This is a genomic window from Mesorhizobium amorphae (assembly GCF_014843845.1).
Classification (GTDB): Bacteria; Pseudomonadota; Alphaproteobacteria; order Rhizobiales; family Rhizobiaceae; genus Mesorhizobium; species Mesorhizobium amorphae_A.
In genome coordinates this window covers 1-55361 of record NZ_JHQS01000006.1, presented here as the reverse complement: position 1 = coordinate 55361, position 55361 = coordinate 1, and the positions used below count along the sequence as shown (strand labels likewise).

Sequence of the window (55361 nt, the reverse complement as noted above, 5' to 3'; positions counted from 1 at the left end):
GGCATGCCACCTACGACGCCATCTATGGCGTCGAGCGGGTCACCGAAATCACCGGCGATTGGCACTCGATCGCTTCGCTCCGGACGCGGCTGACGCGGCCGAACTCCGAATTCCTGGTCGCCGATGACGGCAAGCGTCTCGGCGGCATGGCCTTCGCCGCTGCCACCACGGAGCCGAAGATCATCCTGCTGAACCAGCTCTACGTGCATCCATCCTGCCAGCGGCAGGGGATCGGCCGGGCATTGCTGGAAGAGGTCGAGGTCAGCTTCCCCGAAGCGCTTACGCTGCGCCTCGAGGTGGAGGAAGTTAACACGGTGGCTATCGCCTTCTACCGCTCGAATGGTTTCTTGCCGACCGGCAAGACTGCCGATTGCGGCGGCCGGTCGGGGTTGCCGGCATTGATCTTCGAGAAGACGATCGGATAGGTCGCCTGCGGCCTGCACGTGCCGAGCGAGGAACAAGCGCTTCGCGACGGTGCACGGACGGCCGCAAGCGCTGGTTGCGAAGGCTCCGAACTAGGCGGAGGGAATCTCCACATTGTCGATCAGCCTGGTCTTGCCGAGCCATGCGGCGGCGAGCAGGCGGCCGTCGCTGCCGCGCCGCCAGGGAGCGAGCGTCAGGCTTTCGCGCGCGGCGACATAGTCGACCCGCTGGAAGCCCGCTTCGACAAGGGCGCGGGCGGCCGCATCGGTCGCGCCGGCTTCATCCGCGCTGCCCGTCAGCGCACTCGCTGTCCGGCGCAGGATCGCGTTGAGTTTTCGCGCTACCTCGAGTTCGGCTTCGCCGAGATAGGCGTTGCGCGACGACATGGCGAGACCGTGCGCGTCGCGCACCGTCGGCGCGCCGATGATTTCGACCGGCAGGTCAAGGTCTCGGCAAAGCTGCCTGACGACGCAAAGCTGCTGGTAGTCCTTTTCGCCGAAGATCACATAGTCGGGCAGGGTTTGCAGGAAGAGCTTGGCCACGACCGTGGCGACGCCGTCGAAGAAGGTCGGCCTGAAGTCCGATTCGAGACCGGCGGAGGGGCCGCCGACCGAGATTTTTGTGGCGAAGCCGGCCGGGTACATCTCGGACACAGTCGGCGTAAATGCCAGATGCGCACCGGCTTCCGCCAGCCGCTCGAGATCGTGGGCCAACTGGCGCGGATACTTTTCGAGGTCTTCGGTTGGGGCGAACTGCGTCGGATTGACGAAGATCGAGACGAGGCAACGATCCGCCTTTTCGAGCGCGATCCTGACCAGCGAGATATGGCCGTCATGCAGCGCGCCCATGGTCGGAACCATGGCGATGCGCAGGCCGTCCTGCCGCCAGGCGCGGATTTGCGCGCGCAAGGTGGCAACGCTGTCGACGACGATTGGTCGGCTCATGCCTTGTCCTTGCTTGGCCTAGCTGGAAAAACGTGGTCGGGGCCGGGAAATGTGCGGCTGCGCACCTCGGCGGCATAGCGTGCCGCCGCATCGGAGATCACGCCGCGCAGTGCGGCATATTCCTTGACGAATTTCGGCACCCGATCGACGGTCATCCCGACCATGTCGTCGATGACCAGGATCTGGCCGTCGCAGTCGGCGCTGGCGCCGATGCCGATTGTCGGAATGGCGAGGCGCCGCGTGAGGTCGGCGGCGACGGTCTCGACCGTGCCTTCTATGACGACAGAGAACGCGCCGGCTTTTTCCACCGCCTCGGCGTCGCGAAACAGGGCCGCCACATTCTCCTCGGTCCGACCCTTGATCTTGTAGCCGCCATCCTTTTCCACCGATTGCGGCTGCAGGCCGATATGGCCCATGACAGGAATGCCGGCCGCGACAATTGCCGCGATCTGTTCGGCGACATCGATGCCGCCTTCCAGCTTGACCGCCTGGCAGCCGGTCTCGTCGACAACCTGTCGTGCCGAGGCCAAGGCCTGGGCGGTGGAGGTCTCATAGCTGCCGGCCGGCATGTCGACGACGACGCAGGCTTTGGCCGAGCCGCGCATCACGGCTTGCCCATGAGCGATCATCATTTCCAATGAGGCGCCGAGCGTCGTCTTGTGGCCATGCAGCACCATGGCGACGCTGTCGCCGACCAGGAGCAGGTCGACATGGTCGTCGAGCAGGCGGGCTACCGGGTAGGTATAGGCCGTCAGGCAGACGATCGGCACGCCGCCCTTGCGGCGGCGAATGTCGTCAGGGCCGATCCGGACATCGGCGGACATTTCTGGGGCCAATCCTCACCTCCCTCAGCCGGCACCGGGCCGGGCGCCCGCTGCCGGGCGAGCCGAGCTTTAGAAAGACAAGCAGTGCTTGGCAAGCCGGCTTCCGCCAACCGCGCTGCTGCATCGATTTAGCGCACGGACCATTTGCGTCGCCCGCGCGGCAAAACCCTTGCCTTCGCGAAGGCCTGACGCCATAAGCAGGAAACAGGCGCCGCCGCTGCCGCCGCGAGGATCTGGATGAAAACTTTCCTTCTGCAGTTTTTCACCTGGTGGAACAGCCAGACACTGGGAACCCGCTTCCACACCTGGCGTCACGGCAAGCAGGTCGGCCAGGACGAGGCCGGCAACGTCTATTACGAGGGCGGTGTCGATTCGGAAGGCCGCACCCGCCGCTGGGTCATCTATCGCGACTATTCGGAAGCTTCGGCCATCCCGCCGGGCTGGCACGGCTGGATCCACCACCGCGTCGATACCGCGCCGCCGAGCGAGGAGTACCGGCCGCGCGAGTGGCAGAAGCCGCATCAGCCGAACCTCACCGGCAGTGCCGCGGCCTACAGGCCGAAGGGTTCGGTGCTGACCAACCAGCATCGCCCGCAAGTGACCGGCGACTACGACGCCTGGACGCCCGGTTCGTAATCGGCCATCACCGCGCCGATCGGTCCTTTGTCGCCACAATTGACGTTTAGCTGCTTGCTGATCTGAAAACGGCGACTAGCCTTGGCGATTGAAAGAATCACCCGGGCGCAACCACCGGTATCCCTGCATGAGCATCTTCAGCCGAATTTCGATGGCCGGACTGACGGCAACCGCTCTTGTCGCCTGCACGGGGACGTTTGCCGCCGCGCAGACGCCGGCAGCGCCTGCAGCGCCGGCCGTGGCCGAGCGCATCACCAATCCGGTCGCCGAATTCGCCGGCATCGACAAGATCACCGGCCGCATCATCACCTTCGACGTCTATATCGACGAGACGGTGCAGTTCGGCGCTCTGCAGGTGACGCCGCGCATCTGCTATTCGCGGCCGGAGACCGAAGAGCCGAAGACCGATTCCTTCGTCGAGGTCGACGAGATCACGCTCGACCGCAAGATCCGCCGCATCTTCACCGGCTGGATGTTCGCCGAAAGCCCCGGCCTGAACGCCGTGGAGCACGCCGTCTATGACGTCTGGCTGAAGGCCTGCAAGCAGAAGTCGGACGTACCGCCACCCGACGCCGCCAAGAACGGTGCACCACAGGTCGATACGTCCAAGCCCAAGGCCGCCGCCGCTCCGGCGCCGACCGAGCCGGACGCCGACAGCACCAACTGATCCAATACCAATTGATCCGGGAGGAACCGCTTCGCCTGCCACACGTTGGCAACGAGCGACCGCGCACATTGCGCATGGAGGATCTTGCGATGTCAGCAATCAAGCAGATGACGGCCAGCAAGAAGGAATTGCTCGACCTTGAAAAGGGGTTTTGGACCGGCGATGCGGCCTACTATGCCGCCAATGCCGATGCCGAATGCCTCGTGGCCTTTCCTGAGATGGCGCAGGCGATCAGCAACGCCGATCTCGCCAAAACCGCCAGCAAGCCAAACCGCTGGCGCGATCTCGACATCGACGTGAAGGGCATGGTCGAGCCGGGCAGCGATATCGTCATGCTGACCTATGAGGCCCACGCCACAAGGGAGAACGGTGAAGCCTATGCGGCACTGGTCAGTACCGGCTACGTGCATCGCAGCGATGGCTGGAAGATGATGTTCCATTCGCAGACTCCGATGGAACCTGCGAAAGGCTGACGAAACAGTCCGTTACGGAAAAAAGATCGCCTCGCCCTTCAGTGCGTCGGCCAGCATCTTTTCATACTTGCCGCGCGGCACGTCGACGGCGCCGAAGCGCTTGAGGTGCTCGGTGGTGAATTGCGTGTCGAGCAGCGCGAAACCGCGCGCCTTCAACCGCTCGACGAGATAGAAAAGGCAGGTCTTGGACGCGTCCGTCTCCCGGGCGAACATGCTCTCGCCGAAGAACACGCGGCCCAGCGAGACGCCGTAGAGGCCGCCGACCAGCCGCTCCTCGCGCCATGCCTCGACCGAATGGCAATGGCCCAGCCGATGCAACTCGACATAGGCTTCACGGATCGGTGCGTTGATCCAGGTCGAGCGGCGTTCCTCCCGCTTCTCGGCGCAGCCGTCGATCGTCGCCTCGAAATCGAAGTCGAAGCGGATGTCGAACGGGTGCTTGCGGATCGTCTTCTTCAGGCTCTTCGGCGTGTGGAAGCCGTCGAGCGGAATGATGCCGCGCGTCTCCGGCCGCACCCAGAACACTTCGGGGTCGCTGGCGCTTTCGGCCATCGGAAACACGCCGGACGCATAGGCCTTCAGCAGAAGGTCGGTCGGGATGCGATAGCCGGGCGCGTAGGGGCGGGTCATCGCAGCATTATAGCTTACGAGTTCGCGACCTCATCACCCTTGGCCAGGTATTTCTCCAGCCAGTGGATGTCGTAGTCGCCGTTGGCGATATCGGCATTGCCGACCAGATCGCGGAACAGCGGCAGCGTCGTCTTGATGCCGTCGACGACGAATTCGTCGAGCGCGCGGCGCAACCGCATCATGCATTCGACGCGGTTGCGGCCGTGCACGATCAGCTTGCCGATCAGGCTGTCGTAATAGGGCGGGATCTTGTAGCCGGAGTAGACGCCGGAATCGACACGGATGCCGAGGCCACCCGGCGTGTGGAAATGGGTGATCGTGCCGGGCGAGGGCGTGAAGGTGCGCGGGTCCTCGGCATTGATGCGGCATTCGATGGCGTGGCCGTTGAACTTGATGTCCTCCTGGCGCACCGAAAGCCCGCCTCCGGACGCAACGCGGATCTGCTCATGCACCAGGTCGATGCCGGTGATCGCCTCGGTCACCGGGTGCTCGACCTGCAGGCGGGTGTTCATTTCGATGAAGTAGAATTCGCCATTCTCGTAGAGGAATTCGATGGTGCCGGCGCCGGAATAGCCGAGATCGGCGACGGCGCTGGCGCAGATGCCGCCGATGCGTGCGCGCTCCTCGGCATTGAGCGCCGGCGAATTGGCTTCTTCCCAGACCTTCTGGTGGCGGCGCTGCAGGGAACAGTCGCGCTCACCGAAATGCACGCCGCGACCGGCGCCGTCGCCGAACACCTGCAATTCGATATGGCGCGGCTTTTCCAGGTATTTCTCGATGTAGACGGCATCGTCGCCGAAGGCAGCACCCGCTTCCGAGCGCGCTGTCTGCAGCGCAACCTCGAGATCCTCCTCGGTGCGCGCCACCTTCATGCCGCGGCCGCCGCCGCCGGCCGAGGCCTTGATGATCACGGGATAGCCGATCCCCGCGGCAATGCGCTTGGCTTCCTTCTCTTCGGTGACCGCGCCGTCAGAACCGGGCACGACCGGAATGCCCAGGCGTTTGGCGGTGCGCTTGGCTTCGATCTTGTCGCCCATGATGCGGATATGATCGCCCGACGGGCCGATGAAGGTGATGTTATGCGCGGCGAGGATGTCGGCGAATTTGGCGTTTTCCGACAGGAAGCCATAGCCCGGATGCACCGCGTCGGCGCCGGTGATCTCGCAGGCGGCGACGATCTGGTGGATGTTGAGATAGCTGTCGCGCGACGGCGGCGGGCCGATGCAGACGCTCTCGTCGGCGAGCCTGACATGCATGGCGTCGGCGTCGGCGGTCGAATGCACCACCACCGTCTGGATGCCGAGCTCCTTGCAGGCGCGCAGCACCCGGAGGGCGATTTCGCCTCGATTGGCGATGAGGATTTTCTGGAACATGTTTCGGCTGTTCCCGGCTCTACTCGATCACGACGAGCGGCATGCCGTATTCGACCGGCTGGGAATCTTCGAACAGGATGGCCGTTACCGTGCCGGCGCGGGGCGAAGGGATCTGGTTCATCGTCTTCATCGCTTCGATGATCAAAAGCGTCTGGCCTTCCTTGACCTTCTGGCCGATCTCGATGAACGGCTTGGCGTCTGGCGAGGGCGCCAAATAGGCGGTGCCGACCATGGGCGAGGGGACCGCGTTCTTGGAGATGTCGGCCGCAGCCGGTGCTGCGGCGGCCGCCGGCTGTGCTGCCGCGGAGACATAGCTAGGCTGGGGTGCGGCAATCGCATGCACGGCGGGCGCCTGCCGCGACACGCGCACCTTCAGATCGCCCAGCTCGACCTCGATCTCGGTGAGGTTGGTGTCGTTCAGTATGCCTGCCAGGTCGCGGATCAGCTGCTGGTCAACACCGGTCTTCTTTATCGACATTTTCGAGCCTTCTGTTTGTTGGCCGGTCACAGGCGTGCCGCCAGCGCCTGCAGCGCGAGCGTGTAGCCGAGCGGCCCGAATCCGCAGATCATGCCGACGGCGACCGGCGAGACCATGGAGACGTGGCGGAACGGTTCCCGCGCGTGGATGTTGGAAAGATGCACTTCGGCGACCGGCAGCGGCGCGACGGAACGGATGGCATCGTGGATGGCAATCGAGGTGTGGCTGTAGGCGCCCGGATTGATGACGATGCCGGCTGCCTTGTCGCCGGCTTCCTGGATCCAGTCGACGAGGTCGCCCTCATGGTTCGACTGACGGAAATCGATTTCGAGACCAAGTGCTGCACCCGCCTGCTTGCAGTCGTCGGCGATGGCGGCAAGCGTCTTTCCGCCATAGATCCCCGGCTCGCGCTTGCCGAGCGCGTTGAGATTGGGACCGTTCAGAACGAAAATCGTTTTCAAGAATGCCGACCTTTCCCAGCGCCGGCCTCAGCCGGCGCGCTGGGCCCTCTATAATGGGCATAGACGCCTGCGAAAAGAGCGCAAGTGCGTTCTTTTGCTGTCCACAGCAGGCGGGAAACCGCCTGCTGCCATAGATCAGAGCGCGGCCTTCGCCGCCTCGATCTTTTCGGCCAGAACGTCCTGCCCGAGTGCCCCGAACACAACCTCGTTGCCGACCACATACGAAGGCGTGCCGGTGATCGCCAGCTTGGTGGCGAGATCGTAGGTCTTGGAAATCGCCTCGTGGATGCTTGGGTCCTTCATCTTCTCGCGCAGCGCCGCTTCGTCGGCGCCGAGCGACAGGGCAACCTTGATGGCCGTGGCCTCGGTGGCGCGACCCGGGCCGCCGAGCAGGGCGTTGTGGAATTCGCCGTACTTCTCCGGCTTCATGAGGTGGAAGGCCATGGAGACGACGCTCGCCTTCTGCGAATCCGGACCCAGGATCGGGAATTCCTTGAGCACGAAGCGCAGGTCCGGTTCGGCTTTCGTCAGCGCCTGCATGTCGTCGATGGCGCGTTTGCAGAAGCCGCAATTGTAATCGTAGAACTCGACGATCGTGACCTTGCCGTTCGGATTGCCGACGACGCCGTCGAAGGCGGAGTTGAAGATCTCTTCCTTGGCGTTCTTGATGACGCCGAGCGCGGCGATCCGCTGTTCTTCCTTCTGCTTGGCTTCGAGCGCGTCCTGCACTTCGAGCAGAACCTCAGGGTTCTTCAGCAGATAGTCGCGGATGATGCCCTCGACCTCGGCTCGGTCGATCTTGGTGTCCGAGGACGCTACCTGCACGACCTGCGCTGTATCGGCCTTGGCCGCCTGCGGGCTGCCGGCGACGAAGCCGAAAGCCAGCATGGCAAGAGCGGCCGCCACTCCCGTCGTGCCGAGCAGAATTGCCTTGTTCATCATCCCTTATCCTCTTGCCTGTTCCGTCCGCCTTTGTCGCAGTATGCCGCCGGAAGGTTCACTTCTTGATTTTGCCTGATGGCGCGTAGTTTATGATATCCTGGGCGCGAAGCCAGCCCGGCTCGCCGCGCTTCAATTTCTGCTGCGCGCGCATGGCGAAGATTTTCGCATTCTTGTAGTCGCCGGAATAGAAACGGCCTTCGGCCGTCGCGAGTTCGGCCGCCGGAATGTTGCCAAGCTCGCCATAGGCCTGGGCCAGATAGCGATACCCCTCGGCATTTTCCTTGTCGCGCCCGAGGCCACTGTTGATCTGCATCGCCGCCTTCTTCAGCGATTCGGGTGTGCCGACCGCCATCAGCGCCTGGCCATAGGAGACCGGCAGCAGCCCGGACCGCGCCGGATCGAGGCTGACCGCCTTGGCGTAGGCGTCTGATGCATCCTTCGGCTTGTTCGCCTTCATCAGGATGTCGCCGCGCAGTTCGTGGAAATAGGGGTTTTTCGGCTGCTCCTTGATCAACGCATTGGTCTTGGCGAGGCTTGCGCCCAGATTGCCGTAGAGATAGGCGAGCTGCGCCTCGCCATAGCGCGAGGCAAGACTGCCTGGATTCTTGCGCATCAGCCGCGTTGCGGCGGCCTGACCGCCCATATAGGCGGCGATCTTGACGCGCATCATATCGTGGCGCTGCTGCAGCGCCGGCGTATCGACCTTGTCGACATAGGGGCTCTGCTTGACCAGCACTTCGAGATTGGCGATGCGCTCCTGCGGCATAGGATGGCTGATCCGGTAGGGGTCGACCTGCGCGCCGGACAGGGATAGCGCACTCTGGAAGCGGCCGAAGGTCTTCAGCATGCCCATGCCGGACTGGCCGGTGGCGTTGAGATAGGTGATCGCCGAGCGGTCGGCGGTCGTCTCTTCGGTGCGCTGATAGGCAAGGATGCTGCGCTGCGCCATCTCGCCGCCGCCGGCTGCGACTCCCATGCCGGCGCCGGCGAGGCCACGGCTGTTTGTGGTGGCGCCGGCAACGATGGCGCCGGCGCCAAGCAGGGTGGCGATGATCGCCATCGTCTTGGCGCGCTCGAGCTGCTCGCGCAATTTCTGCTGGTGGCCGCCGGCGATATGGCCGGCCTCATGGGCGATGACGCCGATGATCTCGTTGGGCGTTTCGGCCATCATCAGCGCGCCGGTATTTATGAACAGCCGGCGCCCGGTGACGAAGGCGTTGAAACTCTGATCGTTGACCAGAACGATGTTGACGCCGTCATTGGCGAGACCCGCCGCCTTGAAGATCGGCCGCGCATAGTCGCGCACCAGCGCCTCGATCTCGGCATCGCGCACCACCGGCACGTTTTGCGCCAAGGCGCTGACAGAGCCGGAGACCGCGACGGCGGCGGCAAGCAAAAGCGTCGCGAAGCCGCGCGCGGTCCTCCCGATGGAAGGTCTGGAAAACATCGATCTGGGTCGGCTCAACATGACAGGTCCACTGGTAGACGAGCGGGCGAAGGATGAAAAGTCGGCACCGAAAACTTCCTGCGCTTGTGATCCCCACATCAATCGGGCATTTGTGCGGCCAAAAGGGCCTGCAGCTTTGGCCGGGATCGATCCCGGTGTGATGGATTTGAAGATGGTCGTTTCCCTTTCGCGCCGTGGCGAGGTCGAGCCGTTCCATGCCATGGACATTCTGGCCGAGGCCAACCGGCTGAAGGCAACGGGCGTGCCGGTGGTGTCGATGGCGGTCGGGCAGCCGTCCGACCCGGCGCCTGTGGGGGTCAGAGAAGCTGCAACGAACGCGCTGAAGCTCGGCCGCATCGGCTACACCGATGCATTGGGCCTTGCCGACCTGCGCAAGGCGATCGCCGGGCATTATGGCGACAATTACGGGATCGACGTCCCGCCCAGCCGCATCGCCGTCACCACGGGCTCATCGGCCGCCTTCAACCTGGCCTTCCTGGCGATGTTCGACCCCGGCGACCGCGTCGCCATCGCTGCGCCCGGCTATCCCGCTTACCGCAACATCATGGCCGCGCTTGGCATCGAAATCGTCGAGATCGAGCTCGGCACTGACGCCTATCTGCATGCCGAGCACCTGAAGACGGCGCATACCGAAAAGCCTCTGAAGGGTGTGCTCTTCGCCAGCCCGGCCAATCCGACCGGTGCGGTCATTCCCGCCGACGAGCTGGCGGCGCTGGTGAGAACGGCCGAAGAGCTTGGCATTGCTGTGATTTCTGACGAGATCTATCACCGGCTGGCCTATGCGGCACCCGACACGACGGCGCTGGCCTACGGCTCGGGCGTGACGGTGATAAACTCGTTTTCGAAATACTATTGCATGACCGGCTGGCGCATCGGCTGGATGGTGCTGCCGGAAGAATTGGTGCGGCCGGTCGAGCGTATTGCCCAGAGCCTCTACATCTCGCCGCCGGAACTGTCGCAGATCGCGGCCATCGAGGCGTTCAAGGCCACAGAAGAGTTGGAGGCGGTGAAGGCGCGCTATGCCTGGAACCGCGAGCTTCTGATGAAGCGGTTGCCGGAACTCGGTTTTCCGCTGGCTGCACCGATGGACGGCGCCTTCTACGCGTTCTGCGATGTCACCAGGCATACCAATGACAGCATGGTCTTCGCGCGGAAAATGCTGGCCGAGGCGCATGTGGCGGCAACGCCCGGCCGCGACTTCGACCCGCTCGCCGGGCACCGGACCATGCGCTTTTCCTATGCCGGCAGCCATGACGATATGGTCGAGGCGATGGCGTGCATCGAGCGCTGGCTGAAATAGCGGGGACATCATGCCGGACCTCGAACAGGCGCTTGCGGAAGTCGCCGCCGAAATGGCGGAGCGCACGGATCGCGGCGATGTCGCCAGCTATATCCCGCAGCTCAGCAAGGTCGACCCGAAGAAGTTCGGCATAGCCGCCGTCACCAATGACGGCCGCGCGCTGCTTGCCGGCAACGCCGATGAGCCTTTTTCCATCCAGAGCATTTCCAAGGTCTTCACGCTGACGCTGGCGCTCGGCAATGTCGGCGACGCGCTGTGGCAGCGCGTCGGGCGCGAGCCGTCGGGCAATCCGTTCAACTCGATCGTCCAGCTCGAGCACGAGAACGGCATTCCGCGCAATCCGTTCATCAATGCTGGCGCCATCGTCGTTTCCGACATCCTGCTCGCCGGCCACCAGCCGCGCGAGGCGATCGGCGAGATCCTGCGCTTCATCCAGTTCCTCGCCGACGACGAGACCATCGTCATCGACCGCGAGGTCGCGGCCTCCGAACGCGCCACCGGCTTTCGCAACTTCGCCTTGGCCAACTACATGAAATCCTTCGGCAATCTTCACCATGCGCCGGAACTGGCGCTGGGCGTCTATTTCCACCATTGCGCCATCGCCATGAGTTGCCGGCAGTTGGCGATGGCCGGGCGCTACCTTGCCAATGGCGGCAAGAACCCGGCGACCGGCCATTCGGTGGTGTCGGCCGAGCGGGCGCGCCGCATCGGCGCGATGATGCTGACCTGCGGCCACTATGACGGATCCGGCGATTTTGCCTTTCGTGTCGGCATTCCGGGCAAGAGCGGCGTGGGCGGCGGCATATTGGGGATCGTGCCTGGCGTCGCCTCGCTCGCCGTCTGGTCGCCGGGCCTCAACGCCAATGGCAATTCCAAGCTGGGCTCGATTGCGCTGGAGAGGCTGGCGAAGATGATGAACTGGTCGATCTTCGCGCCTTAATACCATCCAGATAGGAGAAACCCCGCGCCGTCCTTGCGACGGCGCGGGGTTTCTTTGGCTCAGAAAATCAACCCAAGCGGCTGAAAAGCTTAGAAAAAGCCTTTCCGCTGCCACCAGCCGGCGCGCTTCGGCTTTTCCTCGACCTTGACCTCTTCGGGCACGTTCGACGAGACCACCGGCACCACCGGAGCATCGATTGCGACGGGCTTGCGTCGGGTCGGTCGGGCATTGGCGGGCGCTTCCTCCTCGGCAGCCGGGGCGGCCGGCACAGGCGCAGGCGTCGCCGCCTCGGCCGGTGCAGCATCCTCGGCTGGTGCTTCGGCTACCGTCTCGGCGGCAACTTCTGCTGCGGCTTTCTTGGACCTCGAGGCGCGCTTCTTCTTCGGCTTCTCGGCGCTCGGCACATCGTCGTTGGCGGCAGAGGGAAGCTCTTCCACCGATACCGCGGCGACAGTCTCGGCCACGGACTCGATTGCCACGGCTTCGCCTTCGGGCGCATCGGCTTTGACGCCATCGGCGGTCTCGACCGCCTCGGCTCCGTCCTCGCCGTCCTCACGGCGATTGCGCTTGCCACCGCGCTTGCCGCGCCGGCGCTTCTTGCCCTGACCGTCGTCCGACGCGTCCACTGCGACGGCGCCGACAGGCGTTTCGCCGCCCTCGGCGGTGGTTTCATCCGTTGCGACAGCGGCGTCGGTATCCGCCGGCGCCGAGGCGATTGCACCTTCCGCGGGAGCGCCGTGCTCGCGATCACCATGTTCGCGATCGCGATCCTTGCCGCCACGCCGCCTGCGCCGCTTGCGGCGCTTGCGATCGCGGCCTTCGCCGTCCTCGCCGGACCTCGGCTGTTGCTGCTGGGGATGGCGCGGCTGCTCCGCCTGGACTGGTGCCTCGTCCTCCTCCTCGACGACGATTTCGTCTTCGGGCTCTTCCGGCTCGACATAGGTCGGCAGGCTGCGCACTTCGACAAAGCCCTCCGGCTTTTCGGCCAGCGCGCCGCGGAAGATCGCATAGTGCTGCGCGCCGACCGCGTCATCGGCCTCGATCGTGATGGTCAGGCCGAAGCGGCTTTCGAGTTCGACCAGCGTGCCACGCTTGTGGTTGAGCACGTAGAGCGCCGTCGCCGCCGGGGTCCGCACCGTGATGTGGCTGCGCGAATCCTTGAGCAGGAACTCCTCGATCGCCCGAACCACCATCAGCGCCACCGAGGAATCGGAGCGCACATGGCCGGTCCCGCCGCAATGCGGGCAGGGCTTCATGGTCGATTCCAGCACGCTGGCGCGGATGCGCTGGCGCGACATTTCCATCAGGCCGAAATGCGAGATGCGGCCGACCTGGATACGGGCGCGGTCATTCTTGAGGTGATCCTTCAGCCGCTTCTCGACGGAGCGGTTGTTGCGGTTCTCCTCCATGTCGATGAAGTCGATGACGATCAGGCCGGCGAGGTCGCGCAACCTGAGCTGGCGGGCGACTTCCTCGGCCGCTTCGAGGTTGGTGTGGAGAGCGGTGTCCTCGATCGAGTGCTCCTTGGTGGAGCGGCCCGAATTGACGTCGATGGCGACCAGCGCCTCGGTCTGGTTGATGATGATGTAGCCGCCGCTCTTCAGCGTCACCTGCGGCTGCAGCATGCGGTCGAGCTGCGCCTCGATGCCGTTGCGCACGAAGATCGGCGTCGTGTCGCGGAACGGCTGAACCACCTTGGCGTGGCTCGGCATCAGCATGCGCATGAAGTCCTTGGCCTCGCGATAGCCTTCCTCGCCGGAGACCAGGATCTCGTCGATGTCCTTGTTGTAGAGGTCGCGCACCGAGCGCTTGATCAGGCTGCCTTCCTCGTAAACCAAGGCAGGGGCCGTGGATTGCAGCGTCAGATTGCGGACGTTTTCCCAAAGCCGCATCAGATACTCGTAGTCGCGCTTGATCTCGGCCTTGGTGCGGCTCTCACCGGCCGTGCGCAGGATGACGCCCATGCCCTGCGGCACTTCGAGATCGGCGACGACTTCCTTCAGCCGCTTGCGGTCCTGCGCGTTGGTGATCTTGCGCGAAATGCCGCCGCCGCGCGCCGTGTTGGGCATCAGCACCGAATAGCGGCCGGCAAGCGACAGGTAGGTGGTGAGAGCGGCGCCCTTGTTGCCGCGCTCTTCCTTGACGACCTGCACCAGCAGGATCTGGCGGCGCTTGATGACTTCCTGGATCTTGTACTGGCGGCGCACCGGCTTGCGGCGGTTGCGCACTTCTTCCAGCGCGTCCTCGGCGCCGACCGATTCGACTTCGTGGTCATCCGGGTGCGCGGACTGCACCTCTTCCAGCATGCCGCGATCATTGTCGCTGGACGAGGCTTCGCCGCTTGCGTCGGCGGAGGTCGATTCCGGCTGCGGAGCGGCCTCGGAAATCACATCGGCTTCGACGCTGGCGGCGATCGATGTAGGCCCGCTTCCGGAAACTTCTTCGGACGCTTCCGCTTCGCCGTGATCGGCGGCTACGTCTTCGTGCCCGGCCGTTTCAGGCGAGGCGTCGGCATTTTCAGCTGTGAAATCGGCTTCGGCGGTGGTGTCTTCGGCAATTGCATCGCCGCCCGTGTCGCCATGTTCGCCGCTGTCGTCGGAATCGGCGGCACCGGCGTCGCGCTTGTGTTCGCCGCGCTCGCGGCCTTTGCCGCCGCGCCGGCGTCCGCGCCTGCCGCGATCGCGGCTCTGGCGGTCCTCGCCTTCATTGTCCTCGTCCTCTTCGTCCTGGGCTTCCTGCGCTTCGGCGCGAAGCAGGGCCTGACGATCGGCGACCGGGATCTGGTAGTAGTCGGGGTGTATTTCACTGAAGGCAAGGAAACCGTGACGGTTGCCGCCATATTCGACAAAGGCTGCCTGAAGGGAAGGTTCGACGCGCGTTACGCGGGCGAGATAGATGTTTCCTTTGAGCTGCTTCTTGTCCTGTGATTCAAAGTCGAATTCTTCAATACGGTTACCGCGAACGACGACAACGCGTGTTTCCTCCGGGTGGGAGGCGTCTATCAGCATTTTGTTGGGCATTATTTCGTTTCCCCCCGGCAGCCGTCAGCCGCAGCTTGCGAGGCAAGGCCTGCTGCTGCGTGTCTGGAGTGTGGGTGCCGGATAATTGAACGTCCGCCGGCGGCCGCTTGAGCGCCATGGCGGTGCCGCCCGCAGCCATAATGGCGCGGTTTGATGCGGACCTTTCCATGATTGCGCTTGAAGCCATCGTCACCAGCAGAACCTTTTGAACCAAAGCCCGGAAAGACCGGACCAGCTTGTTTGCTCATACAGAGCCGGCGCGGGACAAACCCGGCCGTTTTCCTCACGCAGGCGTTTCCCCCGCCACGGGCGCGCACCTGCGAAATTCATCGCGATCACCTGAAGCCTTTTCGCTGGAAGCGAAAGGAGCCGCTTTTCATCTGACCTGTAGCAGGAAGCTGCGGAGGAAGCGGTTCCAGGATTGCAGTGATCCACCATCGCTTTTATGATTTGGCGGCATGGAAGGCAACCCCGATTTAGGATGCCGGCAAAAAGCGGTTCCGTTGGGGAAGCACAGGCTCCAATTCCTTGTCCAAAAAGGCTTGGTTAACCTTCTCTGGATACCAATCGTTAATCGAGTCCGCGGCCTAACCGGCACTTCGACGAAACGACCCCGGCGCCTGGCGCCAAAACCGGGAGCGACTGGAAAGAAATGGGACTGGCAGGCACGGCAAACAAGGGTCACGGCGCTGCGGGGCCTTTGCTGCATGCCGTCTGCGCCCTTTTGCTGATGGCGGCTTTCCTCGCTTTCTCCGCCGTTTCCCACGCCACTGAGGCGCCGCTCGGCGCCACCGGCTACAAGATGGCCGGCGATGCCACCAAGATGCGCATCGTCATGAATTTCGATCGCGAGCCCGACATCAAATGGTTCCTGCTGCGCGGCCCCAATCGCCTGGTCGTCGATTTGCCGCGCACCAGGTTCGCCATCAATGCCAGGGACGTGAAGGCCCGCGGCCTGGTCAAGGCCGTGCGTTACGGCGATCTCGGCCAGGGATCGCGGCTGATCCTCACCGGCAAGGGGCCGTTTTCGGTCGACAAGCTCGACGTGCTCAAGAACGATGACGGCAAGGGCTACCGAATCGCCATCGACATGTCGGCGGCCTCGGCGCGGGAGTTCGACGCCGCTTTAGCCAACCAGGCGCTGACCACCGGTTCGACGGTTTCGACCGACAAGGGTTCCAGGGTCGGCACCGGGCCGATCTCCAATCCGGGCCACCGCTTCACGGTCGTCATCGATCCCGGCCATGGCGGCATCGACGGCGGCGCCGAGGGGCTCCACGGCACCATCGAGAAGAACGTCACGCTCGCCTTCGCCACCGAATTGCGCGAAAGGCTCGCCGCGGTCGGCAGCTACGACGTGTTCATGACGCGCGACAAGGACGAGTTCCTGCGGCTGGACGACCGGGTGCGCATCGCCCGCCAGCATGAGGCCGACCTGCTGATCTCGATCCATGCCGATACGATCAGCGTCAAGGGCATTCGGGGTGCCACCGTCTATACAGTCTCCGACAAGGCGTCCGATCCCGAGGCGCAGGCGCTGGCCGATCGTGAAAACCTCTCCGACCAGTTCGCCGGCATGGAGATCAAGGACGACAACAAGGAAGTCACCGACATCCTGATCGACCTGATCCGTCGCGAGACGCACAACTTCTCGATGAGCTTTGCCCACACGCTGGTCGGTCAGCTCTCGACCAGCGTCGGCCTCATCAACAATCCGCAGCGTTCAGCCGGCTTCAAGGTACTGAAGGCGCCCGACGTGCCTTCGGTGCTGGTCGAGCTCGGCTATCTGTCGAACGCCAAGGACGAGGCGCAATTGCTGGATGCCGATTGGCGCAGCAAGGCGGCGCAGAGCATTACCAACGCCGTCGCGCTGTTCGCCTCGGCCAAGATGGGGACGGGAGCCGGAGGCTGAAATGACCGCTGCCGCCTGCAACCAGAGGCAGCGTTGCGCGACGACAACACCCGGCGCTATTATTTCCCGCACGGGAAGCCGAAGTCCCAGCGTTGCCGTATTTTGTCCACATGATGGCGACATGGGTTTTCCATTGCGGATTGGGACCGTCCCGGAAGCTTGCGCGGAAGGCGGCTTCGTTTAGGAAATTCCCGGACCACGGACTGGAGCGGGCATGATTCGTCTCATCGGCTATTTCTTTGGCATCGGCACGACGCTGGCCCTTCTGGTGGCCGCGGGCGTGGCGATCTATATCGGCCATCTGTCGAAGGACCTGCCCGACTACGAAGTGCTGGCCAAATACGAGCCGCCGGTGACGACGCGCATCCATGCGTCCGACGGATCGCTGATGGCCGAATATGCACGCGAACGGCGCCTCTATCTGCCGATCCAGGCGGTTCCGGATCGCGTCAAGGCGGCCTTCCTGTCGGCCGAGGACAAGAATTTCTACAACCATCCAGGTATCGACGTGACCGGCCTTGGCCGCGCGATCATCGTCAATTTGCAGAATGCCGGCTCGGGCAGGCGCCAGGTCGGTGCCTCGACGATCACCCAGCAGGTGGCGAAGAACTTCCTGCTCACCTCGGACCAGACCTATGAGCGCAAGATCAAGGAGATGATCCTGGCCTTCCGCATCGAGCAGGCCTATTCGAAGGACCGCATTCTCGAGCTCTATCTCAACGAGATCTTTTTCGGCTTCGGCGCCTATGGCGTCGCCGGTGCCGCGCTCACCTATTTCGACAAATCGGTGAATGAGTTGACCGTGGCGGAAGCGGCCTATCTGGCCTCGCTGCCGAAGGGCCCCAACAACTACCATCCCTTCAAACATGCCGACCGTGCGCTCGAGCGCCGCAACTGGGTCATCGACCAGATGGTCGAGAACGGCTATGTGACGCGCGAAGAGGGCGACAAGGCCAAGGCCGAGCCGCTCGGTGTCACGCCGCGCCGCAACGGCACCTATCTGTTCGCCGGCGAATACTTTACCGAGGAAGTGCGCCGCCAGATCATTTCCCGCTACGGCGAGAATGCGCTCTACGAAGGCGGTCTGTCCGTCCGCACGACGCTCGATCCGAAGATCCAGCTCATCGCCCGCAAGGCGATGCAGAACGGGTTGCTGAAATACGACACGCTGCGCGGCTATCGCGGGCCGGTGAAGAATATCGACGTCTCCGGCGACTGGGGCGTGCCGCTCGGCAGCGTCAAGGGGCTGGAAGACGTGCCGGAATGGTCCTTGGCCGTCGTGCTCGACAGTTCCGAGACCGGCCTCACCATCGGCCTGCAACCGGCGCGCCAGGTTTCCGGCGACATCGTCAAGGAGCGCGTCGAAGGCACGGTCAGCAAGGAAGACATGGGCTTTGCCATGCGCCATGTGGTCGACGGCAAGACGGTCAAGGCCAAGTCGCCGGCCGATGTGCTCAAGCCCGGCGACGTCATCTACGTGCAGAAGAACGAAGGTTCCGACAGCGCCTACAGCCTGCGCCAGGTTCCGGAAGTGGAAGGTGGCCTGGTCGCCATGGATCCGCACACCGGCCGCGTGCTGGCCATGGTCGGTGGCTTCTCCTATGCGCAGTCGGAATTCAACCGCGCGACGCAGGCGATGCGCCAGCCGGGCTCCTCGTTCAAGCCGATCGTCTATTCGGCGGCGCTCGACAATGGCTACACGCCGGCCTCGGTGATCATGGACGGTCCGATCACCATCCAGAGCGGCAACACGACATGGACGCCGAAGAACTATGACGGCACCGCGGCCGGTCCGGCGACCTTGCGTTCCGGCATCGAAAAATCACGCAACCTGATGACGGTGCGGCTTGCCAACGACATGGGCATGAAGCTGGTCGTGGAATATGCCGAGCGCTTCGGCGTCTATGACCATCTGGCGGCGTATCTGCCGATGGCGCTGGGCTCCGGCGAGACGACGGTGATGCGCATGGTGTCGGCCTATTCGATCATGGCCAATGGCGGCAAGTCGATCAAACCCTCGCTCATCGACCGCATCCAGGACCGCTACGGCAAGACCGTGTTCAAACAGGACGAGCGCGGTTGCGAAGGCTGCAACGCCAACGAATGGAAGAACCAGCCCGAGCCGGAACTGGTCGACAATGCCGAGCAGGTGCTCGATCCTATGACCGCCTATCAGATCACCTCGATGATGGAAGGCGTCGTGCAGCGCGGCACCGGCGCCACCATCGCAGAACTCGGCCGTCATATCGCCGGCAAGACCGGCACGACGAATGACGAGAAGGACGCCTGGTTCATCGGCTATACGCCGAACCTCGTTGTCGGCCTCTATATGGGCTACGACACGCCACGCGGCCTTGGCAAAGGCGCGACCGGTGGCGGTCTGGCGGCGCCGATCTTCAAGGACTTCATGCGCGTGGCGCTTGACGGCACGCCCAATGTCGACTTCCAGGTTCCGGAAGGCATGAAGCTGATCGCCATCAACCGCAAGACCGGCATGAAGGCAGGCGAAGGCGAGGCGGGCACCATCATCGAAGCCTTCAAGCCCGGCACCGGTCCGGCCGACAGTTATTGGGTGATCGGTATGGGTGCCGACGGTTCCAACGGCGCCGGCGGCGCGCTGTCGCCGCAAGCCACGCAGGCCATCCAGTCGGGCGGTGGCGGCCTTTACTGACGAACAGCAAGCAGAGCTTGGGGCCGGCCTCCTTTGGCTTGACCATGATCTTATCCGAAAACCGGGTTTCCACTTTTCGGGATCATGTTTAGCCGGCCCATTTCGCTTTACAGGCGGCGGTGCCGTCCCTATGTGTCGCGCCGACCAAGCGCCATTTTCAGCAACAGGATCGAACAGCCAGCATGCGCGCGGAAACGCAGAATATTGTCGACGAGATCAGGCAGGCGATAACCCTGCTGAGGAGGCATCTTTGACTGGGACCAGGCCATAAAGCGGCTTGAGTACCTGAATGTGCGGGCAGAGGATTCCAGCCTCTGGAACGAGCCGCTGGAAGCGCAGAAGCTGATGCGGGAACGCCAGGGCCTCGAGGAGGGCATCGCTGCGGTCAAGGGCCTGACCCAGGCGCTGGAAGACAATATCGGGCTGATCGAGCTTGGTGAGGAAGAGGGCGACGAGGGCGTCATCGCCGAGGCCGAAGCGTCATTGCGCTCGATGCAAGGCGAGGCGAAGGCCCGCCAGGTCGAGACGCTGCTGTCGGGCGAGGCGGACGCCAACGACACCTATCTCGAAATCCATGCCGGCGCCGGCGGCACCGAGAGCCAGGACTGGGCCTCGATGCTTTTGCGCATGTACACACGCTGGGCGGAACGGCGCCGCTTCAAGGTCGAAGTGCTGGAAGTGCACGACGGCGAAGAGGCCGGCATCAAGTCCGCCACGCTGCTGATCAAAGGCCACAACGCCTATGGCTGGATGAAGACGGAATCCGGCGTCCACCGCCTGGTGCGCATTTCGCCTTATGACAGCAATGCGCGCCGCCACACCTCCTTCGCCAGCGTCTGGGTCTATCCGGTCATCGACGACACGATCGAGATCGATGTTTCCGAATCCGATGTCCGCATCGACACCTATCGCTCGTCCGGCTCGGGTGGCCAGCACGTCAACACCACCGATTCCGCGGTCCGCATCACCCATATCGCTACCGGCATCGCGGTTGCCTGCCAGGCCGAGCGCTCGCAGCACAAGAACAAGGCCAAGGCCTGGGAGATGCTGCGCTCGCGCCTCTACGAGGAAGAACTCAAGAAGCGCGAAGCGGTGGCCAATGCCACCGAAGCGTCGAAGAGCGACATCGGCTGGGGCCATCAGATCCGCTCCTATGTGCTGCAGCCCTACCAGCTGGTGAAGGATCTGCGCACCGGTGTCGAGAGCACCAGCCCGTCGAGCGTGCTCGACGGCGACCTCGACGATTTCATGGAGGCCTCGCTGTCGCAGCGCATCGAGGGCGGGGCAGGCGAAGCGGTGGCGGACCTCGACTAGGATATGTCCATATTCAGGTGAGGCCGGCCTGCGAACGGTGGTTTCCTGCGCTTCCGGTGCTCACGTACTTTAAGTACGCTCCGCTCCGGTTCTCGGAAACCACCACTCTCGGCTCGGCCTGACCTGAATCTGAACATATCCCAAGCGTGGGGCGAAGGAGGAGCCGGTGACTCGCAAGCTTGCCGGAAAGTGCTTTTGCGGGGCTGTCCACTACGAGGTGGCGGACGAGTTCGTCTATGCCGCGAACTGCCATTGCTCGAACTGCCGGCGCACCACAGGCTCGGCGTTCAAGCCTTTCGCCGGCATCGAGCGCGAGAAGTTCCGCCTGACTGCAGGCGGTGACAGGCTGCTGATCTTCGGCGAGGAGAGCGGCCACGATGCACATTGCCGGCAGTGCGGCTCGCTGCTCTATTCGGTGGTGCGCGAAGGCGCGTACGTCCATGTCGCCATGGGAACTCTGGTGGACGATCCGAGCATCCGCCCGACGGCCCACATCTTCGTCGATTCCAAGGCGAAATGGTTCACAGTCACCGACGACCTGCCACAGTATAAGGAGCATGTGAACTGAGCTTCCGCCGGCGGGTAGGTGGAACCGGCGGCTGCGTATTTCGTCGAGCGCAATCCCTGGTCGCAGGCTGCGTTAACTGCTCGTTAACCAAGCCGGCGCACCATTTCGGAAGGCAGATGTCGGCGCGGGACTGCGGCACTGTGCGCCTTGCGCCGACCAAGGAATCAGCCCAGCATTCGGGCTGAGGGACCAAAAGCATTTATGGCCGGACGCGGCATATCTGCGACCTGACGATCCGGCCACTGGGAAGACACGTTCTGGGAACGGGCAAGCGAAACGCTTGGGGCTCGTTTGAAAGGAACATTTCCATGTCTGCTGCCACAATTCGATCGGCCGGCGCCGTTCAACCGGCTGGCCGACTTCTGTGTTCCCTGTTCGCAACCGGTGCGATCGCATTGCTGACGGCGCCTGCTTTCGCGCACGATGCCAAGCCCACCGCGACGCTGCCGCAAGGTTGGAGCTATCCGTTCGCCTGCTGTGCCAACTACGATTGCCGCACCACGCATACGGGCGAAGTGTTGGAAAGGCCCGAGGGTTATGTAATCGCTGGCACGGGTGAGGTTGTTCCAATGAGCGACAAGCGCGTCAAGGACAGCCCTGACGGCGATTTCCACTGGTGTGCGCACCAGGCTGGTCTCGACGCCGGCAAGACGATCTGCCTGTTCGTGCCGCCACGCTCATATTGAGGCAATTGCCGCCACGGGAGCGGCGCGAGGGTGTGGCTTTGAGGGTTCGGCTTGGGTGCGGCAGGCATGCAAGCCTGCCGACAGGCGGTTGTCAGGAACGCTTCTTTATGTTGCCTTTTGCCGCGGGGGCGGTGGGCAACGGAGAGGAACTCGTTCATGACCATCAAGGGAAGCTGCCACTGCAAGGCGACGACATTCGAGGTTTCGCAAGCGCCCGAGACCGTGACGCAATGCACATGCTCCTTCTGCTCGAAGCGCGGCTCGCTCTGGGCCTACTACGTTCCCTCGCAATTCAAGCTCACCAGCCCGCCTGAAAACGTCTCTTTCTACCGCTGGGGGTCAAAAACCATAAAGCACGGATTTTGCGCCACATGCGGTTGCGGCACCTTCACCGAAACGCCGGACTGGTCGAGCGGCGAGCCGGATTTCGACAATCCGAAGATCAGTGTGAATTCGCGCCTGTTCGACGATTTCGATCTCGACAAGGTCGAGGTGGTCGTCATCGACGGCAGGAACCTCTGGTAGCCGGTCTCGCAGAGCCTGGCGCAGCGGCCCGCGATTGCGTCTGGAAAAGCCTTGGCCGGCGCTTTCCCCGTTCCGCTTTTTCGCCGTATTTCATGTTACAAGTCCGGGCGAAGGGTTTGTATGCGCGGCTGCAATGGCTGCGGTTTGAAGAGGGACGATCCTATGAAAAAGACTGTGCTCGTCGTCGTGGCGACGGCTGTGCTCGTGAGCGCTTGCACCACAACCGATCCGTACACCGGGGAGCAGAAGGTCTCCAACACGGCGGCCGGCGCCGGCCTTGGCGCGCTGGCCGGTGCGGGCATCGGCCTGCTCGCCGGCGGCAATGACCGCCGCAATGCGCTGATCGGCGCCGGCATCGGTGCGCTTGCCGGCGGCGCCATCGGCGCCACCATGGACCAGAACGAAGCGGAGCTGCGCCGCCAGCTCCAGGGCACCGGCGTCAGCGTCACGCGCACCGGCGACCAGATCATCCTCAACATGCCGTCCGACATCACCTTCAACGTCGACCAGGACGCGGTGAAGCCGGGCTTCTATCAGGTGCTGAATTCGGTGGCGCTGGTTCTGAACAAGTTCCGCCAGACCACGGTCGACGTGTTCGGCCACACCGATTCGACCGGCGGCGACGAACACAATTTCGATCTGTCGCAGCGCCGCGCGCTGGCGGTCGCCAACTATCTGTCCGGCCAGGGCGTCGATTCGCGCCGCTTCGCCGTCACCGGCTTCGGCAAGACCCGCCCGATCGCGTCCAACGCCACATCGGCCGGCCGCGCCCAGAACCGGCGCGTCGAGATCCAGCTCTCGCCGCTCACCTGAGTCATAAACGCTGTACGTGAAAACGGCCCCGCAAGGGGCCGTTTTTGTTTGTAGATCGAACCTGGACGATCAGACCTTGGCGACGATCCGCATGAAAGCCGGCATGTCGTCGCCGAAGCCGACGGTGGCGTCATTGTCTTCCTGGCGGTGGCGGGCAGGGCGGTTGCTGTCGCGCTGCGGCCTCGAATCGCCACGCTCCGGCGTACGCTGCTCGTTGCGATCGGAAGCCTTGCGTTCGGTGTTTTCCGAACGGATCGCTTCCTTGCGCGCCCGGCGCTCGCCGATGTCGGCAACCGTGGCCTCGGCCGCGACTGGCTGTTCATCGTGCGCCGCTTCCTGTGGCGCTGCTTCGCTGGGCTTGGCGTGACGTTCGCGCGGCTTGCGCTCGCCCTTTTCCTTGCGGTCGTCGTCCTTGCGGCCGGCGCGGCGCGGGGCGCCACGGCCACGGCGCGGCGCTTCGTCCTCGCCCTCGCTGGCGACGACCGTCGACAGGTCGCCGTCATGCCACTCGATCTTGTTGCCGATCAGCCGCTCGATGGCGTCGATGTATTTGGTGTCCGACTTGGTGGCGATGGTGAAGGATTTGCCCGAGCGTCCGGCGCGGCCGGTGCGGCCGATCCGGTGGACATAGTCCTCGGCATGGATCGGCACGTCGTAGTTGAAGACATGGCTGACATCGGGAATGTCGAGACCGCGCGCGGCGACGTCCGAAGCGACGAGATAGCGCAGCTTGCCGTCACGGAAATTGGCCAGCATCTGCATGCGGGCGCGCTGGTCCATGTCGCCATGCAGGGCGCCGGCGTCGAAATCATACTTCAGCAGCGAGCGGAACAGTTCCGACACCTCGACCTTGCGGTTGCAGAAGATGATGGCGTTCTTCAGCTCGGCATCTTCGGCCTTCATCAAATTGCGCAGCGTCTCGCGCTTGTCCCAGGGCTTTGAGCCTGACTTGACCAGGCGCTGGATGATGCTGGTTGCGGTGGACGCAGCCTTGGAAACCTCGACGCGCACCGGCGCATGCAGGAATTTTTCGGTGAGCTTGGTGATCTCGGGCGGCATCGTCGCCGAGAAGAACAGCGTCTGCCTTGTGAACGGGATCATCTCGCAGATGCGCTCGATGTCGGGGATGAAGCCCATGTCGAGCATGCGGTCGGCCTCGTCGATGACGAGGATCTCGACGCCGTTGAGCAAGAGCTTGCCGCGCTCGCGATGGTCGAGCAGGCGTCCGGGTGTCGCGATCAGCACGTCGGCGCCGCGCTCCAGCTTCTTGTCCTGCTCGTCGAAGGAGACGCCGCCGATCAAGAGCGCGATGTTGAGCTTGTGGTTCTTGCCGTATCTGATGAAATTCTCCTCCACCTGCGCGGCGAGTTCGCGCGTCGGTTCGAGGATCAGCGTGCGCGGCATGCGGGCGCGGGCGCGGCCTTTTTCAAGCCGGGTCAGCATCGGCAACACGAAGGATGCCGTCTTGCCGGTGCCGGTCTGGGCGATGCCCAAAATATCCTTGCCGAGCAAGGCGTGCGGGATGGCGCCGGCCTGGATCGGAGTCGGCTGCGTGTAGCCGGCATCGGTGACTGCGGAAAGAACCTTCGGCGACAGGCCGAGGTCCGAAAAAGTCAACGCTTCTTGAGCGGTCTGGGTGTCTGAGGACAAGTCTTGATGTCTTTGGCTGGTTCGGGGAAGCGCAACGGCAACCGTCGCGGCAAGCGCTGCGCGCCTGCAAGATCGGTAATGCGATTAGGCGCAAGCCCGCGATTTGTCAACAGAAACGGGCCGGAATGCTACGATTGTGAAGACGTAACCTTAATCGCGATGCTTAATAGAGGTCCGGTCGTTGCGCCGGCTCAATAGCGGAATTGTTCCGCCAGGATGCGTTCGTTCCACGAATGATTGGGATCGAACAGCAATGTTGCTGTCGCCGTCGGCGACTCCCGCACCGTGACGGAGGCCACCGCCTTCACCTCGGTATGGTCGGCGGCGGCGTTCACCGGCCGCTTTTCCGGCTCCAGAATGTCGAAGCGAACCGTTGCTTTGTTGGAGAGCAGCGCGCCACGCCAACGGCGCGGGCGGAACGGACTGACCGGGGTCAGCGCCAGCAGCGGCGCATCGAGCGGCAGGATCGGCCCGTGCGCGGACAGATTGTAGGCGGTCGAGCCGGCAGGCGTCGCGATCATGACGCCGTCGCAGTTCAATTCCTCCAGCCGAATTTGCTCGTCGACGGTGATGCGGATCTTGGCCGTCTGGTAGGACTGCCGCCACAGCGCGACCTCGTTGATGGCGAGAGCCGAAACCGTTTCGCCCGCATGGGTTAGCGCCAGCATCTCCAGCGGACGGATCGTCTCGGCGACGGCCGCCGCGATGCGCTCGACGAGGCCGCCGGCGCGGTATTCGTTCATCAGGAAGCCGATGGTGCCACGGTTCATGCCGTAGACCTTCTTCCCCGTGCTCATCGTGTCGCGCAGGGTCTGCAGCAGGAAGCCGTCGCCGCCAAGTGCAACGACGATCTCGGCGTCTTCGACCGAGGTCTGGCCATAGCGCGCCGACAGGTTTTCCAGCGCCGCTTTGGCGTCGGTTGTGTCGGAGGAAACGAAGGCGAGACGGCTGGCGGCTTTGCTCATGGTTCCCCGATGAAGACCGATTGGCGACGACCGATTGGCGGCGACCGGTCTGCCGGGCCGCGCCTGCGCCGGGGTAGCATGGGCCACCCGCATCTGCAAAGGGAGGCCGGGCCTCGATGCGGCACCGTGGACATGACCGCTCGCGCTTCGTGTCGCGGAACAAGGGAATGTGATGGTTAAGACGGAACTTAAGCTCTCGTAAAGCCGGATCGATCATGTTAGCCGGCAGTGGATGGGCGGCGTGGGGCCAGCAGTCGAGACCTGTCTATTGCCGGTTACCCGAATGATCATCGTCTTCCTGATGCTGGGAAGCTTTGCGCTCGTCTTTTCCGAACTGGTGCGCCAGTCCGAAGAAATGAGCATCCGGCCTCAGCCCACTGCCTCGCGCTGCGGCGATGCCGCCGGCATGCCCTGTCCGCAAAAGGCGCTGTAGGTTCGCAAATCCGGTGATCATTGACGCCGGATAGGCGGCGGGCGGTTGGATCGGAGTGTCACAATTGTCCATGCGCAGGGCACGTCGCAGTAAGCATTGTGACGAAAGACGGTTCGCCCTGCGCCCTATTCGGCGGCTAGACTTTTCTTGGTGTCCGCTTGCCATTCCAGTCCACCAGACCGGTCCCGCTCCAGTGGCCAAACGATGTGATGTCCAGCTTCGGGCGTTTCAACTGACGCCATATATGGATCATGTTCAGGACGCGGGTGTCGTCGAACATGACGATTGGGTTCTTTGGCAAGGTTAGAGCCCCCAAAGTGTCGATGAAATTCTGTTCGGTGACGCCGTCTTTCGGGGCATCTATGAAAATGAAATCGGCCTCTGCAAAAAGGTTTCGATAGGGCTCCATCCCCTCGGGGGCTGTAACGTCAGCCAGATGCTGAACTATGCGCCCGTCTACGAAATCAGCCTGGTGAAACCAGGATCGCTTAAGGCTATTCCATGGCACGATGTCGAAAGTAACAACCCTACCGCCTGGTGGAAGCGCCGAGGCGATCGACAGCGTTCCCATGCCCGTCCAGGTTCCAATCTCGATAACATTCAGAGCTTCCAGGTCCGCCACCAACGCGGCGAGAAGCCGGTAGTGTTCTCCTGGCCAGGTGCGGTACCAGCGCCGCTCCTTGGCTTTTCTGCTGTCCAGATCGGGAAAAGAAATATCGGCAGCGCGACTGGCCGCCCTAATGGCTAGATCAACCAGGCGTCGCGTTGGCTGCCAAGCCTCGTCGTCCGAGCTTAAGATTATCGACTCGAGCTTATGTCTCGCCGGAGTGCGCAACAAAGCCTGTTCCATGGGAGCAAGCTCGCGACGCTTTTTTCCAAAACCAAACATGTCTGATACCCCGCTGGAGCCACACATACTGGCTGCTTTCAGTACCACAAGCCCGAGAGCTTTTGGCCAAAGCTCGCCAAGTGGTCAAGAAACAGGAGGGTTGCTATCAAGGCGCAGTCTGAAAATGCTTTGCAACAAATATTTCTATCGGGCCGGTTAGCGTATCGGCCTCTTGTTTGATCTTGTTGTCATCCCATTCCCACCAGCGGATTGCGAGCAATTTTGAGACAATCTCGTCGGCGAAGCGGAATCGGATAATTCTCGCCGGGTTCCCGGCGACAACTGCATAGGGTGGCACGTCCCTGGTGACCACTGCGCCGGCGCCGACGACGGCACCATGACCGATGCTTACGCCAGGCAATATCGTCGCTCTGAAACCGACCCAGACGTCGTTGCCAATATTCACGCCGGCCCGCCTTCCGCCATTTTGGACCGGCGAGGGCTTTTTCAGCAGCTGCATGTGGATCGGAAACGATGTCGCGCAGTCCATAGAGTGATTGCCGGAGCACATGATGATGACCTGGCCGGCGATCGAGCAAAAGGAGCCAACATTCAAGGGTGCCTCTGCGGACTGCATGGAGACCGTGTGCTTCGTTAATCCATAAGTGTGGCGACCAACAGTTACGTTCGCTGCCAACGGATGCCTTGCCCCGAGGATGCGATGCTCGCGCAACCAGTTGGATAGTTTCGACAAAGGGAAGCTCCCAATAACAAACGGAAACCGCTACGCACTTTTCCTGGAATTGCTCTTGCCGCGCGCGTTGTGACCGAAGAAGCGCCGGCTGGCTTTCTTCCAACTCCAGGTGATCCGTTTCAGCCACAAGTGACGAGCCGAGCCCGCGACCGAGCTTTGGAACGCACCGTTCTGGCTTCCCTGTTCAACGATCGGCCGCTCGAACCAGAGCATTTCTATGCCCAACTTCTCATCGATATGTTCAATCTGATGGTCGATCGGCTTTGACAGTCTGTGCTCGGCCAACCAATCGAGCCTGGCTTTGGCGACCGGGCGCGTGATCAGGTATGAATCGGCGCAACGCGCATGGAGCCCCGGATAGAGTTTCTGGCCCTTCCGCAACTTCCATCGAGGCACATAATAATTGCTGCCGCTGCCGAGATAGACGACAGCCTTCCGGTCCGGACTGCCGAACTCGGCAATGCACTCGCCCAGTTTGCCGACGAAGTCGGCGTCAAGGAACACATCGTCCTCGAACACCAGGCAAAACAGCTTGTCCGTTTCGAGAAACTCCCGCCATATGCCGACCTGCTTCAGGGCAAGCGAGACTTCGGACGGCCGCAATTTGTCCGATCCAACAAAGGATGCCCTGGTTTCCTTGGTGATATCCGCGATGTCCCAATCGAGAAAGAAATGGACCGGCACGCCGCGCCGGCCAAACTCTTTCAGGATATGACGCTCCCGGTCCTCGTAGCCTTGTTTGACATGGCATACGCGGACAAAGACCTTGTCGGATGGGAACTCTTGCATTCTTGCGTCTGTAATGTTGCAGGTCTCGAAAATCCAGAGGCGCCGTTCATCCGCGGCAGTCGATACCGGATCAGGAATCGCTGGCAATCCGGTTCTGGGCGCCGCCGAGGTAGGTTTCCCAAACATAGTCGCGCAACAGTTCGCGATGCTGCGCGGTGCGGTGATGGCGGGTTTTTTGGTCGGCGTAGGAGGAGCCTCCGACATGAAAGAAAGCGGCGTCAAACAACTGATGATGCTCACTGCGTTCGCCAGCCAGCACGACCGCAGCGGGTTCTTCGACCGCGGCTGAAATGTCTGCTTCCGCCAGGCGCGAATAGAGCGGCAGCCAGTTGCCGCCGCCGGTGTCCAGCCCAAGTTCCATGCGCGGACCGAAATCCAGATCCAGTCCCTCGACGGCCGCGAAGCGGAAGAAGCAGAAGCCTCCCCAAAGATGCCATTTGGGATCGTCTACAGTTGGCTTGTAACGGAAGTTCTCGTTGGCAGGCAGCTTGAGACCATAAACGACCTTTCCTTCCATCCGCGCGGGAATGTCGAAGGGTGCGACCGGGAAGCAATCGTGATCGATGTATCCAAAGAATTCCGGCCGAAGGTGCCTGACGATGTTGTCAAACACCCAGGTCAGGGCCGTCCCATGCGAGCGCGACCAATGGCGCTCACGACGATTGGGCAAGCCGAGGTAAGGTACGCCTCTTGCCGAGCAGATGCGTTCAATCGATTTTCTCGCCGCTTCGCTGGACGAATTGTCGACGACAACGAGCGACAATCCCGGCGAATGGATCTGCCATGCCCTGGTCAAGGCATCGATGACCCAAGGCGTGTTGAAAGCGATGGTGAAGCAAACCCTGGACAATCCGGATTCTTGCAAATGGCGCGAGAACTCCCGCCCACGGCTCGCGCCCTTGGCCTGGTAAATTCGGTACGACAGTTTATCGCGGATGGATTTCGCCTTGCCGACGAAGCTGCTGGCATTGATCGCATCGACGGTTCTCTTCAGAATTTTTCGTGCCATCGCCTGTTCTCATAAACGGCCGCGACATGGCTTTGACCGGCCGAGATCCAGACATAGCGTCTAGCACCAAAGCCCGGCCTCACAAGCGCCTTTCGGTTGGGAAGCGTGCTTACAAGGCGCGCCAATGGCAGCTCTCCCCACTGATCCGCATCGTCAACGGTCACCCGACAGTCTCGCTCAGAAAGATATTGACTGTATGTTTAGTCATAGTTATCCCTGATGGCGAGAATTGAGTTGGTCAGCTGGCGTCGCCGGTGAATGGCCACCAGAAAAGGGGAACATCTTGACAGCCATCCGGCCCGCCGTTGAGGCGAAGGGCGTCAGCAGGATTTTTCAGGGAGCCGGCCAGGACGCGGTCAAAGCGCTCGACAACGTCTCGGTCTCGATTCGCGAGAATGAATTCTTCACCTTGCTTGGCCCGTCCGGCTGCGGAAAGACCACGCTGCTCAGGCTGATCGCCGGCTTCGACTATCCAACCGATGGCGAAATCCTGCTGCATGGCCAGGACATCGCGCCGCTGCCGCCGTTCAAGCGGCCGGTCAACACCGTGTTCCAATCCTATGCGCTGTTCCCGCATATGACGGTGGCCGAGAACATCGGCTTCGGCCTCAAGATGCTGGGCAAGCCGAAGGCCGAGATCGCTGCCCGTGTCGATGCGATGCTCAAGCTCGTCCACATGCAGGAGCAGAGGAATCGCCGCACCAGCCAGATCTCAGGTGGCCAGCAGCAGCGCGTGGCGCTCGCGCGGGCCTTGGCGCCACAGCCGAAAGTGCTGCTGCTCGACGAGCCGCTGTCGGCACTGGACTACAAGCTGCGCAAGGAAATGCAGATCGAGTTGAAGCGGCTGCAGCACGAGACCGGCATCACTTTCATCTTCGTCACCCATGACCAGGAAGAAGCGCTGACAATGTCCGACCGCATCGCCGTGATGTCGTCGGGCAAGATCCTGCAGGTCGGCACGCCCTGGGACATCTACGACCGCCCGGCCGAGCGTTTCGTCGCCGATTTCATCGGCGAGACCAACTTTTTGACCGGCACGGTTGAATGCGCCGAGAGTGGCAAGGCGAAGGTCGCCCTTCGCTCAGGCGCGAAGATCCTCGCAATGGCTGCCAGGGATTTCCAGCCGGGCAGCCAGGCAACGCTGATGGTACGACCGGAGCATGCCAGGCTGGTCAAGGGCACCGGCGATCTGGCCGGCACGATCGAGACCATCGTCTATTTCGGCACTGACACGCACATCCATGTCCGGCTGGACGGCGGCGAGGCTTTCATCGTGCGCCAGCAGAATTCGCGCTGCGCCAGTTGCGGCTTCGAGCGGGGCGACAAGGTCGGCATCCAGATGGGCGACGGCGCCGCGCAACTGCTGAAGGATTAGGGCCGATGGCGAGCGCGAAAGAGATCGCCGACAAGGCCGAGCGCGACGATATTCGATCGCGCTGGCTGCTTTCAGCCCCGGCGCTGCTGATCGTCTTCCTCGCGGCCCTTGGGCCGCTGCTGATCGTGGTCGTCTATTCCTTCCTGACGCCCGGCAATTACGGCGATGTGAAGTGGCAGTTCTCGACCAACGCCTGGGTGAGCGTGCTGCTCGAGCGTGACGTCTTCGACGACACGCTGTCGCTTGCCGGCGCGCATCTGTCGATCTTCTGGCGCTCGGTGTCGCTGTCGGCGATGACCACGATCCTGACCCTGATCTTCGGCTTTCCGACCGCCTATTTCATCGCGACGCGGCCCGAACACCGCCGCGATATCTGGCTGTTCCTGATCACCATCCCGTTCTGGACGAACCTTCTGATCCGCACCTTCGCCATGCAGGAGGTGCTGCGCAATGACGGCATCGTCAATTGGGTGCTGCAAGCGCTTGGCATCACCGACCACCCCGTCCAGCTCATGTACACCAACTTCGCCGTGCTCGCCGGCATGGTCTATGTGTTCCTGCCGCTGATGGTGCTGCCGCTCTATGCCAGCATGGAGAAGATCGACTTCCGCCTGGTCGAGGCGGGCTACGACCTCTATGCGACGCGGCTGCAGGTGCTGCGGCGCATTATCATCCCGCTGGTCACGCCGGGCATCGTCGCCGGCTCGATCCTCGTCTTCATTCCTTCGCTCGGCGCCTATGTAACGCCGCGCGTCTTGGGCGGCGGCACCAATCTGATGATCGGCAATCTGATCGAACTGCAATTCGGGCAGGGGCGGAACTGGCCGCTCGGTGCCGCGCTGTCGATCGCGCTGATGGCGATCGTGATGGTCGCGCTGCTGTTCTACGTCCGCAACACAACCAGATCGGATGGCAGTCATGGCTGACCGCTTCGACGTCCGGCGGCAAACAGGCTTCGCCTCCATGGCGATGATGTGTTTCTTCCTGCTCTATCTGCCGATCGCCACGCTGGTGGTCTACGCCTTCAACGACAACGAGTCGCTGGCGATCTGGAAGGGTTTTTCGCTGCGCTGGTTCCATGCCGCCTGGAACAATTCGCTGGTCATCGAATCCTCGATCCGCTCGTTCCAGATCGCCGCCATCGCCGCCATCCTGGCGACGATCTCGGCAACGATGGCGGCGCTGGCGACGACCCGGACCAAGCCATACAGGGGACTGACGTTCAAATACGCCTTCATCAACCAGCCGCTGATGGTGCCGGAGATCGTCACCGCGGTGGCACTGCTGATCGTGTTCTCGCGCATCAAGATCTGGACCGGCTATTCGGGCCTCGGCTACCTGATCTTGGCCCACACCGCCTTCTGCGTGCCGTTCGCCTATCTGCCGATCCGGGCGCGGCTCGAAAGCATGGATCTGTCGCTCGAGACGGCGGCCGCCGATCTCTATGCGACGAAATGGAAGACCTTCCGGCACGTGACCTTGCCGCTGCTCTGGCCGGGCATTCTGGCAGGGCTGATGCTCGCCTTCGTCGTCTCGCTGGACGACGTGGTCATCACCGAGTTCGTCAAATCGGGCGGCCAGGACACGCTGCCGACCTTCATGCTTGGCCAGATCCGCCGCGGCGTTACACCCGAGATCAACGCGATCTCGACGGTCTTCCTGGCGCTGTCGATCGGCATCGTCACGGCTTTCTTCTTCATCAGCAGGAAACGGACCTGAGGCCGCATCGCCGACGGTCCCAACAATGGGAGCAAGAAGCATGAACTGGAAACTGACCGCGACGGCCGTCGGGCTGTCGCTGCTGACTGTCACCGGCGCGGCCCGCGCCGACGGCGAGCTCAACATCTACAATTGGGGTAACTACACCAGCCCCGACCTGATCAAGAAATTCGAGGCGACCTACAAGGTCAAGGTCACCGTCACCGATTTCGATTCCAACGACACGGCACTTGCCAAGATCCGCCAGGGCGGCGCCGGCTTCGACATCGTCGTGCCTTCTGCCAGCGTCGTTCCGATCTGGATCAGCGAAGGGCTGTTGCTGGAGACCGATCCCAACACAATGGAGAATTTCAAGAACGTCGATCCGAAGTGGGTCGACGTCCCGTTCGACCCGGGCCGCAAATACACCGTGCCGTGGCAGTGGGGCACGACCGGCATGTCGGTGAACAAATCGGTCTATTCCGGAGATGTGAACACGTCCGCGATCTTCCTCGATCCGCCGGCCGAGCTGGTCGGCAAGATCAATGTCGTGCCGGAAATGGGCGACATCATGTACCTCGCCATCTCCTATGAAGGCGGCGAATACTGCACCGACGACAAGCAGGTTCTGAAGAAGGTGCGCGACAAGCTTGTCGAGGCCAAGGCGAAATGGCTCTCGTTCGACTATGGCGCCGTCGACGGGCTGGGCAAGGGTGACATCGCGGCCGGCGTGAACTGGAACGGCATTTCGCTGCGCCAGCGGCTGCAGAACGACAAGATCGTCTATGGCTATCCGAAGGAAGGCTATCCGATCTGGATGGACAATGTCGCGGTCCTCAAGGACGCCAAGAATGTCGAGAACGCAAAGCTGTTCCAGAACTTCATCATGGATCCCGAGAACGCCGCGCTGATCTCGGCCTTCGCCCGCTACGCCAACGGCATCAAGGGGTCGGAAGCCTTCATGCCGGCCGACATGAAGGGCGCGCCGGAGGTGGATGTCCCGGCCGAATTCGCCGCCAAGGGCAAGTTCATGCCGACCTGTTCGCCGGATGTGCAGGCGCTCTACACGAAGATCTGGACCGACCTGCAGAAATAGCCTGACCCCAGTTTCCCCGCGCCGCGACACGCGGCGCGGCCATTTCTCGACCATCAAGCCCAAAGGCGATCCGAGGATCGCAGGAGACTTCCATGACCGATCTCGACCTTTGCTACATGCCGGCCAGCGAGGCGCTGCGGCAGTTCAAGGCGAAGACGCTTTCGCCCGTCGAGCTGATGCAGGCGACCATCGATCGCGCCGAGGCGACGAAGGCGACGATCAACTGTTTCACCTTCGAGCATTTCGAAGAGGCCATGGAACTCGCTAGAAAAGCCGAGGCGAAATACGCCAGGGGCGCCAGGACCGGCACGCTCGAGGGCCTGCCGATCGGCATCAAGGATGAGAGCTACATCAAAGGCAAGCCGACATCGCATGGCTCGCTGCTGACGAAAGACGCCGTCGGCGAGCATACATCAACGATGAACGAGCGCGTCATCAAGGCGGGCGGCATCGTGCATGCACGCACGGCGACGCCCGAGTTCAGCTGCGCCGGCGTTACCTGGTCGAGACGATGGGGCGTCACGCGCAATCCGTGGAATCCGGATTTCACGCCGGGCGGTTCGTCCGGCGGGGCAGCGGCGACGCTGGCCGCGGGCACATCCTCGATCGCCACCGGTTCGGACATTGCCGGATCGATCCGTATTCCGGCGTCGGCCTGCGGTCTCGTCGGCTTCAAGCCGCCCTATGGGCGCAATCCGGACGAGCCGCCGTTCAACCTCGATTTCTACTGCCATACCGGACCGCTGGCGCGGAACGTCAGGGATGCGATCCTGCTGCAGAACGTCATGGCTGGGCCGAGCCCGCTCGACATCGCGACGCTGCGCCCGAAATTGCGGCTGCCGCTCGACTACAAGCCGATCAAGGGCTGGAGGATCGGTTTCTCGATGGACCTCGGCTCTTTCGAGGTGGATGCCGATGTGCGCAGGAACACGCTTGCCGCTTGCGATGTGTTCCGCTCGCTCGGTGCCACGGTCGAGGAGGTCGACCTGGGCTGGGGTGACGAAGTGTTGAAGGCCGGCATCGCCTATCTCGAGCATCTCTTCGGCGCCTCGCTGGCGCAGCTGCTCGAGGAGCACGGCGAAGACATGACCAGCTATGCGCGGCAGTTTGCCGAGGACGGTCAAAGGTCAAAGGCGACGGACTATGTCGGAACCCTGGAGGTGGCGGCCAGGATGTACCAGACACTGGGTCCGTTGCTGGAAAAGTACGATGTGCTGATCTGCCCGACGAACGCTCTTCCCGCGGTGCCGGCGGAGTTCGACCACACTAGGGACACGGTCGAGATCAATGGCAAACAGGTGAACCCGTCGCTTGGCTGGGTGATGACGACGCCGTTCAACATGATGAGCCGTTGTCCGGTGCTCTCCATGCCATCGGGCAGGGCGGTGAATGGCGTGCCGACGGGCATCCAGATTGTCGGCCGCACCTATTGCGACGCCGATGTGTTCCGGGCGGCGCTCGCCTATGAAACGGCGCAGGGACAATGGTATGAGAGTGCCGGGACACGCCCGTCGCTTTGATATCTGACGCTGGGCCGCAGGTTCGAAAAGGCCGGATGAGAATGGCAGAACGCAAGGCAACCGTGATAGCGGAGAAGCCCAAGGTTGAGGGCGGGGGGTCGGCGAACGATGCCGCCCCGAAGGACCGTCGGCGCGAACGCGGCGAGGCGAGCGTTCAGCGCATCATCGATGCTACGATCGACCTCATCGCCGAGGAAGGTCTGGCCAGCGTCACCATGCAGCGCATCGCCGAGCATGTCGGCTCCTCCAACGCGCTGGTGGTGTTCCATTTTCGCAGCAAGGAGAACCTTTTCCGGGCCGTCCTGCAGTATCTCAGCGACCGGTACGACGAGCTTTGGGCGACGCTGGTGCGGGTGCCGGGCCTGTCGCCGGTCGAGCGGCTGATGGGCGCGGTCGAGTGCGCGCAGCGGTTTGCTCGGCAGCATCCGAAATGGGTTTCGGTCTTTGTCGTGTTCTCCAGCGACCGCAAGAGCATGCAGATCTACAACGAGATCGGCCTGCCCAGCGATCTCAGCTACAATGCCGAGGCGCGCGATCTGCTCATCGAAATCAAGCGCAGCGGCGGCTACACCGAGGTCGACCCGGACACGCTGGCCGAGAGCCTCAACTATCTCGTGCATGGCGCATGGTTCTGGGACCACCTCAACCCGCCGGCGGGCCAATCCGATGTGCTGCGCAAGACCATGCTGATGCTGCTGCATCAGGCGTTTCCGCGCCATTTCGATCTGGCGTGACAGATCGGGTTGCTGCCTAGCGGGCTTGCAGCAGGTGGCAGCCGGCCTGGCGCTTTTGCGCCAGATACTCGTCGATGAGCTGTCGGTAGCGGACCTTGCCGAAGCTCGGGAAATGGCCGCCATGCACGACCGAGACGTCGAGGTCGCGCATGTTGAGCAGCGTTGCGACATAGTCATCAACGACCGAGTGGTAGACATCGTCGATCAGCGGGCCATCATAGATGATGTCGCCGGATAACAGGATGCCCGTCCTGTTTTCGTAGAGGGCGATGCCGCCGGGTGAATGGCCAGGTGTGTGGATGACCTCGAAGGCACGGTCGCCGAGATCGACGATATCGCCGTTCTCCAGCAGGCGGCCGGCAGGCGCCGGCAGGATGTTGTAGCGCGCCGTGTCCCAGCCTTGCGGCATGCCATCGAACATCGCGTCGGTGGCATAGCGGTCGGCGACCGTCCATTCGTTGCGCGGATCGGCGAGGATCTTTGCTTCGGCCCGATGCACGCAGCGCTCAGGGAACTCGTGATGGCAGCCGATATGGTCGAAATGCGTGTGGCTGGCGACGCAGGTGAGCTTTCGCTCCGTCACCAGCGGCACGTGGGAGCGCAGGCTGAAATGGCCGAGGCCGGTGTCGAACAGCAGGTCGCGATCGCGGCCGCGCACATGCCAGATGTTGCAGCGGAAGAACGGCTTTATCCACGGCTCGTGGATCAGCGTCACGCCGTCGCCCATGCGGATGGTTTCGTACCAGTCCGGAGCCTCGATGACCGGAAGTGTGCTCATGGCTCAGTCCGTCAGCAGGATGATGTCGCCAGCGTTGCATGAAACGGCGATCGTGTCGCCCGGCTGGACTGTCGCCGCGGCGGGAGCCTTGACGATGAACTGGAGCGCAGGATCCTGCGTTGAGGCGGCCAACACGCGTTTGAAGCTGCCCTGGAAGACGACGTCGCTGACCGTCGCCGTGCCGAGCGCAACCGTACCTCCAGTTGCGCCGAGGACCAAATGCTCCGGCCGGATGGCGAGGGCGACTTTCGCGCCGGCCGGCGAGGTGCCGAGCAGCGAAATCGGACCTGCTGGCGTTGCGACCGTAACTGTCCCGTTCTTCGCCTCGGTCACGGTTCCCGAAAGGATCGTGCTTTCGCCCATGAAGGTGGCGGAAAAGCGCGTCGCCGGCCGGGCATAGACACGCTCGGGCGGGCCTTCGTCCTCGATGCGCCCGTCATTCATGACCACACAATGGTCGGCCAGCGCCATCGCTTCTTCCTGGTCGTGGGTGACGTGGATGAAGGCGGTGCCGACGCGCTTCTGGATCGCCTTCAACTCGTCCTGCATCTGGCGGCGCAGTTTCAGGTCGAGCGCGCCGAGCGGCTCGTCTAGGAGGAGCACGGCCGGTTCGATGACCAGCGCACGCGCCAGCGCCACGCGCTGCCGCTGGCCGCCGGAGAGCTGATGCGGCTTCTTGTCGAAGGCCGTCGCCAGCCCAACCAGCGCCAGCGCCTCGCGCGCCCTGGCCCCCCGTGTCGCGCCGTCGACACCTTGCATGCGCAGGCCGAAGCCGACATTGGCGCCGACGCTCATATGCGGGAACAGCGCATAGTCCTGGAACACCGTCGTCGTCGGGCGCTTGGCCGGCGGCACGGCGGTGCAGTCCTCGCCGCGGATGAAAACCTTGCCTTCGCTCGGGGTGACGAAGCCGCCGAGGATGGAGAGCAGCGTCGTCTTGCCGGAGCCGGACGGGCCGAGGAGGATGGTGTAGCTGCCGGGCTCGATTTTCAGCGAAACGTCCTTCAGCACCGGGTGCTGGCCAAAGCGATGCGAGACGGAACTTATGTCGACCAGGGGCGCGCTCATGCCGGCTTTCTCCGCAGCAATGTCAGTTCAAAAAGCACCACCAGCACGATGGAGACGGCGAAGACCAGCGAACCCACCGCGTTGGTCTTGGGATTGAGACCGGAGCGCAGCAGGTTCCAGATTTCCACCGGTAGCGTGGTGTCGAAGCGGGTCAGCAGGAAGGAGATGACGAATTCGTCCCAGGAGAAGGTCATCGACAGAAAGAAGCTGGCGAAGATCGCCGGCGCCATGACCGGCACGGTGATCAGCAGCAGCACCTTCCATTCCGGCGCGCCGAGATCGCGCGCGGCGCGTTCGATGTTGATCTGATGGTCGCCCATCTGGCTGTAGATGATGGCAAAGCAGAGCGGCAGGTTGATCACGACATGGCCGATGCCGGCGGCAAGCAGCGATTTCGGCAAGCCGGCCCAGTTGAACAGCACCAGAAGCCCCATGCCGATGATGAGATAGCTGACGGTGAGCGGCAGGGTGATCAGTCCACGCAGCAGCGCCGAGGAAGGCAGGGTGAAGCGCGCAAAACCCCAGGCGGAGAGGAAGCCGAGCGTAACGGCGGCAGCTGAGGAGACGATGGCGACGATCAGCGAATTGACCAGCGCCGAGGTCAGCCGGGTGTCGGAGAGCACCGCGTCGTACCAGCGCAGCGACGGGCCGGTGAAAGGCGGTATCGGAAACGAGGTCGCCTGCAGCGAAAACAGCACCAGCACGATGACCGGCAGGAAGATGAAGCCGTAGACGGCGAGAGCGTAAATCCAGGACGCGATGCGGACAATCCGGCGCATGTCAGGCCCGCTCGATTTTGAGCCAGCGGGCGCAGGCGAGGTAGGCGACGGTGACGACCGCCATCAGGACGATCGACAGCGCCGACGCCAGCGGGAAATCGCCGCGCCGGCCGATCTGCATCATCACCAACTGCGGCATCAAAAGCTCGTTGTTGCCGCCGAGAATCTGCGGCGTGATGTAGTCGCCGATGCAGAGTACGAAGGTGAGAAAGGCGCCGACCATGATGCCGGGCAGTGTCAGCGGCAGCACGACATGCAGGAAGGTGCGCACCGGCCCGGCGCCGAGATCGGCGGCGGCCTTGCGATAGCTTGGGCTGAGCTGCTTCAGATTGGCGAAGATGGTCAGCGTCAACAGCATGACGAAGAAATGCACGAAGCCGGTGACGGTGGCGAAACGGGTATTGGCGAGCTGCAGCGGCTCGCCGACGAGGCCGAGGCCGGTCAGCGTGCGGTTGATGACGCCGTTCTGCGCCAGCACCAGGAGCCAGGAGTAGGAGCGCACGACATAGGAGGTCCAGAACGGCAGCACGGCCAGCATGAGCGCCAGCCGCTGCCAGCGCTCGGGCACCTGTTCGGCGAGGATCCAGGCAAAGGGGTAGGCGAGCAGCACCGAGACGACGGTGACGATCGTCGTCACCTGCAGCGAGTTCACCATGGCGCGCCAGTAGGACGGATCGGTGAAAAACTGGCTGTAGTTGGCAAAAGTGAAGCCGCCGCCTTCATGCGCCGTGAGGCTGGAAAACCCCATGGCGATGAAGGGCAGCACGAAGAACAGCAATGTCCAGCCGAGCGCCGGCGTGACCAGCGCCCAGGGCAGGGCACGGCCCGCCCGGGGCAGGGCACGCCCGCTGTTGGTGACAGTGCTCATCGCCGGCAGCCGCTCACTGCGCCTGCAGCATTTCGGTCCAGACGTCCTGCATCTTCTTGTCGAGGTCGGCATTCGGCGCGGGGTAGGATTGGGCGCGGGCGAGGAAGTCCGGCTGCTCGTCGAAGCGCAGGATCTTCTTCTGGTCGTCGGTCAGTGCTGCCTTGGTGTTCGACGGCATGCCCCAGTAGCAGGAGGAAGTGGCAAGGCGCGCCTGGCCCTCCGGGGACATGATGTACTGGATGAATTTCAGCGCCATGTCCTTGTTCTTGGAATCCTTGAACATGGCGAGCGACTGCGACCACAGCACCGCGCCTTCCTTGGGGATGGAGAAATCCAGCGCCGGGTTTTCCTTGGCGAGGCCCGCCGTTACCCATTCGCCGCCGCCGACCAATATGTCGACCTCGCCGGTGGCCAGAGCGGTCTGGCTGGCGGTCACTTCGCCGACCAGCTTGGCATTGGCCTTCATCTTGAGAAGCTCGGCCTTGATGGCGGGCAGGTCGGCTTCGGTGAGCTCCGCCGTCTTCTTGCCGATCGCCAAAGCGGCCATGCCGATGACCGGCAGATAGTAGTCGTAGATGGCGATCTTGCCCTTGTATTTGTCACTGGTGAGCGCGGCCAGCGACTGCATGTCGGCCGGATCGACCTTGGTCTTGTTGAAGCCGATCGTGTTGTAGCCGAATTTTTCGGTGATGCCGTAGCGCTTGCCGCCGACGACGGTCGAGCCGTCCATCTTCACCTGCGGGAACAGGTCGGCGACGGGCAGCTTGTCCTCGGGCAACGGCTCGAACAAGCCTTTTTCGACGCCGCGCGGCACGTCGATCGAGTCGATTACCATCACGTCCCAGTCGCCGGGCTGCGACTGTTCTACGATGGCGAGACCGGCGCCGGTGCCCTCGAATTCCTTGACGTTGACCTTGACGCCATTGGCCTCCTCGAAAGGCTGCAGCAGCGCCGGGTCGGCATGGTCGCACCAGATCAGGGCGTTGAGATCGGCGGCCTCTGCGAGACCGCCCGTCGTCAGCAGCAGTGCCGTGGCGGCACAAGCGGCGCGTAGATGGCGGTTCACGATGGAAAGCGGATTCGTGGTGTGTGCGGGCATCGAGTGTTCTCCCTTGCCTTTGTGGCTTCTTGCAAAAAATTGAACCAATTCTAAAATTGAGTCAATTCTGTTTTTATGGCAAGAGGCTTTCATGAGCGGATTGCGGGCAAGGCAAAAGGCGGATCGGCACCGCCGCATCATCGAGGCGGCGGCGGCCCTGTTCCGCGAGGCCGGTTATGAAGGCGCCAAGATCGAGGCCATCGCCGCGCAGGCCGAAGTGTCGATCGGCACGATCTACAATTATTACCAGAACAAGGGCGACATCCTCGGCGCCATCGTCTCGATGGAGGTCAACGAGGTGCTCAATGCCGGGCGCGGCGTGGTCGCCAACCCGCCGGCCAATGTCGGCGATGCGCTGGACACGCTGCTCGGCATTTATGTCGAGCACTCGCTGCATTATCTCAGCAAGGAGATGTGGCGGCAGGCGATGGCGATCTCGACGCAGCTGCCCGACAGTCCGTTCGGCCAGGCCTATACGGCGCTCGACCGGGAACTGACCGAGCAGATCCGCGCGCTGATCGCGCGGCTGCAAGCACTTGGCCTGGTGCGCGCCGACATAGACGGCCCGGCGCTTGGCGAACTGGTCTTCAACAACATGAACATGATGTTCATCGAGTTCGTGAAGCGCGACGAGGCGAAGATACCGGAGCTGCGCGCGGCGATCCGGCGGCAGAACCGGATACTGGTGGCGGCGATTGTCGTGTGTGAGGAGTCAGGCGCAGACAGGAGAAATCCATGACGTCTTCAGCGAACTGGTTGACACAGGAATTGTTGAAGACCGCCATGAGGTTCCGCGCGATCTTGCCGAAGAGACATGGCACCGGATCGGCCATAGTGGACGAATTCCACATCGGGTACAGACCGCCAGAGCGACCTGTTCGGGCGGATCGGGAATTCGGGCCACCACACGCGAGGCGTCCTCGTGCGACGCGCTCGCGCTTCGTAGTGCCATGTGCGATCGCTTGAGCGATCATATGATGAACACGTCGTGATAGCTCAGGGCCGCCCCGGCCGCTAGCTGGGCGATTTGCACCTGGTCGGCCGATTTCGAGCCATCGGGGTCATAGTACAGAACGCCCGTGGTCTGGTTGTAGAGCAGGTAATCGTTGCTGCTGGTGGCGTGTTCGCGCAACTCGAAATACGACGAGTTCACCTGCGTCGGGCTGGATAGGGAACCGGGGCCGAGCTTGGTGAAGACGGCATTGTCGAGATAAAGCGCGTCATCAGCCGCGTGGAAGTCGGTGAGTGTGTCGACATTGCCGGAGCCATAGGCCGTGTTAAACACGAAGGTGTCGTCGCCGGCGCCACCGGTCAGCACGTCGTTGCCACCCCCGCCCCACAGTGTGTCGTCGCCAGCCAGGGCATCATAGCGGTCGGCCGCGCCAGTGCCGACAAAAGTGTCGTTCCCGGTGGTTCCCTTGGCCGGGTCGGTCGGCGGTGTCGGCGGTGACGGCGGTGTCGGCGGTGACGGTGACGGTGACGGGTCGGTCCCGTCATGGGCTGCATGCCAGGCCGCCTTGGCGTTGGCCCAGTAATCGCGGGCCGCCTGGCCTTGCAAGACCGTCCAGCCGGCGGGCGGCATTGGGTAATCGGACGGCAGCGGCGTGTCAGAGAGGTTGAGGTAGTAATTGCCGTGCGACTCGACCGTCTTGTCCCAGGCCCGCTGCAGCCGCTCCATGCCGTTGTGGTTGACGTCGGTGATCGCCACGACACAATCGATAAAGTGCAGGCTGGGCACGACATCGTCAGAGCCTGTGCCCTTGTCGAGTTTGAACGGCGAGCCGTGGGTCATCTCGCCTTTGCGAAGGTACTCTTTCATGCCCAGAAGCATGCCCTCCATGATGACCGTGTTGTCAGACCCATCCACGTCACCGTCACCAAGGCTCACGCCGGAATACACGTTGTCGAACAGGGAATCCCGGATGGCGCCGCCGATGACGTCGTCGTCCTCGACCGCGTCGTCTCGGGAGTAGCCGACATAGCAATCGTCGATCAGGAAGGTGCCAGTGCCGCCGACACGGATGCCATCCCAGGGCTTGGTGATCGTCCAGTCGTCAATGACAAAGCTGTAGGCTGAATTTACACGGACTGCGGCGGAGTTGATGTAGATGCTCTCCCAGTCGCCGGTTTGGGAAACCGTGCCGTTGATCGTGCCGCCCGAAACCAGGAGGTTGTCGCCGGGGCCGGTGATCGAGACGGGATAGCGGTTGGTGGGACTTCCCTGGTTGGCGACGATCCACGAGGCGTTAGTGGCATCGATAATGGTGTCGGCGGCCAGACTGGATGGTTTGTAGCTGCTGTAGCCATAGTCGCCGGTCAAGACGACGGTGCTTCCAAGGGCCATGCTCGGCCACCTTTCATACCCCCCGCCGTTTGTGCCCAAATGCCTGAAGCCAGAAAGGCCTGCACGCACCAAAAGCCCGGTTGCCGGTATCGCGCAAATCACAAAATTTAACAAAATACAAAATATCGGATGGTGATCGGCATCTATATCGAGCACTCGCTGCACTATCTGGCGGCAGGCGATGGCGATCTCTCCGCAGCTGCCCGACAGTCCGTTCGGCCAGGCCTACACCGGGCTCGACCGGGCGCTGACCGAGCAGATTTGCGCGCTGGTCGCGAGGCTGCAGGAGGTCGGTCTGGTGCGGCGCGATATTGACGGGCCAGCGCTGGGCGAGCTGGTGTTCAACAACATGAACATGATGTTCATTGAGTTCGTGAAGCGCGACGAGGCGAAGATACCGGAATTGCGGGCCGCGATTCGCAGGCAGAACCGGATACTGGTGGCGGTGATTGAGGTGTGAATCACGTCGACCATGACCTGCCTGCCGGAAGGCTCAGCGAACGCCTGCAAAGCAGCGCTGCTGACTCAGAGCAGCAGGTGAATTGCCAGAAGCTCGATGATCAGCAAAACGGCGCACACCGCGCCCCCAAGAGCATAGCCCCGCCAATACTGGCGGACATCCTGATCGGTTTGGAATGCTTCTACCCAGAGCCCTGCAGGGACGCCAAGGCAAATAGGGATCGGCATCGTAGCTGGCACGATTATAGCTGGCGCTAAAGCAGGTCGACCCGACATGCGCGGCCCTCTCGACCTCGAAGAGGTCAGAATATTAGTCTTCGCTAACTAATGGCGCAACAAGCTTCCCGGCTGGATCGAAGCACGATGGCGCCGAACGGCGCTCGCACGTCCTGCCGGGCCGCACTACGGCTTTTTGCTTAGGAACTGTGTCCGAGAGCGGCGGTTTCGGAGGGGGAAATTATGATCAAGATGCTCTTCGAACACGGGAGGGCGCGCCATGGCAATGCTTCGACCACGATCCAAGCCCAGAAGGGGCTACCCAAATAGCGACCGGTTCGAAGAAAACGACCGGATTGCCAAGATCTTGCTCGTCATAGCTGCCGCGACTGTCGCAATCTCTGTCATACGCTCGTTACCCTTTTAGATCGTCTCGCAGCAGGCCGCGATGGAGACGGGCGGCGCGCTCAATACGGATCAGTGGGAACAGCACTTGTCGGCTCGATCGAAGCCGCAGTGCTGCCGAGCGCATCGGAAGATCCTCCCTTCAGGGGCGTGAATTCCGACATGTCTGTCAGCGGTCCGCCACCAAAGCGAGGATTTCGGGGGCCGGCGTGACATGTGCGTGGGGTCTGCAGAGATCAGGGTCGATCGCCCGATATCCGAGCAGACTGGCGAGTGGCGCCAGGATTGCGAGCGCCACCCGCTGAATTGCGGGTGGAGGCTGCGTGAAGACGATCACGTCGGCAAATTCGCTGGCGATGACTGCCGCCTGAAGCAGGAAAGGTTTTCCTTTCTTGTCCACCCGACCGGCATTGGCGAGGCCGAAGAGCATGCCGATCAGCAGCTCGAAGCGGTTCGGGTCAATATGGTCCGCGCCGTGCGCCCGTTCGATTTCGATCAGGACGTGCGCCTCGTCGGTCCTGCTGCTGTTCCACCAATCGTGCACCACGCCTGCCTCGACCGTTGCCGATTGGCCGGGTCCCAGAGAAAATGTCTTGCCGGCTATGGAGGCATCGAGCCGGCCGCTGACGACGGCAAACCGTTCGATCATGTTCGGATGGAAGTGCTCGCCAACGACAGCGGCGCCTGGCCGCGCGGTCAGATGAACGATGCCTGGCCCCTGGCCGCGGTCTTCGGTGCCACGCAGGATCACGGCAAATTCGCCGGTCACCTTGTTCTCGTAGACGTCTCCACAACGTGACATGGATCATCTCGTATTTCTGGAATGCCGGCGCATCGAAAACAGGAGATTGACGTTCTGGCTGCGAACTGGTGCCCCCGGACGGAATCGAACCGCCGACCTTCGGTTTACAAAACCGCTGCTCTACCAGCTGAGCTACAAGGGCACGGCGCTCCGGTAGCATATTTCGTGCGCCAGTAAAGTCAAAACTCCATTCTTGGTTGCTAATGGACCCTGTCGAGGCGGCAGGGCAGGCATGCTGAAAACCGCCAATTCGTTTCCTACATATGATGGAGGTGCAATCGCCTTAGCGAGGGTGTCGCATGATCAGATTCGTCATCATTCTTCCGCTTGTCGTGGTGGCCTTTCTTCTCCTGGTCAGGCTCGTCAAGGATGTGAAGAACGCCAATATCGACTGGACCGGCGTCACCACCATCATCGGCTTCATCGCGCTGGCCTTCTGGCTGCGCCATGTCACCGGCATGGGGTAGGGAGTGGATTGGGGAGTAGTGAATAGTCGGTAGTCAGTAGTGAGCCGCAGCTTTGTCGTGCGCGGGTCTCACTGCATCGCTGACAACTGTGCTGCCGGCAGGTCGAGAGCGCGGTCCAACGACCGCCCAAAAGAACGCCTCAGCCCCTTGGCGAAAAAAATCGAAGATTTGTCGAACCTTTTTCCGGCTCGCCGCGACTGACGATCAAGAGGCGGATGGATCGCCTCTCCAACGAAACCAGGAGATCGTCATGTTCAAACGCACACTCGTTTCCGGCCTGATCGCCACGACCGTCGCCGCCGCCACGCTGGCCGGCACCATCCAGCCCTCGCCCGCCCACGGCCATCATCACCACCGCGAAATCGGCATCGGCATTGCCGCCGGCGTCGGCGGGTTTGTCCTTGGCAGCCTGCTCGCCCAGCAGCCGCGCCCGGTCTATGTCGAGGACTATGGCGAGTCGCGGCACGTCCGTCGTTGCCTCGCCCGCTATGCCAGCTACGACCCGTACTCCGACACCTATGTCGGCTATGACGGCTACCGTCATTACTGCCGTCTCTGAGAGGAGGTGAACCGCTTCAGGCAAATGGAAGAAGGGGCTCCTCCGTGCCCCTTTTCCGCTGCCTGCGGGGTTCGGCTCCTGTTGGATCGGTCGACTGTCAATGTCGGCGCCGCCCGCGCCCGGCGGTGTACAGCGATTTTCCGAACGTTTAATCTCTCCTCCACGGCCAACGGAGAGGAGGGATCCTTGGACGAACAGGATCCGAAGGAAGACCTGATCGAGCCGGTTTTTCGCAACGGCACGGTCACCACCGTCGGCATTCTGCTGGCGTTTTCGCTGGGCTTCATCACCCATTGGGCCGCCAACCCGATCCCCTGGCAAACCTACCATCTGCTCGCCGTCGTGCCGATCCTGATCGGCATCGCGCTGCAGATGCGGGCGCTGTCGATGCTGCTCGATGTCCAGTCGCTGCAAAGGCGCATCTACGAGCACGCCAACCGCATCTTCATCGCGGGTCTCATCTTCACCGCAAGCGGCGTCGGGCTGGCGATCCTGCTCGATGTCCTCGAGGTTGCGGGCAAGAGCGCTCTGCCGGGCGGTTAGCGGGCCGCTGCTGCGCTCAAGCTGTCCTGGCAGATGTCGCACCATTCGGCGCCGACCAGTCCGGCCATGCGCTCGACGCCTATTCTCACCGCAGCATTGGTTGCGCCGGCTGCCGGCACGACCTCTTCGAAGGCGCGCAGCGAGACGTCGCAATAGACCGGCAGCGGCGAGGCGAGGCCGAAGGGGCAGACGCCGCCGACCGGGTGGCCGGTGATATCAGCCACCTGTTCGGCATCGAGCATGCGCGGCTTGCCGCCGAAGGCATCGCGCGTCTTGCGGTTGTCGATGCGCGCGTCGCCACGGGCGACGACCAGCAGAACCCGGTCGCCGGCGCGCATGCAGATGGTCTTGGCAATTTGCCCCGGCTCGACACCATGCGCCTCGGCCGCGAGGGTCACGGTCGCCGAGCTTGTCGGCGTTTCGATCACCTCGATGTCGGGGGCATGTTCGGCGAAGAAGGCTTTGACGGACTGGAGGCTCATTCTCTTCAGGCGGGAACTGGCGGCTTTGGAAGGTTGGCGCAGACTTGGCCGTCACCGGCCGCGTGTCAAGGCGAGCGCGCGGCGGTGATGTCGAAGAGTGATCCCGGTGCATCGGCGCTGCCTTGTGTAGAAGGGTTCGAAAGGCCGCCGATCATCCGGGTGATTTCCGTCGCCGCCTCGCGCACCAACGGCCCGATCTCGGCCAGCCGCTCCTGCGTCACCCGTACCGTCGGCCCCGACACCGAAACGCCGCCGATTGGCTCGCCGAACTCGTTGAAGATGGCGGCGGCGACGCAGCGCATTCCGGGATGCCGCTCCTCGTCGTCGACCGACCAGCCGCGCAGCTTGATCCGCACCAGATCGTGGGCCAGCGCGGAGATGTCGGACAGCGTGTTTTCGGTAAACCGCTCCAGCCCCGCCTTGCGCAGGATGGCGCCGACGCGCTCGGGTTCCAGATGCGCCAGCACCGCCTTGCCGATGCCGGAAGCATGAAACGAGCTGCGCGTGCCCGGCCGGAAGAAGGCGCGGATCGCCTGATGCGTCTCAACCTGGCTGACGAAGACGACGCAATCGTCCTCGGCGACGCCGAGATTGGCGGTCTCGCCGGTCTTTTCCATCAATTCCTGCATGACGATGCGGGCGCGGTCGACCAGCTTGCGCCGGCGCAGGAACGCCGCGCCCATACGATAGGTTTCGACGCCGATCGACCACAGCTGGTCGGTGCTTTCGAACTCGACCATGCCGTGGTTTTGCAGCGTCGTCAGCATGCGGTAGGCGGTCGACGCGGCGAGGCCGCTCTGCGCGGCGATCTCGCTCAGCGACAGGCCGCTGCCTTCGGCAACGATGGCCAGGATGCGCAGCGCCCGGTCCAGCGACTGCACCGAAGCGGCCTCGGAGGGGCCGTTGAAGGCGCGGGGACGGCCGCGCTGGCGCTTTTCGGTTGTTTCCATGGCGCCATTCTTGCCGATTTCGCCAAACAAGCAATGAAAAAGTTTTTCACGCGTTTGCGTGGTTGAATTGTGGAAAACGGAAAACCCAATAAAATCAGTCTGTAATCGCCGCTTTCTAGAAATGAAAAAATATTCTGAAAAAATTGAAAAATGTCTAGAACGCTGCCATCCTTGGCCATCAACACATTTGCGGAGGCTGGACATGGCCAGGATGCGCGCTGTCGACGCAGCGGTTCTCGTTCTCGAAAAGGAAGGCATCACCTGCGCCTTCGGCGTGCCGGGCGCGGCGATCAACCCGTTCTACTCGGCACTGAAGGCGAGGGGCACAGTCCGCCATATCCTGGCGCGCCATGTCGAAGCGGCCTCGCACATGGCCGAAGGCTATACACGGACCAAGGCCGGCAACATCGGCCTTTGCATCGGCACCTCCGGCCCGGCCGGCACCGACATGATCACCGGGCTCTATTCGGCGGCGGCCGATTCCATCCCGATCCTGTGCATCACCGGCCAGGCGCCGCGTGCCAGGCTGAACAAGGAGGATTTTCAGGCCGTCGACATCGCCGCGATCGCAGCGCCCGTCGCGAAATGGGCGGTCACGGTCATGGAGCCCTATCTGGTGCCGATGGCGCTGCAGAAGGCCTTTCATCTGATGCGCTCGTCGCGGCCGGGTCCGGTGCTGATCGACCTGCCGGTCGATGTGCAACTGGCCGAGATCGAGTTCGACATCGACGCCTACGAGCCGCTTGTCCCGTTCAAGCCGGCGATGACGCGCGCCCAGGCCGAGAAGGCACTGGCGATGCTCAACGCAGCCGAAAAGCCGCTGATCGTCGCCGGCGGCGGCATCATCAATGCCGACGCGTCCGATCTTTTGATCGAATTCGCCGAGATCACCGGCGTGCCGGTCATTCCGACGCTGATGGGCTGGGGCGCGATCCCCGACGACCATCGGCTGATGGCCGGCATGTGCGGGCTGCAGACCTCGCACCGCTACGGCAATGCGACCATGCTGGAAGCCGACTTCGTTTTCGGCATCGGCAACCGCTGGGCCAACCGCCACACCGGCTCGGTCGATGTCTACACCAAGGGCAAGAAGTTCATCCACGTCGATATCGAGCCTACGCAGATAGGCCGCGTCTTCGCGCCGGATCTCGGCGTCGTCTCGGATGCGGGTGCAGCGCTGAAGATATTGCTCGACGTCGCCACTGAATGGCGGACGGCGGGAAAGCTGCGCGACTGGTCGGGTTGGGCGAAAGAATGCCAGCAGCGCAAGAAGACGATGAAGCGCAAGACGCATTTCGAGCAGGTGCCGCTGAAGCCGCAGCGCGTCTATGAGGAGATGAACAAGGCGTTCGGCCGCGATACCACCTATGTCACTACGATCGGGCTGTCGCAGATCGCCGGCGCGCAGTTCCTGCATGTCTACAAGCCGCGCAACTGGATCAATTGCGGCCAGGCCGGACCGCTCGGCTGGACGCTGCCGGCAGCGCTCGGCGTGCGCGCCGCCGATCCCGACCGCACCATCGTGGCGCTGTCCGGCGACTACGACTTCCAGTTCATGATCGAGGAACTGGCGGTCGGCGCACAGCACAAATTGCCCTACATCCATGTCGTGGTGAACAATGCCTATCTCGGCCTGATCCGCCAGGCGCAGCGTGGCTTTTCGATGGATTTCGAGGTCAGCCTCGCCTTCGAGAACGTCAACCGCGCCAACGATCCCGAAGCCGGCTACGGTGTCGACCATGTCGCGGTCGCCGAGGCGATGGGCTGCAAGGCGGTCAGGGTGAGGAAGCCGGAGGAGTTCGCCGGCGCCTTCAAGCAGGCGCAGCGGCTGATGAAGGAGCATCAGGTTCCGGTCGTGCTCGAATTCATCCTCGAGCGCGTCACCAACATTTCCATGGGCACGGAGATCGACAAGATCACCGAATTCGAGGAGCTTGCCGAAAGCCACGAGGATGCGCCGACTGCCATCGTGATGTTGGATTAGGCCCGGGCGGGAACAAGGAGAAAAAGAATGCCGCGTTTTTCAGCCAATCTGTCGATGCTCTTTGGCGAGCATGGGTTCCTCGATCGCTTCGATGCGGCGGCCCGCGCCGGCTTCAAGGGCGTCGAATATATCGGCCCCTATGACCATGCGCCTGAGGTGGTCGCGGCGCGGCTGAAGAAGAATGGCCTGACACAGGTGCTGTTCAATCTGCCGGCCGGCGACTGGGGCAAGGGCGAGCGCGGCATCGCCGTGCTGCCGGACCGCGTGCCGGAATTCCGGCAAGGCGTGGCCAAGGCGATCAGCTATGCGCATGCGCTCGGCTGCGAGCAGATCAACTGCCTCGCCGGCATCGCGCCGCAAGATGCGGATCGCTCCGCGCTGGAGAACGTCTTCGCCGAGAACCTGGCCTTCGCGGCCGAGAAGCTGGAGCAGGCCGGCATCCGGCTGCTGATCGAGCCGATCAACACGCGTGACATTCCGGGTTTCTTCCTCACCCATTCCGATCAGGCGCTGGCGCTGATCGACCGCATCGGCTCGAAGAACCTGTTCCTGCAATACGACATCTATCACATGCAGATCATGGAGGGGGATCTCGCCCGTACCATCGAGGCAAACCTCGGCCGCATCGCGCATATCCAGCTTGCGGACAATCCCGGCCGTCACGAGCCGGGGACGGGCGAGATCAACTATCCTTTCCTCTACGAGCATATCGACCGCATCGGCTACTCAGGCTGGGTCGGCGCGGAATACAAGCCGAAGGCGGCGACGGAGGCTGGGCTTGGGTGGTTCAGGGCGTTTGCCGGGCAGGGGAGCGCGGCGGCTTAGAGCCGACGCCGAAACTGCCGATCTCCCCCCAAGTGGGGGAGATGGCCGGCAGGCCAGAGGGGGCGCGAAGGAACGCGGCCTCAGCAAACAGTTTCGACGGAGAACAACAATGGAAACCATCGGCTTCATCGGCCTCGGCATCATGGGCGCACCGATGGCGGGGCATCTGCTGGGTGCCGGCTACACAGTCGTCTCCAGCGATCATCGTTCCAAACCACCCGCCGATCTCGTTGCCAAGGGGCTGAAGACCGTCACCGGCCATGACGCCGTGGCCAAGGCAGCCGACATCATCATCCTGATGGTTCCCGACACGCCGCAAGTGGCCGATGTGCTGTTCGGCGAGAACGGTGTCGCGTCCGGCCTGTCGAAGGGCAAGCTGGTCATCGACATGAGCTCGATCTCGCCCATCGCGACCAAAGAGTTCGCCAAGAAGATCAACGATCTCGGCTGCGACTATCTCGACGCGCCGGTTTCGGGCGGTGAGGTCGGTGCCAAGGCGGCGTCGCTGACCATCATGGTTGGCGGCGAGGACAAGGCGTTCGAACGCGCCAAGCCGGTATTCGAAAAGATGGGCAAGAACATCACGCTGGTCGGGCCGAACGGCGTCGGACAGACGACCAAGGTCGCCAACCAGATTGTCGTCGCGCTGACCATTGAAGCCGTCGCCGAAGCGCTTGTTTTTGCATCGAAAGCCGGAGCCGACCCGGCCAAGGTGCGTCAGGCGCTGATGGGCGGGCTGGCCGCCTCGCGCATCCTCGAAGTCCATGGCGAACGCATGGTCAAGCGCACCTTCGCGCCGGGTTTTCGGATCGAACTGCACCAGAAGGATCTGAACCTGGCGCTGGAAGGCGCCAAGGCGCTCGGTGTCTCTCTACCCAACACCTCGACCACGCAGCAGCTGTTTAATTCCTGCGCGGCCAATGGCGGGGCGAAAGAGGACCACTCGGCGCTGGTTCGTGCACTGGAGCGGATGGCGGGACATGAGGTTAGTGAGTAGTGAATGGTCAGTAGTGAGTAGTCGCAATCTTCGCTACTCACTACTCCACTACTTACTACTCGCTAGAAACTTCCTCGCCGCATAAAGGCTCACCGCCGCTGCGTTCGACACGTTGAGCGATCTGATCGCGCCCGGCATGTCGAGGCGGGCCAGCGTCGTTACCGTCTCGCGCGTCTTCTGGCGCAGACCCTTGCCTTCGGCGCCGAGTACCAGCGCGATCTTTTCGCCTGAAAAACTGGTTTCGAGCTCCACCGGCCCGTCCGAATCGAGGCCGATGGTCTGGAATCCGGCTTCGTGCAGTTGTGCCAGCGCGTCGGCCAGGTTCTTTACCTCGATCTGGTCGATGTGTTCCAGCGCGCCGGAGGCCGATTTTGCCAGCACGCCGGATTCCTGCGGGCTGTGGCGGGCCGTGGTGATCAGCGCGCCGGCGCCGAAGGCGACCGCCGAGCGCAGGATGGCGCCGACATTGTGCGGGTCGGTGACCTGGTCGAGCACCAGCACCAGTTTTGTGTCGCCAAGCGCATCGAGGCGCTTCGGCTTCAGCGGCTCGGCCTCGATCAGCACACCCTGATGGACGGCGTCCGAACCGGTGATCCTGTCGATCTCCTTCGGTTCGACCAGTTCGGCCTTGAAGGGCAAAGCGGCGAGGTCGGCGATCGCCAGCCGCTCGGCGGCGTTGCGCGTCACCAGCATTTTCCGGATCCGCCGGCGCGGATTGTCGAGGGCCGCCCGCACCGTGTGCAGGCCGTAAAGCCTGACCAGACCGTCGGCCGCGTTCTCGCCGGCCGGCACCGGCTGGCGCGGCCGGAATGCCGGCGCGCCACCGGCCTTCTCGTCGCGGTGGGCGCGACGCAGCTTGGCGTAATGGGTGTCTTTCGGGGTCTTGGGCTTGGTGTCGTTGCTCATGGCCGGCTTCTATAGCCGTGTCGTCGGGCCGTGGATACTGGCAGAAAGCCGGCTTGCCGGGCGGGGTGTCAAATTCAGCGCATTTTGCCGAGAGGTTGCGGTTGACACCCAAAGGCCTTGCCGCCATAAGGCGCTTCGCTGATTTCGGACAAAACCTAGGTTTCGACCTGATCGGCGAGAATGCCTCGTTGCAAGGCTTCGACGGCAGGCTGGAGAGGTGCCCGAGTGGTTAAAGGGGACGGACTGTAAATCCGTTGGCTTAGCCTACGTTGGTTCGAATCCAACCCTCTCCACCACTGCCAGCCCGTAAGCCTTGAGACGAGACGATGCGGGTATAGCTCAGTGGTAGAGCAGCAGCCTTCCAAGCTGAATATGCGGGTTCGATTCCCGCTACCCGCTCCAGATTCCACCAAGATCATGAACACCGAGGCGCTGCGCGCCGTATGTCGTCGCCGGCTTCATCGGCGCAAGATCGTCAAACCGGCCACAGCTCTTCTAGCAACTGCCTGAAAAGCATCCCGCCCTGCGGTTGGCAGGTCCAGCCCTCACGTGTAGAGGCTGCGCGACGCCGCGGTGACTGGCGGCGTCACTGCAGGCCTCGGGTCGGGCGCTGCGTGCAAACAGATGCAGGGGGACGGCAATGGCGATTGAATCGAAAGAGCTTGCGGTCACCTACTATCCGATCCCGAAAAGCGGCAGCAGCAGCGTCAAATATGCGTTGATTGCACTTGGCGGGAAGGACATCGATTTTCCCGACCCTGACAACGAAGTCCACAGCCATCTGCCGACAAATCATGTCGATCCCTTCCATCCGCTGCGCGATGCGCACAAGCGCCGGTTCACCATTGTTCGCGATCCGCTGGAGCGGCTTCTCTCGGCCTATTCCAGCCGGATCCGCGATGCGCGGGTGATGGCCAGACCGTCGGCTGATAAGGACAAGCTCGAAGGCTTCGGCATCCCCGTCGATCCGGATCTCGACACGTTCATCCTCAACATCGAGAAATATTGTGCGTGTTCGTGGGAGGTCCGGTTCCACGTCGCGTCGGTGCGCCATTTCACCGGCAGCAACCTGTTCCAGTTCGAGCGGGTCTTCAGGTTCGAGCGCATGGACGAGGTCGGCGCGTTTTTTTCCACTCTCGGCGGGCGGGCGCTGGATCTGCCTCGGCTGCAGGCGGCGGCAACGAAATTCGGGCCATCGGACATGTCGTCCGAGGCGCTCGCCAAGGCAATGCGGTTCTGCCGCTACGACTATGGCTTTCTGGTCGACTATTACGACCCAGGCAGATGGGGAGGCATTCCCGAGGGCGATGCCGGCGAGCCCTCGACGCTGCATGCCTACGGCGATCCGGCAGCCTGGCGTGACGGCCGCCTCATTTTCCCCAGAACGCCGCGCAACTTCCTGCACTTCATGTCCAAGCGGCCGCTGGTCGAACGCGGCTTGGTCTAGAGATCAGGCGACGACGGTCAGCCGGCGCTTGCGCTCGTCGAGCGACACGATGGCGAGGCCGCTTGCCACCACCAGCAGGATGCCGCAGACGGCAAGTGCATTGGGAAACTGCCCGAACACCAGCAGGCCGGAGATAACCGCCCAGACGGTGAAGCAATAGTAGAATGGCGCCACCGCGCTCGTCGGCCCGACGCGATAGGCCATGAAGATGAAGAAATGGCCGAAGATCAGGAAGAAACCGGCGCCTGCAATCAGCGCCAGGTGACGGGCCTCGGGCATCACCCATGGCTCGGAAACCAGATGCGCGGCGCCGGCGCCGACCAGCACTACCAGGACCGCTGACATGGCGACGATCATCCCCGGAACGTCGGCGCCGACCTTGCGGCCGGCGAGATCGCGTGCGGCCGACAGCACCGCATTGCCGAGCGCCAGCAAGGCATAGACCGATATCCCTTGCATCGTCGGCTGCGCCACCATCAGCGCGCCGATGAAGCCAAGCCCGATCAGCGCCATGCGCGCGCCGCCGATCCGTTCGCCGAACAGGATCGAGGAGCCGACCAGCATCAGCAGCGGCGTGATCTGCCCGAGCGCGGTGGCATCGGCGATTTGCATGTTGGCCAGCGCCACCACGTAGCAAAGGATCGCCGCCAGTTCGAAGAGGTTTCTGCGCAAAACCCTTTTGTCGAGGATCAGCGGCACCTGCTTGCGATAGCCGAGCAGCAGCAACAGCGGCATCCCCCACAGGCCAGCAGCGACGCCGCGCAGAAACAGCACCTCGTAGGACGGCAGCCCTGAGGTCGCGAGTTTCATCATCGTGTCGTTGACCAGGTAGAACCCGGTCGAAACGACCATGAACAACGGGCCGCGGATGTTTGTGGGAATGAACTGCATCGGTCGACCAAATCAGACCGATGCGGCGGCGGCAATGGGCCAGGCCCGCGCTGTAAATCCGGCAAGGGCAGGGGATTGCGGCTCTGACGAGGCGGGGCTCTCGCCTATTTCATTTCCTGGCTGGCGTTCCTATATGCACGCCATATCCCCCGAAAATCGGATCGCAGGTTCGGACCGACTGAGAGAGCGCTCAGCCACAAGGCACTTGTGTTTTGCAGCCGTAGTCGCTAATCGCCCCGCATTCGACAGAACTGAAGGTCCAGGCCGTCCAAGGAAAGAGACTATGGCAAAAGGTAAATTCGAGCGCACTAAGCCTCATGTGAACATCGGCACGATCGGCCACGTCGATCATGGCAAGACGTCGCTGACGGCGGCGATCACGAAGTATTTTGGCGAATACAAGCGCTATGACCAGATCGATGCGGCGCCGGAAGAGAAGGCCCGCGGCATCACCATCTCGACGGCGCATGTCGAATACGAGACGGCCAACCGCCACTATGCCCACGTCGACTGCCCCGGCCACGCCGACTATGTGAAGAACATGATCACCGGTGCCGCGCAGATGGACGGCG

Annotated in this window: 56 protein-coding genes and 3 tRNA genes (1 of these 59 running past the window's edge); 32 read left to right on the top strand and 27 right to left on the bottom strand. The window is 62.8% G+C overall.

Annotation, left to right across the window (positions count from 1 at the left end; all coding sequences use genetic code 11):
* Positions 1-425: the 3' portion of a GNAT family N-acetyltransferase gene (locus DH08_RS01375; RefSeq protein WP_192177539.1), read on the top strand. 64 nt of this gene lie to the left of the window's left edge; only the last 425 of its 489 coding nucleotides appear in the window; the start codon falls outside the window, past its left edge; its stop codon occupies positions 423-425.
* A 90-nt stretch (positions 426-515) separates the two neighbouring features.
* Here DH08_RS01375 and panC read toward each other — a convergent pair whose 3' ends face one another.
* Together panC and panB are read right to left on the bottom strand one after the other, a co-directional pair.
* The gene (gene panC / locus DH08_RS01370) at positions 516-1367 is read right to left on the bottom strand and encodes a pantoate--beta-alanine ligase (RefSeq protein ID WP_192177538.1); all 852 of its coding nucleotides are present in this window, start codon (positions 1365-1367) and stop codon (positions 516-518) included.
* Entirely contained in the window at positions 1364-2191 is an 828-nt protein-coding gene (panB, locus tag DH08_RS01365; protein ID WP_246800650.1) for a 3-methyl-2-oxobutanoate hydroxymethyltransferase, read from the bottom strand. Before panB ends, panC begins: the two co-directional genes overlap by 4 nt.
* A 237-nt stretch (positions 2192-2428) precedes the next feature.
* Between panB and DH08_RS01360 the strand changes: the two genes are divergently transcribed.
* The 3 genes from DH08_RS01360 (at position 2429) to DH08_RS01350 (ending at position 3967) form a co-directional block, all read left to right on the top strand.
* Positions 2429-2827, top strand: a complete 399-nt coding sequence (locus DH08_RS01360; RefSeq protein WP_006200827.1) for an NADH:ubiquinone oxidoreductase subunit NDUFA12 — start codon at positions 2429-2431, stop codon at positions 2825-2827.
* Between the two features lie 127 nt (positions 2828-2954).
* Positions 2955-3494 (top strand): DUF2155 domain-containing protein, encoded by a 540-nt coding sequence (locus DH08_RS01355; RefSeq protein WP_192177536.1) that lies wholly within the window; start codon positions 2955-2957, stop codon positions 3492-3494.
* Between the two features lie 89 nt (positions 3495-3583).
* Complete coding sequence (locus DH08_RS01350) at positions 3584-3967, top strand: hypothetical protein (protein ID WP_192177535.1); 384 nt, start codon at positions 3584-3586, stop codon at positions 3965-3967.
* A gap of 12 nt (positions 3968-3979) precedes the next feature.
* Here the strand turns inward: DH08_RS01350 and aat are convergent, their stop codons facing one another.
* The 6 genes from aat to DH08_RS01320 form a co-directional block, all read right to left on the bottom strand.
* Positions 3980-4597 (bottom strand): leucyl/phenylalanyl-tRNA--protein transferase, encoded by a 618-nt coding sequence (gene aat, locus DH08_RS01345; protein WP_192177534.1) that lies wholly within the window; start codon positions 4595-4597, stop codon positions 3980-3982.
* 14 nt (positions 4598-4611) lie between these two features.
* Positions 4612-5970, bottom strand: a complete 1359-nt coding sequence (gene accC / locus DH08_RS01340; RefSeq protein WP_192177533.1) for an acetyl-CoA carboxylase biotin carboxylase subunit — start codon at positions 5968-5970, stop codon at positions 4612-4614.
* A gap of 19 nt (positions 5971-5989) precedes the next feature.
* Positions 5990-6448 carry an acetyl-CoA carboxylase biotin carboxyl carrier protein gene (gene accB / locus DH08_RS01335; RefSeq protein WP_192177532.1) on the bottom strand — a complete coding sequence of 153 codons (459 nt, stop codon included), beginning with the start codon at positions 6446-6448 and terminating at the stop codon, positions 5990-5992.
* Positions 6449-6474: 26 nt separating this feature from the next.
* Positions 6475-6909, bottom strand: coding sequence for a type II 3-dehydroquinate dehydratase (gene aroQ / locus DH08_RS01330; RefSeq protein ID WP_192177531.1), 435 nt, complete (start codon positions 6907-6909; stop codon positions 6475-6477).
* Positions 6910-7044: 135 nt separating this feature from the next.
* Positions 7045-7848: a DsbA family protein gene (locus DH08_RS01325; protein WP_192177530.1), complete on the bottom strand. Its 804-nt coding sequence runs from the start codon at positions 7846-7848 to the stop codon at positions 7045-7047.
* A 58-nt stretch (positions 7849-7906) separates the two neighbouring features.
* A complete protein-coding gene (locus DH08_RS01320) occupies positions 7907-9319 on the bottom strand; it encodes a M48 family metalloprotease (RefSeq protein ID WP_192177529.1) in 1413 nt (470 codons plus the stop codon).
* Between the two features lie 151 nt (positions 9320-9470).
* Here DH08_RS01320 and DH08_RS01315 point away from each other — a divergent pair, with 151 nt between their 5' ends.
* Together DH08_RS01315 and DH08_RS01310 are read left to right on the top strand one after the other, a co-directional pair.
* Complete coding sequence (locus DH08_RS01315; protein WP_192177528.1) at positions 9471-10619, top strand: pyridoxal phosphate-dependent aminotransferase; 1149 nt, start codon at positions 9471-9473, stop codon at positions 10617-10619.
* A gap of 10 nt (positions 10620-10629) precedes the next feature.
* Entirely contained in the window at positions 10630-11559 is a 930-nt protein-coding gene (locus DH08_RS01310) for a glutaminase (protein WP_192177527.1), read from the top strand.
* A gap of 89 nt (positions 11560-11648) precedes the next feature.
* On the opposite strand, the gene DH08_RS01305 is transcribed toward DH08_RS01310, so the two are convergent.
* The gene (locus tag DH08_RS01305) at positions 11649-14579 is read right to left on the bottom strand and encodes an Rne/Rng family ribonuclease (RefSeq protein ID WP_192177526.1); all 2931 of its coding nucleotides are present in this window, start codon (positions 14577-14579) and stop codon (positions 11649-11651) included.
* 652 nt (positions 14580-15231) lie between these two features.
* Between DH08_RS01305 and DH08_RS01300 the strand changes: the two genes are divergently transcribed.
* The 7 genes from DH08_RS01300 (at position 15232) to DH08_RS01270 (ending at position 23068) form a co-directional block, all read left to right on the top strand.
* Complete coding sequence (locus DH08_RS01300) at positions 15232-16491, top strand: N-acetylmuramoyl-L-alanine amidase (RefSeq protein WP_192177525.1); 1260 nt, start codon at positions 15232-15234, stop codon at positions 16489-16491.
* A gap of 214 nt (positions 16492-16705) precedes the next feature.
* Positions 16706-19162, top strand: a complete 2457-nt coding sequence (locus DH08_RS01295) for a penicillin-binding protein 1A (protein ID WP_192177524.1) — start codon at positions 16706-16708, stop codon at positions 19160-19162.
* A 182-nt stretch (positions 19163-19344) separates the two neighbouring features.
* Positions 19345-20476, top strand: a protein-coding gene (gene prfB, locus DH08_RS01290; RefSeq protein ID WP_120015187.1) for a peptide chain release factor 2 whose coding sequence is annotated in 2 segments (ribosomal slippage) — positions 19345-19410 and positions 19412-20476 — 1131 coding nt in all. Because the reading frame shifts where the segments join, the coding sequence is not laid out codon by codon here.
* Between the two features lie 166 nt (positions 20477-20642).
* Complete coding sequence (locus DH08_RS01285; RefSeq protein WP_192177523.1) at positions 20643-21044, top strand: GFA family protein; 402 nt, start codon at positions 20643-20645, stop codon at positions 21042-21044.
* A gap of 308 nt (positions 21045-21352) precedes the next feature.
* Entirely contained in the window at positions 21353-21730 is a 378-nt protein-coding gene (locus DH08_RS01280; RefSeq protein WP_192177522.1) for a hypothetical protein, read from the top strand.
* A 156-nt stretch (positions 21731-21886) separates the two neighbouring features.
* Positions 21887-22255, top strand: a complete 369-nt coding sequence (locus tag DH08_RS01275) for a GFA family protein (RefSeq protein WP_192177521.1) — start codon at positions 21887-21889, stop codon at positions 22253-22255.
* 162 nt (positions 22256-22417) lie between these two features.
* On the top strand, positions 22418-23068 hold the full coding sequence (locus tag DH08_RS01270) for a YiaD family glycine zipper/OmpA-like lipoprotein (protein WP_040582308.1): 651 nt from the start codon (positions 22418-22420) through the stop codon (positions 23066-23068).
* Between the two features lie 69 nt (positions 23069-23137).
* On the opposite strand, the gene DH08_RS01265 is transcribed toward DH08_RS01270, so the two are convergent.
* Positions 23138-24718 (bottom strand): DEAD/DEAH box helicase, encoded by a 1581-nt coding sequence (locus tag DH08_RS01265; RefSeq protein WP_192177520.1) that lies wholly within the window; start codon positions 24716-24718, stop codon positions 23138-23140.
* 191 nt (positions 24719-24909) lie between these two features.
* The gene (locus tag DH08_RS01260; protein WP_006200805.1) at positions 24910-25683 is read right to left on the bottom strand and encodes an NAD kinase; all 774 of its coding nucleotides are present in this window, start codon (positions 25681-25683) and stop codon (positions 24910-24912) included.
* A gap of 283 nt (positions 25684-25966) precedes the next feature.
* On the opposite strand from DH08_RS01260, the gene DH08_RS01255 reads away from it, so the two are divergent.
* Positions 25967-26116 carry a hypothetical protein gene (locus DH08_RS01255; RefSeq protein ID WP_244425881.1) on the top strand — a complete coding sequence of 50 codons (150 nt, stop codon included), beginning with the start codon at positions 25967-25969 and terminating at the stop codon, positions 26114-26116.
* Positions 26117-26252: 136 nt separating this feature from the next.
* Here the strand turns inward: DH08_RS01255 and DH08_RS01250 are convergent, their stop codons facing one another.
* The 4 genes from DH08_RS01250 to DH08_RS01235 form a co-directional block, all read right to left on the bottom strand.
* Positions 26253-27005: an O-methyltransferase gene (locus DH08_RS01250; RefSeq protein ID WP_210328493.1), complete on the bottom strand. Its 753-nt coding sequence runs from the start codon at positions 27003-27005 to the stop codon at positions 26253-26255.
* Positions 27006-27111: 106 nt separating this feature from the next.
* Entirely contained in the window at positions 27112-27699 is a 588-nt protein-coding gene (locus tag DH08_RS36755) for a CatB-related O-acetyltransferase (protein ID WP_282595004.1), read from the bottom strand.
* Between the two features lie 30 nt (positions 27700-27729).
* Complete coding sequence (locus DH08_RS01240; protein WP_246800649.1) at positions 27730-28575, bottom strand: glycosyltransferase family 25 protein; 846 nt, start codon at positions 28573-28575, stop codon at positions 27730-27732.
* A complete protein-coding gene (locus DH08_RS01235) occupies positions 28559-29497 on the bottom strand; it encodes a hypothetical protein (protein ID WP_192177518.1) in 939 nt (312 codons plus the stop codon). The genes DH08_RS01240 and DH08_RS01235 overlap by 17 nt, the downstream gene beginning before the upstream one ends.
* Before the next feature lie 283 nt (positions 29498-29780).
* On the opposite strand from DH08_RS01235, the gene DH08_RS01230 reads away from it, so the two are divergent.
* From DH08_RS01230 to DH08_RS01205, 6 genes are all read left to right on the top strand, one after another.
* Positions 29781-30872: an ABC transporter ATP-binding protein gene (locus DH08_RS01230; RefSeq protein ID WP_192177517.1), complete on the top strand. Its 1092-nt coding sequence runs from the start codon at positions 29781-29783 to the stop codon at positions 30870-30872.
* 5 nt (positions 30873-30877) lie between these two features.
* Positions 30878-31798: an ABC transporter permease gene (locus DH08_RS01225; protein ID WP_192177516.1), complete on the top strand. Its 921-nt coding sequence runs from the start codon at positions 30878-30880 to the stop codon at positions 31796-31798.
* Positions 31791-32591: an ABC transporter permease gene (locus DH08_RS01220; protein WP_192177515.1), complete on the top strand. Its 801-nt coding sequence runs from the start codon at positions 31791-31793 to the stop codon at positions 32589-32591. Before DH08_RS01225 ends, DH08_RS01220 begins: the two co-directional genes overlap by 8 nt.
* Positions 32592-32631: 40 nt before the next feature.
* On the top strand, positions 32632-33666 hold the full coding sequence (locus tag DH08_RS01215) for an ABC transporter substrate-binding protein (protein ID WP_192177514.1): 1035 nt from the start codon (positions 32632-32634) through the stop codon (positions 33664-33666).
* A 92-nt stretch (positions 33667-33758) separates the two neighbouring features.
* A complete protein-coding gene (locus DH08_RS01210) occupies positions 33759-35186 on the top strand; it encodes an amidase (RefSeq protein WP_192177513.1) in 1428 nt (475 codons plus the stop codon).
* A gap of 41 nt (positions 35187-35227) precedes the next feature.
* Positions 35228-35920, top strand: a complete 693-nt coding sequence (locus DH08_RS01205; protein WP_192177512.1) for a TetR/AcrR family transcriptional regulator — start codon at positions 35228-35230, stop codon at positions 35918-35920.
* Between the two features lie 16 nt (positions 35921-35936).
* Here DH08_RS01205 and DH08_RS01200 read toward each other — a convergent pair whose 3' ends face one another.
* From DH08_RS01200 to DH08_RS01180, 5 genes are read right to left on the bottom strand one after another with little or no spacing between them, the layout of a single operon-like run.
* Entirely contained in the window at positions 35937-36698 is a 762-nt protein-coding gene (locus tag DH08_RS01200) for an MBL fold metallo-hydrolase (RefSeq protein WP_192177511.1), read from the bottom strand.
* A 3-nt stretch (positions 36699-36701) separates the two neighbouring features.
* On the bottom strand, positions 36702-37766 hold the full coding sequence (locus tag DH08_RS01195) for an ABC transporter ATP-binding protein (RefSeq protein ID WP_192177510.1): 1065 nt from the start codon (positions 37764-37766) through the stop codon (positions 36702-36704).
* Positions 37763-38545, bottom strand: a complete 783-nt coding sequence (locus DH08_RS01190) for an ABC transporter permease (RefSeq protein ID WP_192177509.1) — start codon at positions 38543-38545, stop codon at positions 37763-37765. The genes DH08_RS01195 and DH08_RS01190 overlap by 4 nt, the downstream gene beginning before the upstream one ends.
* Before the next feature lies 1 nt (position 38546).
* Positions 38547-39413 (bottom strand): ABC transporter permease, encoded by an 867-nt coding sequence (locus DH08_RS01185; RefSeq protein WP_192177508.1) that lies wholly within the window; start codon positions 39411-39413, stop codon positions 38547-38549.
* 13 nt (positions 39414-39426) lie between these two features.
* Positions 39427-40512 carry a polyamine ABC transporter substrate-binding protein gene (locus DH08_RS01180; protein WP_192177507.1) on the bottom strand — a complete coding sequence of 362 codons (1086 nt, stop codon included), beginning with the start codon at positions 40510-40512 and terminating at the stop codon, positions 39427-39429.
* A 91-nt stretch (positions 40513-40603) separates the two neighbouring features.
* Between DH08_RS01180 and DH08_RS01175 the strand changes: the two genes are divergently transcribed.
* Complete coding sequence (locus DH08_RS01175; protein WP_192177506.1) at positions 40604-41251, top strand: TetR/AcrR family transcriptional regulator; 648 nt, start codon at positions 40604-40606, stop codon at positions 41249-41251.
* Between the two features lie 231 nt (positions 41252-41482).
* On the opposite strand, the gene DH08_RS01170 is transcribed toward DH08_RS01175, so the two are convergent.
* Entirely contained in the window at positions 41483-42832 is a 1350-nt protein-coding gene (locus DH08_RS01170; RefSeq protein WP_192177505.1) for a calcium-binding protein, read from the bottom strand.
* A gap of 205 nt (positions 42833-43037) precedes the next feature.
* On the opposite strand from DH08_RS01170, the gene DH08_RS01165 reads away from it, so the two are divergent.
* Positions 43038-43316 (top strand): hypothetical protein, encoded by a 279-nt coding sequence (locus DH08_RS01165; protein WP_246800648.1) that lies wholly within the window; start codon positions 43038-43040, stop codon positions 43314-43316.
* A gap of 789 nt (positions 43317-44105) precedes the next feature.
* Here the strand turns inward: DH08_RS01165 and DH08_RS01160 are convergent.
* Together DH08_RS01160 and DH08_RS01155 are read right to left on the bottom strand one after the other, a co-directional pair.
* Positions 44106-44738, bottom strand: a complete 633-nt coding sequence (locus tag DH08_RS01160; protein WP_192177504.1) for a cupin domain-containing protein — start codon at positions 44736-44738, stop codon at positions 44106-44108.
* Positions 44739-44804: 66 nt separating this feature from the next.
* Positions 44805-44880 (bottom strand) — tRNA-Thr (locus DH08_RS01155).
* A 157-nt stretch (positions 44881-45037) separates the two neighbouring features.
* On the opposite strand from DH08_RS01155, the gene DH08_RS01150 reads away from it, so the two are divergent.
* The 3 genes from DH08_RS01150 to DH08_RS01140 all read left to right on the top strand — a co-directional run bounded on the left by DH08_RS01150 (position 45038) and on the right by DH08_RS01140 (position 46307).
* A complete protein-coding gene (locus tag DH08_RS01150; protein ID WP_192177503.1) occupies positions 45038-45205 on the top strand; it encodes a hypothetical protein in 168 nt (55 codons plus the stop codon).
* Between the two features lie 250 nt (positions 45206-45455).
* On the top strand, positions 45456-45764 hold the full coding sequence (locus tag DH08_RS01145; RefSeq protein WP_192177502.1) for a BA14K family protein: 309 nt from the start codon (positions 45456-45458) through the stop codon (positions 45762-45764).
* A 186-nt stretch (positions 45765-45950) separates the two neighbouring features.
* Positions 45951-46307, top strand: a complete 357-nt coding sequence (locus DH08_RS01140) for a hypothetical protein (RefSeq protein WP_192177501.1) — start codon at positions 45951-45953, stop codon at positions 46305-46307.
* Here the strand turns inward: DH08_RS01140 and DH08_RS01135 are convergent.
* Complete coding sequence (locus DH08_RS01135; protein WP_192177500.1) at positions 46304-46789, bottom strand: YbaK/EbsC family protein; 486 nt, start codon at positions 46787-46789, stop codon at positions 46304-46306. The genes DH08_RS01140 and DH08_RS01135 overlap by 4 nt on opposite strands.
* A gap of 65 nt (positions 46790-46854) precedes the next feature.
* Entirely contained in the window at positions 46855-47739 is an 885-nt protein-coding gene (gene bhcR / locus DH08_RS01130; RefSeq protein WP_192177499.1) for an HTH-type transcriptional regulator BhcR, read from the bottom strand.
* A 202-nt stretch (positions 47740-47941) separates the two neighbouring features.
* Between bhcR and gcl the strand changes: the two genes are divergently transcribed.
* The 3 genes from gcl to DH08_RS01115 are packed head-to-tail and all read left to right on the top strand — an operon-like array spanning position 47942 to position 51545.
* A complete protein-coding gene (gene gcl, locus DH08_RS01125) occupies positions 47942-49723 on the top strand; it encodes a glyoxylate carboligase (protein WP_192177498.1) in 1782 nt (593 codons plus the stop codon).
* Between the two features lie 27 nt (positions 49724-49750).
* Entirely contained in the window at positions 49751-50548 is a 798-nt protein-coding gene (gene otnI, locus DH08_RS01120; RefSeq protein ID WP_192177497.1) for a 2-oxo-tetronate isomerase, read from the top strand.
* Entirely contained in the window at positions 50502-51545 is a 1044-nt protein-coding gene (locus DH08_RS01115; RefSeq protein WP_345892329.1) for a 2-hydroxy-3-oxopropionate reductase, read from the top strand. The genes otnI and DH08_RS01115 overlap by 47 nt, the downstream gene beginning before the upstream one ends.
* 48 nt (positions 51546-51593) lie before the next feature.
* On the opposite strand, the gene DH08_RS01110 is transcribed toward DH08_RS01115, so the two are convergent.
* Positions 51594-52451, bottom strand: a complete 858-nt coding sequence (locus DH08_RS01110) for a TrmH family RNA methyltransferase (RefSeq protein WP_192177495.1) — start codon at positions 52449-52451, stop codon at positions 51594-51596.
* Positions 52452-52662: 211 nt separating this feature from the next.
* Between DH08_RS01110 and DH08_RS01105 the strand changes: the two genes are divergently transcribed.
* The 3 genes from DH08_RS01105 to DH08_RS01095 all read left to right on the top strand — a co-directional run bounded on the left by DH08_RS01105 (position 52663) and on the right by DH08_RS01095 (position 53898).
* A tRNA-Tyr gene (locus DH08_RS01105) sits at positions 52663-52747 on the top strand.
* Positions 52748-52779: 32 nt separating this feature from the next.
* A tRNA-Gly gene (locus DH08_RS01100) sits at positions 52780-52853 on the top strand.
* 238 nt (positions 52854-53091) lie between these two features.
* Positions 53092-53898: a sulfotransferase family 2 domain-containing protein gene (locus DH08_RS01095; RefSeq protein ID WP_192177494.1), complete on the top strand. Its 807-nt coding sequence runs from the start codon at positions 53092-53094 to the stop codon at positions 53896-53898.
* Between the two features lie 3 nt (positions 53899-53901).
* On the opposite strand, the gene DH08_RS01090 is transcribed toward DH08_RS01095, so the two are convergent.
* Positions 53902-54789 (bottom strand): DMT family transporter, encoded by an 888-nt coding sequence (locus DH08_RS01090; RefSeq protein WP_192177493.1) that lies wholly within the window; start codon positions 54787-54789, stop codon positions 53902-53904.
* Between the two features lie 283 nt (positions 54790-55072).
* On the opposite strand from DH08_RS01090, the gene DH08_RS01085 reads away from it, so the two are divergent.
* The coding region (locus DH08_RS01085) for a GTP-binding protein (protein ID WP_192177492.1) at positions 55073-55361 on the top strand (289 nt) is incomplete at its 3' end.

What these genes read in the sequence shown, in the direction of transcription:
- DH08_RS01215 (WP_192177514.1), top strand. Translation starts at nt 32,632, where the DNA reads ATGAACTGGAAACTGACCGCGACGGCCGTCGGGCTGTCGCTGCTGACT.
- gcl (WP_192177498.1), top strand. Translation starts at nt 47,942, where the DNA reads ATGGCCAGGATGCGCGCTGTCGACGCAGCGGTTCTCGTTCTCGAAAAG.
- aat (WP_192177534.1), bottom strand. Translation starts at nt 4,597, where the DNA reads ATGACCCGCCCCTACGCGCCCGGCTATCGCATCCCGACCGACCTTCTG.
- DH08_RS01145 (WP_192177502.1), top strand. Translation starts at nt 45,456, where the DNA reads ATGTTCAAACGCACACTCGTTTCCGGCCTGATCGCCACGACCGTCGCC.
- DH08_RS01305 (WP_192177526.1), bottom strand. Translation starts at nt 14,579, where the DNA reads ATGCCCAACAAAATGCTGATAGACGCCTCCCACCCGGAGGAAACACGC.
- DH08_RS01270 (WP_040582308.1), top strand. Translation starts at nt 22,418, where the DNA reads ATGAAAAAGACTGTGCTCGTCGTCGTGGCGACGGCTGTGCTCGTGAGC.
- otnI (WP_192177497.1), top strand. Translation starts at nt 49,751, where the DNA reads ATGCCGCGTTTTTCAGCCAATCTGTCGATGCTCTTTGGCGAGCATGGG.
- DH08_RS01310 (WP_192177527.1), top strand. Translation starts at nt 10,630, where the DNA reads ATGCCGGACCTCGAACAGGCGCTTGCGGAAGTCGCCGCCGAAATGGCG.
- DH08_RS01095 (WP_192177494.1), top strand. Translation starts at nt 53,092, where the DNA reads ATGGCGATTGAATCGAAAGAGCTTGCGGTCACCTACTATCCGATCCCG.
- DH08_RS01315 (WP_192177528.1), top strand. Translation starts at nt 9,471, where the DNA reads ATGGTCGTTTCCCTTTCGCGCCGTGGCGAGGTCGAGCCGTTCCATGCC.
- DH08_RS01210 (WP_192177513.1), top strand. Translation starts at nt 33,759, where the DNA reads ATGACCGATCTCGACCTTTGCTACATGCCGGCCAGCGAGGCGCTGCGG.
- accB (WP_192177532.1), bottom strand. Translation starts at nt 6,448, where the DNA reads ATGTCGATAAAGAAGACCGGTGTTGACCAGCAGCTGATCCGCGACCTG.
- DH08_RS01250 (WP_210328493.1), bottom strand. Translation starts at nt 27,005, where the DNA reads ATGTTTGGTTTTGGAAAAAAGCGTCGCGAGCTTGCTCCCATGGAACAG.
- DH08_RS01295 (WP_192177524.1), top strand. Translation starts at nt 16,706, where the DNA reads ATGATTCGTCTCATCGGCTATTTCTTTGGCATCGGCACGACGCTGGCC.
- DH08_RS01300 (WP_192177525.1), top strand. Translation starts at nt 15,232, where the DNA reads ATGGGACTGGCAGGCACGGCAAACAAGGGTCACGGCGCTGCGGGGCCT.
- DH08_RS01180 (WP_192177507.1), bottom strand. Translation starts at nt 40,512, where the DNA reads ATGCCCGCACACACCACGAATCCGCTTTCCATCGTGAACCGCCATCTA.
- DH08_RS01255 (WP_244425881.1), top strand. Translation starts at nt 25,967, where the DNA reads ATGATCATCGTCTTCCTGATGCTGGGAAGCTTTGCGCTCGTCTTTTCC.
- DH08_RS01090 (WP_192177493.1), bottom strand. Translation starts at nt 54,789, where the DNA reads ATGCAGTTCATTCCCACAAACATCCGCGGCCCGTTGTTCATGGTCGTT.
- DH08_RS01195 (WP_192177510.1), bottom strand. Translation starts at nt 37,766, where the DNA reads ATGAGCGCGCCCCTGGTCGACATAAGTTCCGTCTCGCATCGCTTTGGC.
- DH08_RS01350 (WP_192177535.1), top strand. Translation starts at nt 3,584, where the DNA reads ATGTCAGCAATCAAGCAGATGACGGCCAGCAAGAAGGAATTGCTCGAC.
- DH08_RS01110 (WP_192177495.1), bottom strand. Translation starts at nt 52,451, where the DNA reads ATGAGCAACGACACCAAGCCCAAGACCCCGAAAGACACCCATTACGCC.
- DH08_RS01160 (WP_192177504.1), bottom strand. Translation starts at nt 44,738, where the DNA reads ATGTCACGTTGTGGAGACGTCTACGAGAACAAGGTGACCGGCGAATTT.
- DH08_RS01325 (WP_192177530.1), bottom strand. Translation starts at nt 7,848, where the DNA reads ATGAACAAGGCAATTCTGCTCGGCACGACGGGAGTGGCGGCCGCTCTT.
- DH08_RS01190 (WP_192177509.1), bottom strand. Translation starts at nt 38,545, where the DNA reads ATGCGCCGGATTGTCCGCATCGCGTCCTGGATTTACGCTCTCGCCGTC.
- DH08_RS01355 (WP_192177536.1), top strand. Translation starts at nt 2,955, where the DNA reads ATGAGCATCTTCAGCCGAATTTCGATGGCCGGACTGACGGCAACCGCT.
- DH08_RS01150 (WP_192177503.1), top strand. Translation starts at nt 45,038, where the DNA reads ATGATCAGATTCGTCATCATTCTTCCGCTTGTCGTGGTGGCCTTTCTT.
- DH08_RS01185 (WP_192177508.1), bottom strand. Translation starts at nt 39,413, where the DNA reads ATGAGCACTGTCACCAACAGCGGGCGTGCCCTGCCCCGGGCGGGCCGT.
- DH08_RS01165 (WP_246800648.1), top strand. Translation starts at nt 43,038, where the DNA reads ATGGCGATCTCTCCGCAGCTGCCCGACAGTCCGTTCGGCCAGGCCTAC.
- DH08_RS01360 (WP_006200827.1), top strand. Translation starts at nt 2,429, where the DNA reads ATGAAAACTTTCCTTCTGCAGTTTTTCACCTGGTGGAACAGCCAGACA.
- DH08_RS01200 (WP_192177511.1), bottom strand. Translation starts at nt 36,698, where the DNA reads ATGAGCACACTTCCGGTCATCGAGGCTCCGGACTGGTACGAAACCATC.
- DH08_RS01235 (WP_192177518.1), bottom strand. Translation starts at nt 29,497, where the DNA reads ATGGCACGAAAAATTCTGAAGAGAACCGTCGATGCGATCAATGCCAGC.
- DH08_RS01275 (WP_192177521.1), top strand. Translation starts at nt 21,887, where the DNA reads ATGACCATCAAGGGAAGCTGCCACTGCAAGGCGACGACATTCGAGGTT.
- panC (WP_192177538.1), bottom strand. Translation starts at nt 1,367, where the DNA reads ATGAGCCGACCAATCGTCGTCGACAGCGTTGCCACCTTGCGCGCGCAA.
- DH08_RS01220 (WP_192177515.1), top strand. Translation starts at nt 31,791, where the DNA reads ATGGCTGACCGCTTCGACGTCCGGCGGCAAACAGGCTTCGCCTCCATG.
- DH08_RS01260 (WP_006200805.1), bottom strand. Translation starts at nt 25,683, where the DNA reads ATGAGCAAAGCCGCCAGCCGTCTCGCCTTCGTTTCCTCCGACACAACC.
- DH08_RS01320 (WP_192177529.1), bottom strand. Translation starts at nt 9,319, where the DNA reads ATGTTGAGCCGACCCAGATCGATGTTTTCCAGACCTTCCATCGGGAGG.
- DH08_RS01175 (WP_192177506.1), top strand. Translation starts at nt 40,604, where the DNA reads ATGAGCGGATTGCGGGCAAGGCAAAAGGCGGATCGGCACCGCCGCATC.
- panB (WP_246800650.1), bottom strand. Translation starts at nt 2,191, where the DNA reads ATGTCCGCCGATGTCCGGATCGGCCCTGACGACATTCGCCGCCGCAAG.
- DH08_RS01205 (WP_192177512.1), top strand. Translation starts at nt 35,228, where the DNA reads ATGGCAGAACGCAAGGCAACCGTGATAGCGGAGAAGCCCAAGGTTGAG.
- accC (WP_192177533.1), bottom strand. Translation starts at nt 5,970, where the DNA reads ATGTTCCAGAAAATCCTCATCGCCAATCGAGGCGAAATCGCCCTCCGG.
- DH08_RS01225 (WP_192177516.1), top strand. Translation starts at nt 30,878, where the DNA reads ATGGCGAGCGCGAAAGAGATCGCCGACAAGGCCGAGCGCGACGATATT.
- bhcR (WP_192177499.1), bottom strand. Translation starts at nt 47,739, where the DNA reads ATGGAAACAACCGAAAAGCGCCAGCGCGGCCGTCCCCGCGCCTTCAAC.
- DH08_RS01135 (WP_192177500.1), bottom strand. Translation starts at nt 46,789, where the DNA reads ATGAGCCTCCAGTCCGTCAAAGCCTTCTTCGCCGAACATGCCCCCGAC.
- DH08_RS01280 (WP_192177522.1), top strand. Translation starts at nt 21,353, where the DNA reads ATGTCTGCTGCCACAATTCGATCGGCCGGCGCCGTTCAACCGGCTGGC.